71 protein-coding genes and 1 other annotated feature (1 of these 72 cut by a window edge) are annotated in these 56,284 nt (G+C 46.9%); of the genes, 1 reads left to right on the top strand and 70 read right to left on the bottom strand.

The window, feature by feature from the left end; genetic code table 11:
* The 61 genes from truA to AC50YO_RS23915 form a co-directional block, all read right to left on the bottom strand.
* A protein-coding gene (truA, locus tag AC50YO_RS24215; RefSeq protein ID WP_494851015.1) for a tRNA pseudouridine(38-40) synthase TruA crosses the window boundary here: on the bottom strand, positions 1-717 show its 5' portion. Its footprint begins 30 nt before the window's first position; only the first 717 of its 747 coding nucleotides appear in the window; the start codon lies at positions 715-717; its stop codon lies off the left edge, out of view.
* 258 nt (positions 718-975) lie between these two features.
* Positions 976-1,170, bottom strand: coding sequence for a hypothetical protein (locus AC50YO_RS24210; protein WP_494851014.1), 195 nt, complete (start codon positions 1,168-1,170; stop codon positions 976-978).
* Positions 1,171-1,190: 20 nt separating this feature from the next.
* On the bottom strand, positions 1,191-1,556 hold the full coding sequence (gene rplQ, locus AC50YO_RS24205; RefSeq protein ID WP_494851012.1) for a 50S ribosomal protein L17: 366 nt from the start codon (positions 1,554-1,556) through the stop codon (positions 1,191-1,193).
* Between the two features lie 46 nt (positions 1,557-1,602).
* Positions 1,603-2,547, bottom strand: coding sequence for a DNA-directed RNA polymerase subunit alpha (locus AC50YO_RS24200; protein WP_494851010.1), 945 nt, complete (start codon positions 2,545-2,547; stop codon positions 1,603-1,605).
* 127 nt (positions 2,548-2,674) lie between these two features.
* A complete protein-coding gene (rpsK, locus tag AC50YO_RS24195; protein WP_494851009.1) occupies positions 2,675-3,070 on the bottom strand; it encodes a 30S ribosomal protein S11 in 396 nt (131 codons plus the stop codon).
* A 20-nt stretch (positions 3,071-3,090) separates the two neighbouring features.
* On the bottom strand, positions 3,091-3,459 hold the full coding sequence (gene rpsM, locus AC50YO_RS24190) for a 30S ribosomal protein S13 (protein WP_494851007.1): 369 nt from the start codon (positions 3,457-3,459) through the stop codon (positions 3,091-3,093).
* Between the two features lie 18 nt (positions 3,460-3,477).
* Entirely contained in the window at positions 3,478-3,591 is a 114-nt protein-coding gene (rpmJ, locus tag AC50YO_RS24185; RefSeq protein ID WP_003333770.1) for a 50S ribosomal protein L36, read from the bottom strand.
* Positions 3,592-3,633: 42 nt separating this feature from the next.
* The gene (gene infA / locus AC50YO_RS24180) at positions 3,634-3,849 is read right to left on the bottom strand and encodes a translation initiation factor IF-1 (RefSeq protein WP_015847200.1); all 216 of its coding nucleotides are present in this window, start codon (positions 3,847-3,849) and stop codon (positions 3,634-3,636) included.
* A 2-nt stretch (positions 3,850-3,851) separates the two neighbouring features.
* Positions 3,852-4,133: a hypothetical protein gene (locus AC50YO_RS24175; RefSeq protein WP_494851005.1), complete on the bottom strand. Its 282-nt coding sequence runs from the start codon at positions 4,131-4,133 to the stop codon at positions 3,852-3,854.
* Between the two features lie 6 nt (positions 4,134-4,139).
* The gene (gene map, locus AC50YO_RS24170; RefSeq protein WP_494851003.1) at positions 4,140-4,898 is read right to left on the bottom strand and encodes a type I methionyl aminopeptidase; all 759 of its coding nucleotides are present in this window, start codon (positions 4,896-4,898) and stop codon (positions 4,140-4,142) included.
* On the bottom strand, positions 4,898-5,548 hold the full coding sequence (locus AC50YO_RS24165) for an adenylate kinase (protein WP_494851002.1): 651 nt from the start codon (positions 5,546-5,548) through the stop codon (positions 4,898-4,900). Before AC50YO_RS24165 ends, map begins: the two co-directional genes overlap by 1 nt.
* Positions 5,549-5,638: 90 nt before the next feature.
* Complete coding sequence (secY, locus tag AC50YO_RS24160) at positions 5,639-6,940, bottom strand: preprotein translocase subunit SecY (protein WP_494851000.1); 1,302 nt, start codon at positions 6,938-6,940, stop codon at positions 5,639-5,641.
* The gene (rplO, locus tag AC50YO_RS24155; RefSeq protein ID WP_494850998.1) at positions 6,941-7,381 is read right to left on the bottom strand and encodes a 50S ribosomal protein L15; all 441 of its coding nucleotides are present in this window, start codon (positions 7,379-7,381) and stop codon (positions 6,941-6,943) included.
* Positions 7,382-7,426: 45 nt separating this feature from the next.
* Complete coding sequence (rpmD, locus tag AC50YO_RS24150) at positions 7,427-7,606, bottom strand: 50S ribosomal protein L30 (protein WP_494850997.1); 180 nt, start codon at positions 7,604-7,606, stop codon at positions 7,427-7,429.
* A 13-nt stretch (positions 7,607-7,619) separates the two neighbouring features.
* Complete coding sequence (gene rpsE / locus AC50YO_RS24145; protein ID WP_494850996.1) at positions 7,620-8,120, bottom strand: 30S ribosomal protein S5; 501 nt, start codon at positions 8,118-8,120, stop codon at positions 7,620-7,622.
* Positions 8,121-8,150: 30 nt separating this feature from the next.
* Entirely contained in the window at positions 8,151-8,519 is a 369-nt protein-coding gene (gene rplR, locus AC50YO_RS24140; protein ID WP_494850994.1) for a 50S ribosomal protein L18, read from the bottom strand.
* Between the two features lie 61 nt (positions 8,520-8,580).
* Positions 8,581-9,123: a 50S ribosomal protein L6 gene (gene rplF / locus AC50YO_RS24135; RefSeq protein WP_494850992.1), complete on the bottom strand. Its 543-nt coding sequence runs from the start codon at positions 9,121-9,123 to the stop codon at positions 8,581-8,583.
* 31 nt (positions 9,124-9,154) lie between these two features.
* Entirely contained in the window at positions 9,155-9,553 is a 399-nt protein-coding gene (rpsH, locus tag AC50YO_RS24130) for a 30S ribosomal protein S8 (protein ID WP_494850990.1), read from the bottom strand.
* Positions 9,554-9,584: 31 nt separating this feature from the next.
* Entirely contained in the window at positions 9,585-9,770 is a 186-nt protein-coding gene (locus tag AC50YO_RS24125) for a type Z 30S ribosomal protein S14 (protein WP_013312154.1), read from the bottom strand.
* 26 nt (positions 9,771-9,796) lie between these two features.
* Positions 9,797-10,339, bottom strand: coding sequence for a 50S ribosomal protein L5 (rplE, locus tag AC50YO_RS24120; protein ID WP_494850989.1), 543 nt, complete (start codon positions 10,337-10,339; stop codon positions 9,797-9,799).
* Between the two features lie 30 nt (positions 10,340-10,369).
* Positions 10,370-10,723 (bottom strand): 50S ribosomal protein L24, encoded by a 354-nt coding sequence (gene rplX, locus AC50YO_RS24115; protein ID WP_494850988.1) that lies wholly within the window; start codon positions 10,721-10,723, stop codon positions 10,370-10,372.
* A 71-nt stretch (positions 10,724-10,794) separates the two neighbouring features.
* Complete coding sequence (gene rplN, locus AC50YO_RS24110; protein WP_046234236.1) at positions 10,795-11,163, bottom strand: 50S ribosomal protein L14; 369 nt, start codon at positions 11,161-11,163, stop codon at positions 10,795-10,797.
* Positions 11,164-11,210: 47 nt separating this feature from the next.
* Positions 11,211-11,474: a 30S ribosomal protein S17 gene (rpsQ, locus tag AC50YO_RS24105; RefSeq protein ID WP_494850987.1), complete on the bottom strand. Its 264-nt coding sequence runs from the start codon at positions 11,472-11,474 to the stop codon at positions 11,211-11,213.
* 52 nt (positions 11,475-11,526) lie between these two features.
* Positions 11,527-11,727, bottom strand: a complete 201-nt coding sequence (rpmC, locus tag AC50YO_RS24100; protein WP_494850985.1) for a 50S ribosomal protein L29 — start codon at positions 11,725-11,727, stop codon at positions 11,527-11,529.
* Entirely contained in the window at positions 11,717-12,151 is a 435-nt protein-coding gene (gene rplP, locus AC50YO_RS24095) for a 50S ribosomal protein L16 (protein ID WP_494850984.1), read from the bottom strand. The genes rpmC and rplP overlap by 11 nt, the downstream gene beginning before the upstream one ends.
* A 2-nt stretch (positions 12,152-12,153) precedes the next feature.
* Entirely contained in the window at positions 12,154-12,816 is a 663-nt protein-coding gene (gene rpsC / locus AC50YO_RS24090) for a 30S ribosomal protein S3 (protein WP_494850982.1), read from the bottom strand.
* Between the two features lie 13 nt (positions 12,817-12,829).
* Positions 12,830-13,165, bottom strand: a complete 336-nt coding sequence (rplV, locus tag AC50YO_RS24085; protein WP_494850981.1) for a 50S ribosomal protein L22 — start codon at positions 13,163-13,165, stop codon at positions 12,830-12,832.
* A 46-nt stretch (positions 13,166-13,211) separates the two neighbouring features.
* Positions 13,212-13,490, bottom strand: a complete 279-nt coding sequence (gene rpsS / locus AC50YO_RS24080; RefSeq protein ID WP_494850979.1) for a 30S ribosomal protein S19 — start codon at positions 13,488-13,490, stop codon at positions 13,212-13,214.
* Between the two features lie 66 nt (positions 13,491-13,556).
* On the bottom strand, positions 13,557-14,387 hold the full coding sequence (gene rplB, locus AC50YO_RS24075) for a 50S ribosomal protein L2 (protein WP_494850978.1): 831 nt from the start codon (positions 14,385-14,387) through the stop codon (positions 13,557-13,559).
* A 17-nt stretch (positions 14,388-14,404) separates the two neighbouring features.
* Complete coding sequence (gene rplW, locus AC50YO_RS24070; RefSeq protein WP_042171441.1) at positions 14,405-14,698, bottom strand: 50S ribosomal protein L23; 294 nt, start codon at positions 14,696-14,698, stop codon at positions 14,405-14,407.
* Positions 14,698-15,321 (bottom strand): 50S ribosomal protein L4, encoded by a 624-nt coding sequence (gene rplD / locus AC50YO_RS24065; protein ID WP_494850977.1) that lies wholly within the window; start codon positions 15,319-15,321, stop codon positions 14,698-14,700. The genes rplW and rplD overlap by 1 nt, the downstream gene beginning before the upstream one ends.
* A gap of 25 nt (positions 15,322-15,346) precedes the next feature.
* Entirely contained in the window at positions 15,347-15,970 is a 624-nt protein-coding gene (gene rplC / locus AC50YO_RS24060) for a 50S ribosomal protein L3 (protein WP_494850976.1), read from the bottom strand.
* Between the two features lie 36 nt (positions 15,971-16,006).
* The gene (gene rpsJ / locus AC50YO_RS24055; RefSeq protein ID WP_005544556.1) at positions 16,007-16,315 is read right to left on the bottom strand and encodes a 30S ribosomal protein S10; all 309 of its coding nucleotides are present in this window, start codon (positions 16,313-16,315) and stop codon (positions 16,007-16,009) included.
* A 447-nt stretch (positions 16,316-16,762) separates the two neighbouring features.
* Complete coding sequence (locus tag AC50YO_RS24050) at positions 16,763-17,557, bottom strand: ABC transporter ATP-binding protein (RefSeq protein ID WP_494850974.1); 795 nt, start codon at positions 17,555-17,557, stop codon at positions 16,763-16,765.
* Entirely contained in the window at positions 17,557-18,471 is a 915-nt protein-coding gene (locus AC50YO_RS24045; RefSeq protein ID WP_494850973.1) for an ABC transporter permease, read from the bottom strand. The genes AC50YO_RS24050 and AC50YO_RS24045 overlap by 1 nt, the downstream gene beginning before the upstream one ends.
* A gap of 59 nt (positions 18,472-18,530) precedes the next feature.
* Positions 18,531-19,523 carry an ABC transporter substrate-binding protein gene (locus tag AC50YO_RS24040; protein ID WP_494850971.1) on the bottom strand — a complete coding sequence of 331 codons (993 nt, stop codon included), beginning with the start codon at positions 19,521-19,523 and terminating at the stop codon, positions 18,531-18,533.
* A gap of 299 nt (positions 19,524-19,822) precedes the next feature.
* Positions 19,823-21,013: an elongation factor Tu gene (tuf, locus tag AC50YO_RS24035; RefSeq protein ID WP_494850970.1), complete on the bottom strand. Its 1,191-nt coding sequence runs from the start codon at positions 21,011-21,013 to the stop codon at positions 19,823-19,825.
* 119 nt (positions 21,014-21,132) lie between these two features.
* Positions 21,133-23,208, bottom strand: a complete 2,076-nt coding sequence (gene fusA / locus AC50YO_RS24030) for an elongation factor G (RefSeq protein ID WP_494850968.1) — start codon at positions 23,206-23,208, stop codon at positions 21,133-21,135.
* Positions 23,209-23,264: 56 nt separating this feature from the next.
* Positions 23,265-23,735: a 30S ribosomal protein S7 gene (gene rpsG / locus AC50YO_RS24025; RefSeq protein WP_494850966.1), complete on the bottom strand. Its 471-nt coding sequence runs from the start codon at positions 23,733-23,735 to the stop codon at positions 23,265-23,267.
* 146 nt (positions 23,736-23,881) lie between these two features.
* The gene (gene rpsL, locus AC50YO_RS24020; RefSeq protein ID WP_494850964.1) at positions 23,882-24,301 is read right to left on the bottom strand and encodes a 30S ribosomal protein S12; all 420 of its coding nucleotides are present in this window, start codon (positions 24,299-24,301) and stop codon (positions 23,882-23,884) included.
* A 157-nt stretch (positions 24,302-24,458) separates the two neighbouring features.
* Positions 24,459-24,722: a ribosomal L7Ae/L30e/S12e/Gadd45 family protein gene (locus AC50YO_RS24015; protein WP_494850962.1), complete on the bottom strand. Its 264-nt coding sequence runs from the start codon at positions 24,720-24,722 to the stop codon at positions 24,459-24,461.
* Between the two features lie 194 nt (positions 24,723-24,916).
* The gene (rpoC, locus tag AC50YO_RS24010; RefSeq protein ID WP_494851034.1) at positions 24,917-28,516 is read right to left on the bottom strand and encodes a DNA-directed RNA polymerase subunit beta'; all 3,600 of its coding nucleotides are present in this window, start codon (positions 28,514-28,516) and stop codon (positions 24,917-24,919) included.
* A 117-nt stretch (positions 28,517-28,633) separates the two neighbouring features.
* A complete protein-coding gene (rpoB, locus tag AC50YO_RS24005) occupies positions 28,634-32,197 on the bottom strand; it encodes a DNA-directed RNA polymerase subunit beta (protein WP_494850960.1) in 3,564 nt (1,187 codons plus the stop codon).
* Between the two features lie 303 nt (positions 32,198-32,500).
* Positions 32,501-33,097, bottom strand: a complete 597-nt coding sequence (locus tag AC50YO_RS24000; protein WP_494850958.1) for a class I SAM-dependent methyltransferase — start codon at positions 33,095-33,097, stop codon at positions 32,501-32,503.
* Positions 33,098-33,196: 99 nt separating this feature from the next.
* Positions 33,197-33,556 carry a 50S ribosomal protein L7/L12 gene (rplL, locus tag AC50YO_RS23995; protein ID WP_494850956.1) on the bottom strand — a complete coding sequence of 120 codons (360 nt, stop codon included), beginning with the start codon at positions 33,554-33,556 and terminating at the stop codon, positions 33,197-33,199.
* Between the two features lie 89 nt (positions 33,557-33,645).
* The gene (rplJ, locus tag AC50YO_RS23990) at positions 33,646-34,149 is read right to left on the bottom strand and encodes a 50S ribosomal protein L10 (RefSeq protein ID WP_494850955.1); all 504 of its coding nucleotides are present in this window, start codon (positions 34,147-34,149) and stop codon (positions 33,646-33,648) included.
* 51 nt (positions 34,150-34,200) lie between these two features.
* Positions 34,201-34,355: a sequence feature (ribosomal protein L10 leader region), on the bottom strand.
* A gap of 13 nt (positions 34,356-34,368) precedes the next feature.
* Positions 34,369-35,061, bottom strand: coding sequence for a 50S ribosomal protein L1 (gene rplA, locus AC50YO_RS23985; RefSeq protein WP_494850954.1), 693 nt, complete (start codon positions 35,059-35,061; stop codon positions 34,369-34,371).
* 133 nt (positions 35,062-35,194) lie between these two features.
* Positions 35,195-35,620 (bottom strand): 50S ribosomal protein L11, encoded by a 426-nt coding sequence (rplK, locus tag AC50YO_RS23980; protein ID WP_091190677.1) that lies wholly within the window; start codon positions 35,618-35,620, stop codon positions 35,195-35,197.
* Between the two features lie 51 nt (positions 35,621-35,671).
* Positions 35,672-36,205 (bottom strand): transcription termination/antitermination protein NusG, encoded by a 534-nt coding sequence (gene nusG / locus AC50YO_RS23975; RefSeq protein ID WP_494850953.1) that lies wholly within the window; start codon positions 36,203-36,205, stop codon positions 35,672-35,674.
* Positions 36,206-36,228: 23 nt separating this feature from the next.
* On the bottom strand, positions 36,229-36,438 hold the full coding sequence (secE, locus tag AC50YO_RS23970; protein ID WP_494850952.1) for a preprotein translocase subunit SecE: 210 nt from the start codon (positions 36,436-36,438) through the stop codon (positions 36,229-36,231).
* A gap of 18 nt (positions 36,439-36,456) precedes the next feature.
* Positions 36,457-36,606, bottom strand: a complete 150-nt coding sequence (gene rpmG, locus AC50YO_RS23965; RefSeq protein WP_015847242.1) for a 50S ribosomal protein L33 — start codon at positions 36,604-36,606, stop codon at positions 36,457-36,459.
* A gap of 321 nt (positions 36,607-36,927) precedes the next feature.
* On the bottom strand, positions 36,928-37,578 hold the full coding sequence (gene sigH, locus AC50YO_RS23960; RefSeq protein ID WP_494850950.1) for an RNA polymerase sporulation sigma factor SigH: 651 nt from the start codon (positions 37,576-37,578) through the stop codon (positions 36,928-36,930).
* Positions 37,579-37,727: 149 nt separating this feature from the next.
* On the bottom strand, positions 37,728-38,252 hold the full coding sequence (locus AC50YO_RS23955; RefSeq protein WP_494850949.1) for an NYN domain-containing protein: 525 nt from the start codon (positions 38,250-38,252) through the stop codon (positions 37,728-37,730).
* A gap of 4 nt (positions 38,253-38,256) precedes the next feature.
* On the bottom strand, positions 38,257-39,015 hold the full coding sequence (gene rlmB / locus AC50YO_RS23950) for a 23S rRNA (guanosine(2251)-2'-O)-methyltransferase RlmB (RefSeq protein ID WP_494850947.1): 759 nt from the start codon (positions 39,013-39,015) through the stop codon (positions 38,257-38,259).
* 2 nt (positions 39,016-39,017) lie between these two features.
* On the bottom strand, positions 39,018-39,473 hold the full coding sequence (locus AC50YO_RS23945) for a Mini-ribonuclease 3 (RefSeq protein WP_494850945.1): 456 nt from the start codon (positions 39,471-39,473) through the stop codon (positions 39,018-39,020).
* Positions 39,470-40,882, bottom strand: coding sequence for a cysteine--tRNA ligase (gene cysS, locus AC50YO_RS23940; RefSeq protein WP_494850943.1), 1,413 nt, complete (start codon positions 40,880-40,882; stop codon positions 39,470-39,472). The genes AC50YO_RS23945 and cysS overlap by 4 nt, the downstream gene beginning before the upstream one ends.
* On the bottom strand, positions 40,863-41,537 hold the full coding sequence (cysE, locus tag AC50YO_RS23935) for a serine O-acetyltransferase (protein ID WP_494850942.1): 675 nt from the start codon (positions 41,535-41,537) through the stop codon (positions 40,863-40,865). The genes cysS and cysE overlap by 20 nt, the downstream gene beginning before the upstream one ends.
* Positions 41,538-42,069: 532 nt before the next feature.
* Complete coding sequence (gene gltX / locus AC50YO_RS23930; RefSeq protein ID WP_494850940.1) at positions 42,070-43,536, bottom strand: glutamate--tRNA ligase; 1,467 nt, start codon at positions 43,534-43,536, stop codon at positions 42,070-42,072.
* Positions 43,537-43,585: 49 nt separating this feature from the next.
* Entirely contained in the window at positions 43,586-44,068 is a 483-nt protein-coding gene (gene ispF, locus AC50YO_RS23925; RefSeq protein WP_494850939.1) for a 2-C-methyl-D-erythritol 2,4-cyclodiphosphate synthase, read from the bottom strand.
* Positions 44,068-44,772 carry a 2-C-methyl-D-erythritol 4-phosphate cytidylyltransferase gene (gene ispD / locus AC50YO_RS23920; protein WP_494850937.1) on the bottom strand — a complete coding sequence of 235 codons (705 nt, stop codon included), beginning with the start codon at positions 44,770-44,772 and terminating at the stop codon, positions 44,068-44,070. The genes ispF and ispD overlap by 1 nt, the downstream gene beginning before the upstream one ends.
* 66 nt (positions 44,773-44,838) lie before the next feature.
* Complete coding sequence (locus AC50YO_RS23915) at positions 44,839-45,936, bottom strand: PIN/TRAM domain-containing protein (protein ID WP_494850936.1); 1,098 nt, start codon at positions 45,934-45,936, stop codon at positions 44,839-44,841.
* Positions 45,937-46,083: 147 nt separating this feature from the next.
* Here AC50YO_RS23915 and AC50YO_RS23910 point away from each other — a divergent pair, with 147 nt between their 5' ends.
* Positions 46,084-46,479: a nucleoside triphosphate pyrophosphohydrolase family protein gene (locus AC50YO_RS23910; RefSeq protein ID WP_494851033.1), complete on the top strand. Its 396-nt coding sequence runs from the start codon at positions 46,084-46,086 to the stop codon at positions 46,477-46,479.
* 74 nt (positions 46,480-46,553) lie between these two features.
* Here AC50YO_RS23910 and pssA read toward each other — a convergent pair whose 3' ends face one another.
* The 9 genes from pssA to AC50YO_RS23865 form a co-directional block, all read right to left on the bottom strand.
* The gene (gene pssA, locus AC50YO_RS23905) at positions 46,554-47,291 is read right to left on the bottom strand and encodes a CDP-diacylglycerol--serine O-phosphatidyltransferase (RefSeq protein WP_494850935.1); all 738 of its coding nucleotides are present in this window, start codon (positions 47,289-47,291) and stop codon (positions 46,554-46,556) included.
* Between the two features lie 87 nt (positions 47,292-47,378).
* On the bottom strand, positions 47,379-48,455 hold the full coding sequence (gene disA, locus AC50YO_RS23900; RefSeq protein WP_494850934.1) for a DNA integrity scanning diadenylate cyclase DisA: 1,077 nt from the start codon (positions 48,453-48,455) through the stop codon (positions 47,379-47,381).
* A complete protein-coding gene (locus AC50YO_RS23895) occupies positions 48,455-48,604 on the bottom strand; it encodes a hypothetical protein (protein ID WP_494850933.1) in 150 nt (49 codons plus the stop codon). The genes disA and AC50YO_RS23895 overlap by 1 nt, the downstream gene beginning before the upstream one ends.
* A 143-nt stretch (positions 48,605-48,747) precedes the next feature.
* Entirely contained in the window at positions 48,748-50,172 is a 1,425-nt protein-coding gene (gene radA, locus AC50YO_RS23890; RefSeq protein WP_494850931.1) for a DNA repair protein RadA, read from the bottom strand.
* Between the two features lie 196 nt (positions 50,173-50,368).
* A complete protein-coding gene (locus tag AC50YO_RS23885) occupies positions 50,369-50,716 on the bottom strand; it encodes an antibiotic biosynthesis monooxygenase (RefSeq protein ID WP_494850929.1) in 348 nt (115 codons plus the stop codon).
* A gap of 94 nt (positions 50,717-50,810) precedes the next feature.
* Positions 50,811-53,279 (bottom strand): ATP-dependent protease ATP-binding subunit ClpC, encoded by a 2,469-nt coding sequence (gene clpC / locus AC50YO_RS23880; protein WP_494850927.1) that lies wholly within the window; start codon positions 53,277-53,279, stop codon positions 50,811-50,813.
* A gap of 2 nt (positions 53,280-53,281) precedes the next feature.
* Positions 53,282-54,361: a protein-arginine kinase McsB gene (gene mcsB, locus AC50YO_RS23875; protein WP_494850925.1), complete on the bottom strand. Its 1,080-nt coding sequence runs from the start codon at positions 54,359-54,361 to the stop codon at positions 53,282-53,284.
* Positions 54,362-54,384: 23 nt separating this feature from the next.
* Positions 54,385-54,906, bottom strand: coding sequence for a protein-arginine kinase activator protein McsA (gene mcsA / locus AC50YO_RS23870; protein WP_494850923.1), 522 nt, complete (start codon positions 54,904-54,906; stop codon positions 54,385-54,387).
* A gap of 30 nt (positions 54,907-54,936) precedes the next feature.
* The gene (locus tag AC50YO_RS23865; protein ID WP_494850921.1) at positions 54,937-55,398 is read right to left on the bottom strand and encodes a CtsR family transcriptional regulator; all 462 of its coding nucleotides are present in this window, start codon (positions 55,396-55,398) and stop codon (positions 54,937-54,939) included.
* Between the last annotated feature and the right edge of the window lie 886 nt (positions 55,399-56,284).

Genomic DNA, 56,284 nt, shown 5'->3' with positions numbered 1-56,284 from the left:
AAGAATAAGTCCGTGAGCCATTGCAGTAGGCCCTGCCAAAGAGCGGCTTCGCCCCTTCAATATGCGTAGCATATCGTCAGCAGCAAGCTTGCCTTCACCAACATGAAGCAGTGTACCCATGATGACTCTCACCATGTTGTACAAGAATCCATTCCCGGTAATATACATGTGAACCATGTTTCCCTTCCGTTCGAAATAAGCCTCGTAGATGGTTCGAACATGATGCGGCTTAGTTGAATGGATGGAAGTAAAGGAAGTAAAATCATGCTCTCCGATCAAATGCTTTAAACCGTCTTGCATCGCTTCAAGGTTAAGCGGAGTAGGATGATGAAACGCGTATTTACGGTTAAATACGTCAGGGAATTTTCCCAGATCAATCGTATAGCGATACGTTTTACGTTTCGCTGATTTTCTGGAATGAAACTCCTCCGGGACCTCAAGTGCCTCCAATATGACGATATCCTTCGGCAGTCTAGTATTCAGCGCAATTGCCCATCTCTCTACCGGAATCGTCGATTCGGTGAAGAAATTAAACACTTGTCCTTGCGCATGTACACCAGCATCCGTTCGGCCTGAGCCGATAATAAGAATGTCGTCGCCTGTCAGCGCCTTAATCGACTTCTCCAGCTCCTGCTGCACAGTTCTCCCATAAGGCTGTGATTGAAAGCCATTAAAGTCCGTCCCGTCATAACTAACCGTCACGCTTATGTTTCTCATTTGTAATCCGCCTTCCTATCCAAGCAATGGTAATGACAATAGCGCGGCTTCCCCCAAGTTACCCGCTATTTCAGCCACTGCCTTGAACTCCACCTTGTAACGAAAGGACATCGTTACACTTGCAGGTAGAATACTTATGGTCTTGACCTAACTGAACAACGAAAGTCACTAGTTTGTATCCTAAAGGATTAATAGGACGAACGATATGCCCTGCTAACCTTTAGCATCCCTAATGCATCATTCATTGCCACGAAAGGCTTAGAATGCCATCCTCAGCTTCTCATTGCCATATGAGCTGCGTGCCTCCATTTCTGGAGACTCGCAATCATAATGGCAATAAAAAAAGGTGGCCGCAAGGGTCCACCCTTTCTCATAAGATAAGCTGTATAAGGTTGACCGATATACGAACTTATCTTTCAACGCAACGCCAGACAGCATCATCTTAACAGACAATACGGGCGTATATGCTCATCTTACGCGCGGTCAACCAGTTCCAAATACACCATAGGCGCAGAGTCGCCACGGCGGGGTCCTAGTTTAAGAATCCGCGTGTATCCGCCCGCACGTTCTGAGTAACGGGTGGCCAGTTCGGAGAATAGTTTTTGGATTGCATCTTGCTCTCCATCAATAGTCTCGCGGCGAACGTAAGCAGCTACTTGACGACGAGCGTGCAAGTCACCTTTTTTCGCTTTAGTGATCAGCTTTTCAGCGATCGAACGAACTTCTTTAGCTTTCGCTTCAGTTGTTTGAATACGCTCATACAGGAATAGGTCAGTAACGAGGTCACGGAACAATGCTTTACGTGCACTAGCGTCACGGCCCAATTTTTGATATGCCATCTTGATTTCCCCTCCCTTGCCTTTAGTCTGTACTAGATGCTCTCAACTACTCTTCCATGCGAAGGCCAAGCCCCAGCTCTTCCAGCTTCTCTTGAACTTCCTCGAGTGATTTGCGGCCCAAGTTACGAACCTTCATCATGTCCTCTTCGGATTTCGTGATTAGCTCTTGAACCGTGTTGATACCAGCGCGTTTCAAGCAGTTGTAAGACCGTACGGAAAGATCCAGTTCTTCGATAGTCATCTCTAGAACTTTCTCTTTCTTATCTTCTTCCTTCTCGACCATGATTTCCGCGTCTTTGGCTTCATCGGTCAATCCAACGAACAGATCCAAATGCTCGGTCAGAATCTTAGCGCCGAGGCTTACCGCCTCTTCCGGCCGAATACTACCGTCAGTCCATACTTCAAGTGTTAATTTGTCGTAGTTGGTGACTTGACCAACGCGAGTATTTTCAACGCTGTAATTGACACGGGTAATTGGCGTGTAAATCGAATCAACTGGAATTACTCCAATCGGTTGATCGTCCCGCTTGTTGCGGTCCGCTTGAACGTAACCACGTCCACGATTGGCGAAAATTCGCAAATGGAGCCGCGCGCCGGAGGCCAAGGTGGCGATGTGAAGATCAGGGTTCAAAATCTCGACATCACTGTCAGCTCTAATGTCCCCTGCCGTAATGATCCCTTCGCCATCCGCGTCTATTTCCAACACCTTTTCTTCATCGGAGTGGATTTTCAACGAGAGGCCTTTCAAGTTCAGAATGATCTCAGTTACGTCCTCAATCACTCCAGGAACCGTAGAGAACTCGTGAAGCACTCCGTCGATTTGAACAGATGTTACAGCTGCGCCTGGCAGCGACGACAACAGAATTCGCCGAAGCGAATTGCCCAGTGTCGTGCCATATCCGCGCTCCAACGGTTCTACGACGAAACGTCCGTATGTTCCATCTTCATTCAAATCGACGGTCTCGATTTTCGGCTTTTCGATCTCAATCACTAATAGTACCCTCCTTCAAACGTCGCTCCGTTACCATACCGTATTTTTTAGTCAAATCTCGTAGTATGCCAAACCTTCACAACCATTATTCACAAGTTGTTGATATTTGATACCACTGTCAATCCAACTATACGCGACGACGCTTCGGCGGACGGCATCCGTTATGAGGAACTGGCGTTACGTCTTTAATCAGGTTAACTTCGAGACCAGCTGCTTGAAGCGAACGAATCGCTGCTTCGCGGCCTGCGCCAGGACCTTTAACCATAACCTCAACAGCTTTCATACCATGCTCCATCGCAGATTTAGCTGCGGATTCCGCTGCCATTTGCGCTGCGTAAGGCGTGCTTTTACGGGAACCTTTGAATCCAAGGTTACCTGAGCTTGCCCAAGAGATTGCATTACCGTGAGGGTCTGTGATCGTTACGATCGTGTTATTGAATGTCGAGCGAATGTGCGCTACGCCAGACTCAATATTTTTCCGATCACGACGTTTTGTACGAACGACTTTTTTAGGTTTAGCCATTGTCCTATTTCACCCCTTTATTATTTCTTCTTGTTAGCTACAGTCCGACGAGGACCTTTGCGCGTACGCGCATTAGTTTTCGTACGTTGTCCACGAACAGGCAAGCCACGACGGTGACGAACACCACGATAGCAACCGATCTCGATTAGACGTTTGATGTTAAGCGAAATTTCACGACGCAAGTCGCCTTCTACTTTAACGGATTTGTCAATTGCTTCACGCAATTTAGCAAGTTCGTCTTCTGTCAAATCGCGAACACGTGTGTTGAAATCAACGCCAGCAGTGTTCAAGATTTTTTGCGAAGTCGTTTTGCCAATACCGAAAATGTATGTCAGGGCAATTTCGACGCGTTTGTCACGCGGCAAGTCTACACCAGATATACGTGCCATAGGCCGTTATCCCTCCTTCTATCCTTGTTTTTGTTTGTGTTTCGGATTTTCACAAATCACCATAACGTTGCCTTTGCGACGAATGACTTTGCATTTTTCGCAGATCGGCTTAACCGAAGGTCTAACCTTCATTGTGATTACCTCCCGAATCCTTCGTAAGCAAAACTCTGCAGTTTACTTCCGATAGGTGATGCGCCCTCTTGATAAATCATAAGGCGATAACTGTATTACCACTTTGTCTCCCGTCAGAATACGGATAAAGTGCATTCTGAGCTTCCCGGAAACATGTGCGAGAATTTGATGACCGTTCTCCAGCTCCACCTTGAACATGGCATTCGGCAGCGGTTCGATTACCGTACCTTCGACCTCAATGACGTCTTCCTTTGCCACCGTCATTCTCCTTTCGCATGTGCAAACTTCTGAATCACATAACGTAACTTGGCGTTGGTCACCCTGCCCGTTTCAAGCAAGCTGTTTGATACTTCGCTGCTTATAGCGGGTTGTAACTCGAGATGCAGAACGTTCTTCTTCTTGGGCTGATCGAAGCGTCGCTTGTCGCCATCAACGATCATGACGAATCTCTCGTCAACAATCGCTATGATGACTGCATAGCTATTCTCATCCTTGCCTCGAAGCACTTTCACGAGTTGCCCGATCTGAGGTTGTTTGTCCATATCGGATTACTCCACTCTCGGTAACATCGTCAAAATTTCAAATCCGTCCTCCGTTACGGCTACCGTATGCTCGAAATGAGCACACCATGAGCCGTCTTCCGTTACGACCGTCCAATTGTCTTCTAACGTGCGGACATATCGTTCGCCGATGTTAACCATAGGTTCGATGCAAAGCACCATCCCTTGTTTAAGCCGCGGTCCGCGATCTGGCATGCCGTAGTTTGGTATGGAAGGTTCCTCATGGAGGTCTTTCCCAATCCCATGTCCGACAAATTCTCGCACGATAGAAAAGCCAGCCGCTTCGACAACCTGTTGAACCGCATGCGATATTGTAAATAATCTAACATCCGGACGAATAAGCTGCAATGCCGCGTAGAGCGATTGCTCCGTCACCTCGAGCAGCCTCCGAGCTTCATCTGAGATCTGCCCAACCGGATAGGTCCAAGCTGAATCTCCATGGTAGCCTTGATACTGCGCACCGATATCGATACTTATAATGTCGCCTTCGTTCAACTTCCGAGGTCCAGGAAAACCATGCACAAGCTCATCATTCACAGAAGCGCATATGCTGGCAGGAAAACCATTGTAACCTTTGAAGGAAGGAACAGCACCTTGACTGCGAATATACGCTTCTGCGATTTGGTCAAGCTCGAGAGTCGTAACTCCTGGCTTAACCGCATCCGCCATAAGGCGATGTGTATCCGCTACAATGCGGCCGGCTTCCCTCATATATTGCAGCTCCGAAACGGATTTGCATATAATCATTACAATGAACCTCGTAAGCAGGAAACGATTTCGGACGTTACCGTATCAATTTCCTTCTCACCGTCGACTTCGCGAAGAAGACCTTTACCGCTGTAATAGTTAAGAAGAGGAGCTGTTTTGGAAATATACTCATCAAGTCGTGTTCCGACTTTCTCTTCCGTATCATCCGACCGTTGATACAATTCGCCGTCGCATTTGTCGCAGACGCCATCTTGTTTCGGTGGATTAAACATTACGTGGTACGTCGACCCGCAAGCCTTACAAATGCGTCTCCCGGTCAAACGAGCAAGTAACAATCCGCGGTCAACTTTCAAATTAATAACATGGTCAATGCCCCGGTTCAATTCCACAAGCATCGCATCAAGCGCTTCCGCCTGTTGCAGCGTACGCGGAAATCCATCAAGTAAGAAGCCTTTGTTGCAATCATCGAGTGCAAGACGTTCTTTAACAATACCGTTCGTGATCTCATCGGGAACGAGTAGTCCTTGATCGACATACTCCTTCGCTTTAAGACCAAGCGGAGTTTCCTGTTTCATTGCAAGGCGGAAAGCGTCGCCTGTCGAGATATGCGGAATGCCAAACTCGTCAACGATACGCTCAGCTTGCGTTCCTTTACCGGCTCCCGGAGGGCCCATGAATAATATGTTCATTGCCTGCTTCCTCGCTTTAAGCACAATAGGCTCGTTCGGGTTCCGTACGATCGCATGCGATTGTCACGGAATCCCGGTCAGAACCTATTGTTATTTATTGATAAACCCTTTGTAATGGCGTTTAATCAACTGGCCCTCGATTTGCTTCATCGTGTCAAGGGCGACACCGATGATGATTAGAAGCGAGGTACCACCAAGCTGCACTGATTGAGGCAATCCGGCAAGACTGCCGAATGCAACAGGCATCAAGGATATAACCGCCAGGAATATTGCACCCGATAGTGTAATCCGTGACAATACGCGTGTCAAGTAGGAGGAAGTCGGTTTGCCAGGACGAATGCCTGGAATGTAACCGCCATTCTTCTTCATTTGATCCGCCATTTGAACCGGATTAATCTGTACGAATGTGTAGAAGAAGGTAAATCCGATGATTAACAATACGTACAATACCATACCCAGAGGTTGATCATAGTTCATATTGTTAATAATCCAGTTAGCCCATCCGCTACCAGCCCAGAACTGAGCAATTGTAACAGGGAACATGAGCAACGAAATTGCGAAGATGACAGGAATAACGCCAGCGCCATTCACTTTCATCGGAATATGCGTTGATTGTCCACCGTACATTTTCCGGCCAACAACACGTTTAGCGTATTGAACCGGAATTTTGCGAATACCTTGTTGAACGAAGATAACACCTACGATAATGGCGACAATCGCCAATATGATCAATGCTGCCTTGCCAATATTCCAGAACAGTTGACCTTCAGCAGAAATGAACAGCTGTTGATAGATCGTACGAATATGTCCAGGAATACCTGCTGCGATTGCTGCGAAGATCAGGATGGAGATACCGTTGCCGATACCGCGCTCCGTAATTTGCTCACCAAGCCACATCAGGAAGGAAACGCCCGCCGTTAGAATAATTGCGATGACCAGGTAGTCAACGAAGCCTGCGCCTGGGATCATCTCACTATTATATTGACGGTTGAAGCCAATTGCTGTTGCAAAACCTTGAACCAGACCAAGAATAACCGTGCCGTAACGTGTAATCTGTGCGAGCTTACGTTTACCGTTCTCGCCTTCCTTCGCCCATTCTGCGAACTTAGGAATAACGTCCATAGACAACAACTGTACGATAATCGAAGCTGTAATGTATGGCGTAATCCCAATTGCAAAAATAGAGAATTGGAACAGTGCGCCTCCGGAAAACGTGTTAAGCAAACCGAATAGATTCACGCCAGCGTCATTGATCTGTGTGAAAACATCTTTGTTAACGCCTGGCACCGGTATGAAAGAACCGATGCGATAGATAAGCAGTACGAAAAGCGTGAACAGGATCCGTTTGCGCAAATCCTCCACTTTCCAAATATTGGACACGGTGTTGAACAATTAGATCACCTCGGTTTTACCGCCGGCAGCCTGGATTTTCTCTACCGCAGATTGAGAGAACTTGCTTGCTTTTACAGTCAGTTGAACCTTGATTTCGCCATTACCCAAAATTTTAATGCCTGCCAATGGATTTTTTACAATCCCTTGCTCAAGAAGAGTTTCTGGTGTAACTTCGGTACCTGCTGCAAAGCTGTTAAGCTCTTCAATGTTCACAATGGCATATTCCGTACGGAAACGGTTGTTGAAACCGCGCTTAGGCAAACGACGATACAAAGGGTTTTGACCACCCTCGAAACCAGGACGAACGCCGCCGCCGGAACGAGAGTTTTGACCTTTGTGACCGCGACCTGACGTCTTACCGTTACCGGTACCAATACCGCGGCCTTTACGCTTGCCCACTTGTGTGGACCCCGGTGCTGGTGCGAGCTCATGCAATTTCATCGTTCTTGCACCTCCTTGTTTTATTTCTTGAGACGATTATATGATTTAAACTTCTTCGACTTTGATCAAGTGGCTAACATGGTTGACCATGCCTCGAATAGCCGGGCTGTCGTTTAATACAACCGATTGATGAAGCTTGCGAAGACCGAACGATTCGACCGTTGCGCGTTGCTTCTCATTGCGGCCAATTAAACTGCGAACGAGGGTGATTTGCAATTTTGCCATCGTAATTCCCTCCTTAACCCAATAGCTCTTCGACAGTTTTACCACGAAGCTTCGCAACATCTTCCGCGCGTTTAAGGCGGGAAAGACCTTCGAGCGTTGCGTTAACCATGTTCATGGAGTTCGAAGAACCAAGCGATTTCGTCAAGATGTCGCCAACGCCAGCCAGTTCAAGAACAGCACGAACCGGTCCGCCAGCGATAACTCCTGTACCTTTGGAAGCCGGTTTCAGGAGAACTTCTCCTGCGCCGAAATGTCCAAGCACAAGGTGAGGAATTGTAGTACCAACGAGTGGTACATGGATCAGGTTTTTCTTAGCATCTTCAATACCTTTGCGAATCGCTTCAGGTACTTCGCCAGCTTTACCGATCCCTGCGCCGACGTGGCCTTGGCCGTCGCCGACTACTACGAGCGCGCTAAAGCTGAAACGGCGTCCGCCTTTTACTACTTTAGCTACGCGATTGATGTTGACAACTTTTTCAGTTAGTTCACCTAACGTATTCGGATCTATACGCAAGTCGTTTAACCTCCTTATAAATAAAGTAGATTAGAATTCTAGACCAGCTTCACGAGCTGCATCAGCAAGCGCCTGAATTCTACCATGATACAAGTAACCACCGCGATCAAATACGACTGAGGCAAAACCTTTGTCTTGAGCGCGTTTTGCAATCAATTCACCGACTTTGCGAGCTGCTTCAACGCTGCCGCCGTTGCCGATCGACGCTACCAGATCTTTATCCTGTGTGGATGCGGAAGCTAGTGTAACGCCTTGTACATCATCGATCAATTGTGCATAGATATGTTTGGAAGAACGGAATACCGACAAACGCGGACGAGCTACCGTTCCGTTGATTTTTTTACGAACACGCAAGTGTCTTTTCAGACGAGCCTTGTTTTTATCGCCTTTCGTAATCATTCAAGGTTCACTCCTTTCCATAAGCCTTATACCGCTATCTTAAGCAGCCCAATTAGACTGCTTATTTCTTCTTACCAGCTTTACCTTCTTTGCGGATGATGCGTTCGCCTTCATACTTGATACCTTTACCTTTGTAAGGCTCAGGCTCACGTACGGAACGGATTTGTGCAGCAACAGCGCCTACACGTTCTTTGTCGATACCACGAACAGTAATCTTCGTGTTTACCGGTACATCGAACTCAATTCCATTCTCGGGAGCAATCTCCACAGGGTGAGAGTAACCAACGTTAAGAACGATCTTATCGCCGGATTTGCTCGCACGGTAACCTACACCAACGAGCTCCAAGTTTTTGGAGAATCCATCAGTAACTCCGCTCACCATGTTAGCGACGATGCTGCGAGTTGTTCCGTGTAGAGAGCGATGCAATTTATTATCAGAAGGACGTTCGATCACGATTTCAGTTTCCGCAACATTCACTTTCATATCTTTATGAATCTCGCGGGAAAGCGTACCTTTCGGTCCTTTTACAGTAATAACTGTGTTATCCAAGTTAATGCTAACGCCGTTAGGCACTTGAATTGGTTTGCGACCAATACGGGACATTGTTACACCTCCTATCGTTGTGACTTGTTAATTACCAAACGTAGCAAACTACTTCGCCGCCAGCTTTACCTTGGCGAGCTTCTTTATCGGTCATAACCCCTTTGGATGTGGAAATAATAGCAATTCCCAGACCACCCAAAACGCGTGGGATTTCAGTCGATTTTGTGTATACACGCAAACCTGGTTTAGAGATACGTTTCAAACCAGTGATAACGCGCTCTTGGTTAGGGCCGTATTTCAAGAAAATACGGATAATCCCTTGTTTGTTGTCTTCGATATACTCAGCATCGCGGATGAAACCCTCGCGCTTCAAAATTTCAGCAATTTGCTTCTTTGCTTTCGAAGCGGGCATTTCCACGGTCTCGTGACGAACAACATTCGCGTTGCGAATGCGCGTCAGCATATCTGCAATCGGATCAGACATAACCATTTGTGTTAACCTCCTTCCCGAACTAGGCTGATTACCAGCTTGCTTTTTTAACGCCAGGAATCTGGCCTTTGTATGCTAATTCACGGAAACAAATCCGGCAAATTTTAAACTTTTGCAAAACAGAGTGCGGACGGCCACAACGTTCACAGCGTGTATATGCACGCACTTTAAATTTCGGTGTACGTTGTTGCTTCACTTTCATCGAAGTTTTTGCCACTGGGTATTACACCTCCTAAAAGTGGATTACTTCGCAAACGGCATGCCCATTTGGGTCAGCAGTTCACGAGATTCTTCGTCCGTTTTTGCCGTAGTGACGATGACGATGTCCATACCACGAACTTTATCGACCTTATCGTACTCGATCTCCGGGAAGATCAATTGTTCTTTCAAGCCGAGCGTATAGTTACCGCGTCCATCGAATGCTTTCGTCGACACGCCGCGGAAGTCACGTACGCGTGGTAGCGAAATGCTGAACAGCTTATCAAGGAAATAGTACATGCGCTCGCCGCGCAATGTTACTTTAACCCCGATTGGCATATTTTCACGAAGTTTGAAGCCGGCAATGGACTTCTTCGCGCGGGTTACAACAGGTTTTTGACCGGAAATGATGCGAAGTTCTTCAACAGCGACATCAAGCACTTTAGAGTTAGCAACTGCTTCGCCAACACCCATGTTGATAACCACTTTCTCGATCTTCGGCACTTGCATTACAGTCGTATAGTTGAACTTCTGCATTAGAGCAGGTGTAATTTCATTCAGAAAACGATCTTTCAATCTTGCTGCCATTTTAAATGGACCTCCTTTCCTACGAAACGATTAGTCGATCACTTCGCCGGAACGTTTTGCGATCCGGACTTTTTTGCCGTTATCCAGCACTTTGTATCCGATACGAGTTACTGCTCCGCTCTTCGGATCAATGTGCATCACGTTTGACACGTGAATCGGCGCTTCTTGCTCGATGATGCCGCCCTGCGGGTTAGCCTGCGATGGACGAGCATGCTTCTTCACCATATTGACGCCCTCTACGAGTACGCGGTTTTCACGCGGATACGCAGCGATTACACGGCCCTTCTTACCTTTGTCCTTACCGGAGATAACGATAACCGTGTCGTCTTTTTTAACGTGCAACTTGTTGTTGTGCGATTCAAGAATCTTTTTCAGCCTTGGCATTGATTACACCTCCTGCTCACTTAAGCTTTCAGGCATTTATATCATCCCGATACATTACTGTAGGGATCGTATTAAATAACTTCCGGCGCAAGCGATACGATTTTCATGAAATCTTTATCGCGGAGCTCACGGGCAACTGGTCCAAAAATACGAGTACCACGTGGGCTTTTGTCTTCCTTAACGATTACAGCTGCATTCTCGTCGAACGCAATGTAAGAACCGTCTTTACGACGAACTGTACGCTTCGTACGAACGATAACTGCTTTAACAACGTCACCTTTTTTGACAACGCCGCCTGGTGTTGCTTGTTTAACTGAACATACGATCAGATCGCCGATAGCAGCGACACGACGTCCTGTACCGCCAAGTACACGAATACACATCAGTTCTTTGGCGCCAGAGTTGTCGGCAACACGCAAACGAGAAAATGGTTGAATCATTTTAACGTCCTCCTTCCGGAATAATGCTCATTTACTAGACTAACACATTAAAGGACGATCGCCACTTCAACAACTTCCACGAGTCTGAAGCGTTTATCTTTCGAAAGCGGACGAGTCTCCATGATTTTCACGATGTCGCCAATTTTCGCTTGATTGTTCTCATCATGCGCTTTGAACTTCTTCGTGTACTTGATGCGTTTATGGTACAATTCATGTTTTTTGTAAGTTTCTACAGCAACCACGATTGTTTTATCCATTTTGTCACTCACGACTTTACCGATTTGAACTTTGCGGGCATTGCGTTCGCTCATGTTCTGCCTCCTTCCCTAAACCTTGGTAGTAACCCATAGTCAAGGACAGCTATTAGCTGCTGATACCGAGTTCTCTTTCGTGCAAAATGGTTTTAGCGCGAGCGATATCCTTACGCACGTCACGAATACGTGTCGGGTTGTCCAGTTGGCCAGTTGCCAGTTGGAAACGAAGGTTAAAAAGCTCCTCTTTAAAACCAGAAATTTTTTGTTCTATCTCAGCAGAGGTTAGGTTGCGAAATTCACTAGCTTTCATTTGCTTCACCACCTACTTCTTCGCGTTTCACGAACTTCGTTTTAATCGGCAGTTTGTGGGACGCGAGGCGCATCGCTTCACGAGCGACTTCTTCGGATACACCAGCTAGTTCAAACATGATTTTGCCAGGTTTAACTACGGCTACCCATTTCTCAACGTTACCTTTACCACTACCCATACGTACTTCTAGAGGCTTCTGTGTGATCGGCTTATCTGGGAAAATCTTAATCCATACTTTACCGCCACGTTTGATGTAACGAGTCATTGCAATACGAGCTGCTTCGATTTGACGGTTAGTGATCCAAGTCGGTTCAAGAGCTTGAAGACCGTATTCGCCGAATGCTACTGTAGTGCCGCCTTTAGCGCGACCCTTCATGTGACCGCGTTGTTGTTTGCGGTGTTTTACGCGTTTTGGTACCAACATGATTAGTTGCCTCCTTCCTGGGGAGCTTTCTTCTTAGCTGGAAGGACTTCGCCGCGATAGATCCATACTTTTACGCCGATAAGGCCGTAAGTTGTATGTGCTTCAGCTGTGCCGTAGTCAATGTCTGCGCGCAAAGTATGAAGCGGAACCGTTCCTTCGCTGTAGCCTTCCGAACGAGCAATTTCAGCACCGCCGAGACGTCCGCTAACTGCGGTTTTGATCCCTTTAGCGCCTGCACGCATCGAACGTTGGATCGCTTGTTTCAAAGCACGACGGAAAGAAACACGACGCTCCAATTGTTGCGCGATGCTTTCAGCTACAAGAATAGCGTCCAGATCTGCTTGTTTGATTTCGGAAATATTGATGTGTACTTTTTTGCCTTTAGTGATTTTACCAAGCTCCGTGCGCAGGTTTTCCACTTCGGAACCGCCTTTGCCGATAACCATGCCTGGTTTAGCAGTTTGAATCGTTACGTTAACGCGGTTAGCCGCACGTTCGATTTCAAAGTGGGATACTGCCGCATCTTTTAGTTTGTTCTTCAGGTATTCACGAATTTTTACGTCTTCCATCAGAAGATCGCCAAAGTCTTTGCCTGCGTACCATTTGGATTCCCAATCACGGATTATCCCGACACGTAGACCGACCGGATTTACCTTTTGACCCACACGTTATCCCTCCTTATTTTTCAGATACCACCAAAGTGATGTGGCTGGTTCTTTTATTGATACGACTTGCACGTCCCATTGCACGAGGGCGGAAACGTTTCATTGTCGGACCCTGGTTAACGAAAGCCTGGGAAATAACCAGTTTGTTCACGTCCAATTGGTAGTTATGCTCAGCGTTAGCAATAGCAGAGTTCAGCAACTTCTCCAGGATTGGGGAAGCCGATTTAGGTGTGTGACGCAAAATTGCGATCGCTTCACCTACTTGCTTACCGCGAATCAAATCCGCAACTAGCTGTGCTTTACGAGGAGCAATGCGTACGAATTTAGCGTGCGCTTTAGCTTCTGGCATGGATGAACCTCCTCTCATTACATTAAGAAAATATTATAAACAGATATTATCTCTTACCTGTTTTTCTGTCATCATCATGGCCTTTGTAAGTACGAGTTGGTGCAAATTCACCGAATTTGTGTCCAACCATATCTTCCGTTACATATACTGGCACATGTTTACGACCGTCATAAACCGCAATCGTGTGACCGATGAATTGCGGGAAAATTGTCGAGCGACGGGACCAAGTCTTGATTACGACTTTTTTGTTGCTTTCGTTCAATACCTCGACTTTTTTGAGCAAATGGCCGTCAATAAACGGTCCTTTTTTCAAACTGCGACCCATATGGAGTCCTCCCTTCGCGGAAACATAGCGCGACCTCTCGTCACGCAGCTTGCAAACAAGCGATTATTACTTCGTACGACGACGAATAATATATTGGCTCGATGCTTTTTTCTTCTTGCGTGTTTTGAAACCAAGTGTCGGTTTGCCCCAAGGAGACATAGGGGATTTACGACCGATTGGAGCACGGCCTTCACCACCACCGTGTGGGTGATCGTTAGGGTTCATTACTACGCCGCGGACTTCAGGACGTTTGCCCATCCAACGGGAACGACCAGCTTTACCAATTTTGATAAGCTCGTGATCTTCATTACCTACAGAACCGATAGTAGCACGGCAAGTATTCAGAATGCGACGAACTTCACCAGAAGTCAAGCGGATCGAAACGTAGTTTTCTTCTTTACCAAGAAGTTGTGCACTTGTACCAGCAGCACGAACCAATTGTCCGCCTTTGCCTGGTTGCAATTCGATGTTGTGGATAACTGTACCGACTGGGATGTTAGCAAGTGGCAACGCGTTACCAATCTTGATATCAGCATCTTTACCGGAAACAACTTTATCTCCAACTTTCAAACCTTTTGGTGCAACGATGTATGCTTTTTCACCATCAAGGTAATGAATCAAAGCGATATTGGATGTACGGTTCGGATCGTATTCGATCGAAGCTACATTACCAACGATACCGTCTTTGTTACGTTTGAAATCAATAACACGGTATTTACGTTTGTGTCCGCCGCCATGGTGACGAACCGTAATTTTACCTTGGTTGTTGCGGCCAGCTTTTTTGAAAAGCGGTGCGAGCAACGATTTCTCCGGTGTGCTTGTCGTGATCTCTTCAAAAGTCGAGACGGACATATTACGGCGAGCCGGGGATGTCGGTTTGTACTTTTTGATAGGCACTTAGATTTCCTCCTTTTCTAAACAGACGTTTCAAAGAACTCAAGTTCTTTGCTGTCATCGCTCAATTGAACGATTGCTTTTTTCCAATCAGGTCTATAGCCACTGTGTTTACCGTAGCGTTTAGGCTTACCTGCAACGCGCATCGTGTTAACGCCAGTTACTTTAACTTTAAAGATTTGTTCAATTGCATCTTTAATTTCGGTTTTGTTAGCACGAAGATCGACTTCAAACACATAACGTTTAACAGCCATGTAATCGCTCGTGCGCTCCGTAATAACAGGGCGTTTGATAATATCGCGAGGATTTTTCATTACGCAAACACCTCCTGTACTTTCTCTACCGCTTCTTTCGTGATGATGAGCTTGTCATGTACCAAGACATCCAGAACATTAATGCCGTCAGCTGCGACGAATTTCACGCCTGGGATGTTACGTGCAGACAATGCAACGTTATCATCATAGCTAGGCAAAACAACTAGTGCTTTGCGATCAGCCTTCAGGTTGTTAAGAATAGCTGCAAATTCTTTCGTTTTAGGTGCTGCGAATGTCAATTGATCAAGAACGATAATTTCGTTAGCAATCACTTTGGAAGACAATGCAGATTTAATCGCCAAGCGACGAACCTTCTTCGGAAGTTTGAAGCCATATGAGCGTGGAGTCGGTCCAAATACAGTACCGCCGCCAACCCATTGTGGGGAGCGGATGCTACCTTGACGAGCACGGCCAGTACCTTTTTGTTTCCAAGGTTTACGACCGCCGCCACGTACTTCGGAGCGTCCTTTCGTTTTGTGTGTCCCAGCGCGCTCTGCAGCTTGCTGAAGGACAACAGCGCTATGCAATACGTGAGCGTTTGGTTGAATTCCGAATACGCTATCCGCCAATTCCAATTCGCCAACTTGCGAACCACTCACGTTGTATACTGTTACTTTAGGCATTTCTTGTTCCTCCTTTCTTCAGCAATTATTTCTTAACTGTTTGTTTCACTTTCACAAATCCGTTTTTCGGTCCTGGAACGGAGCCTTTAACTAGCAGTACGTTACGCTCTGCATCTACACGGATGATTTCAAGCTTTTGAATTGTGATCGTTTCGTTACCCATGTGACCTGGAAGGCGTTTGCCTTTCGGTACGCGGTTAGCTTGGATCGAACCCATGGAACCTGGTCCACGGTGGTAACGGGAACCGTGAGACATAGGACCCGTGCTTTGTCCCCAACGTTTGATAACGCCGGCAAAGCCTTTACCTTTAGAAATACCCGTTACGTCAACAAATTCGCCTTGTGTGAACAAGTCAGCTTTCACTTCTTGGCCAACTTCATAATCACCCAAATTAATACCGCGAATTTCACGAACGTAGCGCTTAGGAGCCGTATTGGCTTTCTTCGCGTGGCCGATTTCTGGCTTGATCGTTCTGGATTCCTTCTTATCGGAGAAACCGAATTGTACGGCTTCATAACCATCGTTCTCTTGATCTTTCTTCTGAAGAACCACACAAGGACCTGCTTCGATTACTGTTACCGGAATAACAATACCGTCAGCTGTAAATACTTGCGTCATTCCAAGTTTTTTCCCTAAGATACCTTTCATGTTGACACCTCTTTTCCTTCTATAATCTATGCTTTATTACAGTTTGATTTCGATATCTACACCGGATGGTAGATCCAAGCGCATCAACGCATCAACCGTTTGCGGCGTTGGGTTAACAATGTCGATCAAGCGTTTATGTGTACGCATTTCGAATTGCTCCCGTGAATCCTTGTACTTGTGTACCGCACGGAGAATGGTGATGATTTGCTTTTCCGTTGGCAACGGAATCGGCCCGGATACGCCTGCACCGGAACGTTTTGCAGTTTCAACAATCTTCTCAGCAGACTGGTCAAGAATTCTATGATCGTATGCTTTCAAGCGGATACGAATCTTTTGCTTTGCCATATAAGTCCCTCCTTCTATCGCCCAATTTATTATCGGACATACTCCGTGAGAAAACCCTGATCACATGCCCGACGGCCCCATGGCAAAGGGGCCAGGTGTGTCGGCAACCTCTCACATCATCGCAACGTCACAGACCAACATTCAATATTATAACGAAACAGATAGGCAAATGCAAGAGAAACTTTAAGTTTTATGAAGGAACATGATTCATTATGAAATTCCTTCTCGCAATATGCTCTAATCGGTCAATATAACCGTGTATGATCGCGATTAGCGTCATACCTTGTTTTCACTTTTCCTAGCATACACGATATCGTACCCAACACTCAAATCCAAATTCGACCTATTGTTCTTACTATATAATAGAAGGAACACAAGCAGCCTGATGCATGCGACCTGTGTTCCTTCTCATTAATCTATATGGTTATCCACAAATCCCTGATGCATCTATCCCAGAACGACACGGTCGTCAGCCATCTTCTTACCGCTAATTTGCTCGAACTCTCCCAATAGCTGCGCAACAGTCAAATCTTTCTTACGTTCCTCATTCACTTCAAGAATAATCTTTCCTTTATCCATCATAATAAGACGGTTACCTAGTCTGATGGCTTGCTCCATATTATGAGTAACCATCAGTGTAGTTAAATTCATCTCACGTACAAGCGTCTCTGTCAGCGTTGTGATTAGTTCTGCCCGCGCTGGATCAAGAGCTGCTGTATGTTCATCCAACAAAAGAATTTGCGGTTTCGTGAAGGTAGACATCAACAGACTCAACGCTTGGCGCTCACCGCCTGACAATAAACCGACTTTTGCATTTAGGCGATTCTCAAGGCCAATCCCCAGCCGGCTTAATTGCTCGCGAAATAAGGTTCGACGATTACTGTTCAAGCTAAGTGACAAACCCCGAGCTTTGCCTCGTTTGTAGGCCATCGCTAAATTTTCCTCAATAGACATCGTTGGCGCAGTTCCAGCCATCGGATCTTGGAAGACTCGTCCAATCCATTTGCTGCGACGGAATTCCGGAAGTGCACTGATATTCTCGCCATCAATTCGTACTTCACCGGTATCCGGCTTCATCACACCAGATATAATATTCATTAATGTTGATTTGCCGGCCCCATTACTCCCTATAACCGTAATGAAGTCACCTGGCTTCATGGTTAAGTTCACACCAACCAAAGCGGTTTTTTCATCTAATGTGCCAGGGTTGAACAGCTTGGATACTTTAGCAATCTCCAGCATTACTGCCTTCCTCCTTCCTTGCCCATATCAAGCAATAGCTCTGCAGAACGTTTTCGCGCTAATTTCTTTTGCTTCCACACCTTCTGGATGGTCGGGAAGATCAATGCGATAATAACGATAACAGCGGTAATCAGCTTCAGATCAGAGGACTCCAACCACTCCACTCGATATGCCAGAGCTATAATAATACGATATACAATTGAGCCGAGTATGACAGCAAGCGTTGCGCGGAAAATGGTTTTGGCTCCGAATATCGCTTCGCCGATAATGACAGATGCAAGACCAATTACAATCATACCAATACCCATTGATATATCTGCAAAACCGCCTTGCTGTGCAATCAATGCTCCAGACAGGGCAACTAGACCATTAGATAATGCAATGCCCAGTATCTTAGTGTTATCGGTATTCGCTCCGAAGCTGCGTATCATTCTCTCATTATCGCCAGTCGCACGAAGACTAAGACCAAGATCTGTGCGGAAGAACAAATCGACAAGAATCTTAATGATAATGATCGCAATCGGCATTAACAGCAATACTGGAATAGATGAGAAGATAGTGTTCTCCCCAATTAGCGATATATTCGGCTTACCCATAATACGCATATTAATAGAATACAAGCCGATCATCATCAGAATGCCTGATAGCAGACCATTGATTTTACCCTTCGTATGCAGCAGCCCTGTTAAGGAACCTGCAGCTGCGCCACCGGCAAAAGCACCGAGTGATGCAATCCATGGCGATACACCATTCGTAATTAATAAAGCTGCAATTCCTGCACCAGTAGTGAAGCTCGCATCTACCGTCAGATCTGGAAAATCCAATATCCGAAACGTGATATATACGCCTAGTGCCATCAAGGCATACAATAAGCCAAGCTCAAGTGCTCCATTCAAGGATACAAGCACGTTCATTTCCTCCTTTATAAATATAAAAGGGCAAGCACCAGCAGGCGCTTACCCCACTACTCTTATTATTGAATAATATTGTTCTCTTGATCCTTAACGCCTTGCTTCATTGCATCCGTAACGGTGATGCCTTGTGCTTCAGCCGCTTTCAGGTTAAGAATAAGATCCAGCTTCTCAGGAACCGTTACTTTCATATCTGCTGGCTTCTTGCCGTTCTTAAGAATTTCAACTGCCATCTGGCCTACTTGATAACCATGGTCATAATATTTGAAGCCTACCGTTGCAAAAGCACCCTTCTCAACAGTATCGCGATCGCTGGAGAAAAACGGGATTTTATTCGCTTTTGCGATTTCAAGTAGTCCGTCCACACCAGATACAACCACATTATCAAGCGAGATATAGAATGCATCTACTTTGCCAACTAAGGATTCTCCTGCTTGTTTAACTTCGGATGTATTCGTTACTGCTGCTTTCATCAGCTTAATACCATGCTTGGACAATGTCTCCTCTGCTATCTTGGACATAACAATAGCATTAGGCTCACCTTCATTAATAACCATTCCGACTGTCTTCACATTGGGAAAGTTATCCGCAATGAAGTTCATCAGTTGCACAATAGCTTCCGGGTTCGTATCGGATGCCCCAGATACATTACCTCCCGGTGCGTCGAGGTTCTTGATTAGCTTTGCATCAATGGGATCCGTCACGGCTGCGAATAGAATAGGTGTATCTTTTACATTCTGCACAAGTGCCTGTGCGGAAGGCGTTGCTATACCTAGGGCAAGATCGCTTTTGTTGCCAGCAATTTTTTGTGCGATGGATAAATTATTAGCTGGATCATTCTGAGCCGTATTGAAATCTACCTTCAGGTTTTTGCCATCTTCTAATCCTGCATCTTTCAGTGCAGCAAGGAAGCCTTCACGAGTAGCATCCAAGGAAGGATGTTCTACCATCTGCGAGATCGAGACCGTGTAATCTGCTTTGGTGCCCCCTCCGCATGCAGTTGTTGCAAGCATTACTGCAGCCAATGCTGCACCAATCATCCATTTCTTTTTCATTTATTCTGAACCCCTCTCTAGTATTGTTGCCAATGAATATTCCTGTACTTAAATTGATACATAAAAGCATTATTGCTTTCACTCGTTAAAGTATTTGGGATTAATTGTAATAATTAATCTGGATTTTCATTGGCGACATTTCTATTATGCTATTACTAATATTATAGGGGGCTTAATGCATCAGTCAATCCTAAGTTATAGGAATTATTATCTTATTGCTTTTCTGTCCGAAACAAAAAAAAGCCTCCACCGAAGTGGAGGCTTTCATAATTACTCATTACGGCTAATGCCGTGATGAATTATTTTTGGATAGTTGCTACAGCGCCAGCGCCTACAGTACGGCCGCCTTCACGGATGGAGAAACGAGTTCCTTCTTCAACCGCGATTGGAGCGATAAGCTCAACTGTAACTGTGATGTTGTCACCAGGCATAACCATTTCAGTGCCTTCTGGCAATTCAATGATACCTGTAACGTCAGTTGTACGGAAGTAGAACTGTGGACGGTAGCCTGTGAAGAAAGGCTTGTGACGGCCACCCTCTTCTTTAGTCAGAACGTAGATTTGAGCTGTGAAGTTAGTGTGTGGTTTAACCGAACCCGGTTTAGCCAATACTTGTCCACGCTCGATGTCTTTACGATCAACACCACGAAGCAATGCGCCGATGTTGTCGCCCGCTTGAGCGGAATCCATCAATTTACGGAACATCTCAACGCCTGTACATACAGTTTTGCGAGTTTCTTCAGCAAGACCAACGATTTCAAGCTCGTCGCCTACTTTTACAACGCCACGATCGATACGGCCAGTTGCTACTGTACCACGACCAGTGATTGTGAATACGTCCTCGACTGGCATCATGAAAGGCTTAGCTGTGTCGCGCTCTGGAGTTGGGATGTAAGAGTCAACTTGCTCGAACAACTCAACGATTTTGTCAGCCCAAGCGCCATCTGGGTTAGCAAGAGCTTCACGAGCTGCGCCACGGATGATTGGAGTATCGTCACCTGGGAACTCATACTCGGAAAGAAGGTCGCGAACTTCCATTTCAACCAATTCAAGAAGCTCTTCGTCTTCAACCATGTCGCATTTGTTCAGGAATACAACGATGTAAGGTACGCCTACTTGACGGGAAAGCAGGATGTGCTCGCGAGTTTGCGGCATAGGGCCGTCAGCTGCGGATACAACCAGGATAGCGCCGTCCATTTGAGCAGCACCAGTGATCATGTTCTTAACATAGTCGGCGTGACCTGGGCAGTCAACGTGAGCATAGTGACGGTTAGGAGTCTCATACTCTACGTGTGATGTCGAGATCGTGATACCACGCTCGCGCTCTTCTGGAGCTTTGTCGATTTGGTCAAATGCAATTGCTGCACCGCCATATCTTTTTGAAAGTACAGTAGTGATAGCTGCTGTAAGAGTCGTTTTACCATGATCGACGTGACCGATAGTACCGATATTAACGTGCGGTTTGTTACGTTCAAATTTAGCCTTTGCCATTGAACTTAATCCTCCTTAATATAACTAAAGTTTATGTTTGGACCGTGCATCCCGCCTGCTAAGCAAGTCGAGATGACAGTCATTGAAAACCTAAAGATCTTGCAAAAACACTTAAACTATTAAGCGCCTTTGTGTTTAGCGATGATCTCTTCAGAGATCGAACGTGGTACTTCTTCATAGTGCGAAAGCTCCATGGAGAATACGCCACGGCCTTGTGTACCGGAACGAAGTGTTGTGGAGTAACCAAACATTTCAGCCAAAGGCACCTTAGCACGGATAATTTGTGCGCCTGAACGCGTATCCATACCTTCGATGCGACCACGGCGGGAGTTCAGCATACCCATTACGTCGCCCATGTACTCTTCTGGAACAGTAACTTCAACTTTCATGATTGGCTCAAGCAATACAGGCTTACACTTCTCTTTGGCAGCTTTAAGCGCCATAGAACCTGCAATTTTGAACGCCATTTCCGAGGAATCGACATCATGATAAGATCCGTCAACTACTACTGCCTTAATATCAACGAGCGGGAAGCCAGCGATAACGCCGTTCTTCATTGACTCTTCGATACCCGCTTGAATTGGACCAATAAATTCACGCGGAATTGAACCACCGACAGTTTTGTTTTCGAAGATGAAGCCTGTACCTGGCTCTTGTGGACTGAACTCAACCCAACAATGACCAAATTGACCTTTACCACCGGACTGACGAACGAACTTACCTTCAACTTTCGCAGCTTCGCGGAATGTCTCACGGTAAGCAACCTGAGGTTTACCAACGTTAGTCTCTACTTTGAATTCACGAAGCATACGGTCAACGAGGATCTCAAGGTGAAGCTCACCCATACCTGCGATGATTGTTTGGTTCGTTTCTTCATCTGTATAAGCACGGAACGTTGGATCTTCTTCAGCCAGCTTGGAGATTGCGATACCCAGTCTGTCTTGGTCAGCTTTCGTTTTTGGTTCGATAGCAACCTCGATAACTGGATCAGGGAAGTTCATGGACTCGAGCACGATAACATGCTTCTCATCGCACAATGTATCCCCTGTAGTCGTATCTTTAAGACCGACTGCAGCAGCAATGTCTCCAGAGTAAACTTCGGAGATCTCTTGACGGCTGTTCGCATGCATTTGAAGGATACGTCCAATACGCTCACGTTTGTTCTTAGTTGCATTAAGAACATACGAACCGGATTTAAGAACGCCCGAATACACACGGAAGAACGTCAATTTACCAACATAAGGGTCAGTCATAATTTTGAATGCTAGCGCCGCGAACGGTTCGCTATCCGAAGATGGACGATTTCCTTCTTCTCCGTCTTCAAGTGTACCTTTGATAGAAGGTACATCAAGCGGTGAAGGCAGGTAATCAACAACAGCATCCAGAACTAGTTGAACACCTTTGTTACGGTATGAGGAGCCTGCAACAACTGGGAAGATTTTAACTTCGCAAACACCTTTGCGAAGTGCTGCTTTCAATTCAGGAACAGTGATTTCTTCACCTTCCAGATATTTCATTGTCAGCTCTTCATCCAATTCTGCAACTCTCTCGATGAGCTCCAGACGAAGTTCATCAACTTTGTCTGCATACTCAGCAGGAATTTCGATTTTCTGAGGATCTTTACCCAGATCATCTACATATTTGTACGCTACACGTTCAACAATGTCAATTACACCAACGAAATCAGATTCAGCACCGATAGGGAGTTGAATCGCAACTGCATTAGCTTGCAGACGCTCACGCATGTCTTTAATAACATTCAGGTAGTCTGCACCGATAATATCCATTTTGTTAACGTAAGCGATCCGTGGAACGCCATAACGGTCAGCCTGTCTCCATACGGTTTCAGACTGAGGCTCAACGCCCTCTTTTGCACTGAAAACCCCAACGGCCCCGTCCAATACGCGTAGGGAACGTTCAACTTCTACTGTGAAGTCAACGTGTCCCGGGGTGTCGATGATATTAATGCGGTTACCCTTCCATTGAGCGGTTGTCGCGGCAGACGTAATCGTAATACCGCGCTCTTGTTCTTGCTCCATCCAGTCCATTGTCGCAGCGCCTTCATGCACTTCGCCAATTTTATGAGTACGGCCTGTGAAGAACAAAATCCGTTCAGTTGTGGTAGTTTTACCAGCATCAATATGCGCCATAATCCCGATATTACGAGTATTATTCAAGGAGAACTCTCTTGACATGAATTTGTCTCCTTTCGTATTGTGAGAATATCTCAATCAATATCTGTTTTATTATTCTACCAACGGTAGTGAGCAAACGCTTTGTTCGCTTCTGCCATTTTGTGTGTATCTTCGCGCTTCTTCACGGATGCGCCAGTGTTATTGGAAGCATCTGTGATTTCAGCAGCCAAACGCTCTTCCATCGTTTTTTCACCGCGGTTACGTGAATAGTTCACGAGCCAACGGAGACCAAGCGACGTACGGCGTTCTGGTTTAACTTCGATCGGCACTTGGTAGTTAGAACCGCCGACACGGCGAGCTTTAACCTCAAGTACTGGCATAATATTTTTCAATGCTGCTTCGAACACTTCCATCGGATCTTTACCCGTGCGTTCTTGAATCAGCTTGAAGGCATCATACAACAGCGTTTGTGCAACGCCGCGTTTGCCGTCGATCATGATACGGTTGATAAGGCGGGTTACCAGTTTGCTATTGTAAACCGGATCCGGCAATACATCACGTTTAGTTACAGGACCTTTGCGTGGCATGAGAAAGTCCCCCTTTCTTAGATAGTCACTTCTAGTGAATTAGTATATTGGAAAATTCATTCTTAGAGCGCAGCGCGCAATGAATTACATTTCCCTTGAACTTGTCCCTAGTCAGTCGTTACCGAATGACTTCGTTAAAGCTCAACTTATTTTTTAACCTTAGGACGTTTTGTACCGTATTTCGAACGAGCTTGGTTACGGTTGTTAACACCCGCTGTATCCAATGCACCACGAACGATATGATAACGTACACCTGGAAGGTCTTTTACTTTACCACCACGGATCAATACAACGCTGTGCTCTTGAAGGTTATGTCCGATACCTGGAATGTACGCCGTTACCTCTACACGGTTAGTCAAACGTACACGTGCATATTTACGAAGTGCGGAGTTCGGTTTTTTCGGAGTCATAGTACCTACACGAGTGCACACACCGCGTTTTTGCGGAGCGCTGATGCTCGTAGCCTCACGTTTCAAGGCGTTAAAGCCTTTTTGCAAAGCTGGTGATTTCGATTTTACGACTTTAGCTTGACGTCCTTTACGGACCAGCTGATTAATAGTTGGCATGTTGCCACCCCCTTCCTATATTTCATGTCTTATTAATGGCAAGACATTTTACCCCATAAATTAAGCCCACAGATCCAGGCGAGTCATAAAAGAACAAATAAAAATTTTCGCCAGTTCATCATTTTGCAATCATGCACCAACAAAAATGGACTTTTCTTTATTCTTCATCAGGAATGAGCGCTGCCATAGCAGCCCCGACTTCAATACCGCAGGTTACCCCGAGTTCTTCCATCGTATCGACCCACTTAATAGGAACACCCAACCGCTCACACAGATGAACAACCTTCTCTCTCATCCGCGGATCTGCATCACGAGCCAAGTAGACTTCGATTGCTTTATGCTGCTCAAGCATCTTCGTCGTCTGTTTCGCGCCGACCTTATACTGCATGAAATCACCTATCCTTAGAAGTAAAGTGATCACACAATTAGGCACACTTCGATATATTAACACCTGCAGTCCAAAAGTGTCAAGTCACTTTCTAATATCTCATGCAAAGTTTTGCTACATATCTCATGAACAACACGAATGGTATTGCCATAGGCGTGAAAGGGCGCCCTACTTCGGAATAAGATACACATCCCGAAGGAGGAATCGCCCTTTCATTGCTTATGGTTCTATTCTACTGTAACAGCTTCGGACTCAAGTTCATCCTGATCCGCTACAACTTCTTCATCTTCCAAACCAACCAGCTTGATGCTGCGGTAACGGTTCATACCTGTACCTGCAGGAATCAACTTACCGATGATAACATTTTCTTTCAGACCTAGCAACTGGTCAACTTTACCTTTGATCGCTGCATCGGTGAGTACGCGTGTCGTTTCTTGGAAGGACGCCGCGGACAAGAAGGAATCTGTCTCAAGGGATGCTTTGGTAATACCGAGCAATACAGGCTTAGCAACTGCAGGCTCTAATCCAGCAAGGATAGACTCGCGGTTAGCTGCTTCGTACTCATGAATATCTACGAATGCACCTGGCAGAAGCGTAGTATCGCCTGCATCAACGATACGTATTTTACGAAGCATTTGCTTAACCATAACCTCAACGTGCTTATCGTTGATCTCTACACCTTGGTTACGGTAAACGCGCTGTACTTCTTGCAAGATATAGTTCTGTACCCCGCGGATGCCTTTGATACGAAGCATATCCTTCGGATCGATAGAACCATCTGTCAGCTCATCACCAGCTTCGATATGTTGGCCTTCAGTTACACGGATACGTGAGCCGTACGTAATTGCGTACACCTTCGTCTCTGCTTCACCTTGGACTTCAATCTCACGACGATCCTTCGCTTCACGGATTTCTTTCACGACACCGTCAAGCTCAGTAATAATCGCTTGGCCTTTCGGATTACGAGCCTCGAATAGCTCCTGAATACGCGGCAAACCTTGTGTGATATCGTCGCCGGCAACGCCGCCGGTATGGAACGTACGCATCGTCAATTGTGTTCCTGGCTCACCGATCGATTGTGCAGCGATAATACCAACTGCTTCACCGATCTCAACATGCTTGCCAGTAGCCAAGTTACGACCATAACAAATCTTACATACGCCATGACGAGCGCGGCAGCTAAGAACAGAACGAATTTGAAGCTTTTCAATGCCAGCACCGATGATAGCATCAGCCTTCGTCGAATCGATCAATTCGCTTTTCTTAACGATAACCTCACCTGTTTGTGGATGACGAACCGTTTCGAATGCATAACGGCCTTCAATCCGATCGTACAGATCCTCGATAACCTCTTTACCATCTTGAATCTTGCTGACAGCAAAGCCTTTATCTGTACCACAATCGTCTTCACGAACGATAACGTCCTGAGCCACGTCAACAAGTCGACGAGTCAAGTAACCGGAGTCAGCTGTACGCAGCGCCGTATCGGCAAGACCTTTACGCGCACCATGCGTCGAGATAAAGTACTCGAGGACGGTAAGGCCTTCACGGAAGTTCGATTTGATTGGCAACTCGATGATGCGACCAGATGGGTTGGCCATCAGACCACGCATACCGCCGAGCTGAGCAATCTGTGATTTGTTACCCCGCGCTTTGGAGTCTACCATGAGCATTATGGAGTTGTAACGATCCATTGATCTCATGAGGATTTCCGTAATTTGATCTTTGGATTTGCTCCAAATTTCAATAACGCGGTCATAACGCTCTTCGTTCGTAATCAGACCACGACGGTACTGATTCATAACGACAGCTACTTTAGCATCGGATTCTTTCAGAATTTCAACTTTTTCAAGCGGCACGATAACGTCCGACACGGCAACAGTAATACCTGCGCGTGTGGAGTATGTGAAGCCGAGCTGTTTAATTCGGTCAAGAATGATCGATGTCAACGTTGTATGGTAGATACGGAAGCATTCACCGATGATGTTACCCAAATATTCCTTACCGATACCGCCAGCAATCGGCAGCTCTTCTACAATCTTGTTCAGATCGCTGCCTTTCTCGTATACGAAATACTTGTCTGGCGTACCTTGCAGCAAGTTCACTTTGGTAGCTTCATTGATGTAAGGGAAATCTTCTGGGAAGATTTCATTGAAGATAACCTTACCAACCGTAGTCGAAAGCAATGATTTTTGCTGTTGCTCTGTGAAGATGGTTTTCTTCAGTACTTTAACAGGAATAAAGATACGCGCATGCAGGGACACGATACCGCGTTGGTAAGCCGAGATCGCCTCGTTCACAGTAGCGAATACGGAGCCGCTGCCTTTTGCTTCTTTATTATCCATAGTCAAGTAGTAGCTGCCGAGAACCATATCCTGAGATGGCGTTACAACCGGCTTGCCGTCTTTCGGGTTAAGAATGTTGCCGGATGCCAGCATTAGCAAGCGGGCTTCTGCCTGCGCTTCTGCGGACAACGGAACGTGGACCGCCATTTGGTCACCGTCGAAGTCAGCGTTATACGCTGTACATACGAGCGGGTGAAGCTTGATAGCGCGACCTTCAACCAGAATCGGCTCGAACGCTTGGATACCAAGTCTGTGCAAGGTAGGTGCACGGTTCAATAGAACCGGATGCTCCTTGATTACTTCTTCAAGAACATCCCATACTTCAGGGCTGACGCGTTCAACTTTGCGTTTCGCACTCTTGATGTTATGGGCGAGTCCCTTGTTAACCAGTTCTTTCATGACGAACGGCTTGAACAGCTCAAGCGCCATTTCCTTCGGAAGTCCGCATTGGAACATCTTCAGGTTAGGACCTACCACGATTACAGAACGTCCAGAGTAATCAACCCGTTTACCGAGCAAGTTCTGACGGAAACGGCCTTGCTTACCTTTGAGCATGTGGCTAAGCGATTTCAATGGTCGGTTACCTGGTCCAGTTACTGGACGTCCGCGACGACCGTTATCAATCAGGGCATCCACCGCTTCTTGAAGCATGCGCTTCTCGTTCTGAACGATAATGTCCGGCGCTCCAAGATCAAGAAGACGCTTCAGACGGTTGTTCCGGTTAATAACACGGCGATACAAGTCATTAAGGTCAGACGTTGCAAAACGTCCGCCGTCAAGCTGTACCATCGGACGAAGCTCCGGAGGAATAACTGGTAGCACATCGAGAATCATCCATTCTGGCTGGTTGCCAGAGTTGCGGAATGCTTCGATAACTTCCAGACGTTTGATCGCACGATTACGACGTTGTCCTTGAGCTGTACGCAGCTCTTCTTTCAACTGCTCCAGCTCTTTTTCAACATCGATATCCTGAAGCAGTTTCTTAACCGCCTCAGCACCCATGCCAGCATGGAAGCCATAACCGTATTTCTCGCGGTAGCTGCGGTATTCTTTCTCCGACAACAGCTGTTTTTTCTCAAGCGGCGTATCACCAGGATCAGTCACGACATAGGATGCAAAGTAAATGATCTCCTCAAGCGAACGAGGCGACATATCCAATGCTAAGCCCATACGGCTTGGAATACCTTTGAAGTACCAAATATGCGATACCGGAGCAGCGAGCTCAATATGGCCCATACGCTCACGGCGCACTTTGGCGCGTGTTACTTCAACACCGCAGCGATCACAAACGACGCCTTTATAGCGAACACGTTTGTATTTGCCGCAATGGCATTCCCAGTCTTTAGTCGGCCCGAAAATTTTCTCGCAGAAGAGCCCTTCCTTCTCCGGTTTTAACGTCCTATAGTTGATCGTCTCCGGTTTTTTGACTTCTCCGCGGGACCAAGAACGAATTTTATCCGGCGAGGCAAGCCCGATTTTCATATACTCGAAGTTGTTCACGTCCAACAAGGAGCAACCCTCCTTCGTCATGTATGGCTATGTCATTGCAAATTAGCGGCTGCACGCCCGCATTTGCGGGACGGGCAGCCTGTAACGGTTTTATTCGGCGCCAGCTTCGGAGCCTTCCAGATTGAGGTTCAGCTTATCGCCAGCAACCTCATCATCGTCATCCGTTTCTCTCATTTCAATCTCTTCTTCATTCTCGGATAGAATTTTGACATCCATACCAAGACTTTGAAGCTCTTTAATCAATACTTTGAATGACTCTGGAACACCCGGTTCCGGTACATTCTCACCTTTGACGATGGATTCGTACGTTTTCACACGACCAACCACGTCATCGGATTTAACGGTAAGAATCTCTTGAAGCGTATAAGCTGCGCCATAGGCTTCAAGCGCCCAAACCTCCATCTCCCCGAAACGCTGACCGCCGAATTGAGCTTTACCGCCCAAAGGCTGCTGTGTAACGAGTGAGTAAGGACCTGTAGAACGAGCATGGATTTTGTCGTCAACCATGTGGGCAAGTTTGATCATATACATGACGCCGACCGTAACTTCACGCTCGAACGACTCGCCTGTACGGCCATCGTACAATACCGTTTTACCATTACGCTGCATGCCGGCTTCTTCCATCGCATCGAATACGTCGTACTCGTGTGCTCCGTCGAATACTGGTGTAGCAGCATGGAGACCAAGCTGTTTACAAGCCATACCTAGATGGACCTCAAGAACCTGACCAATGTTCATCCGTGATGGTACGCCTAGCGGATTCAGTACAACCTCAACTGGTGTACCATCCGGTAAGAATGGCATATCTTCCTCCGGCATAATGCGGGCGATAACACCCTTATTACCGTGACGTCCTGCCATTTTGTCGCCTTCAGAGATTTTACGTTTTTGTGCAATATAGACACGTACGAGTTGGTTAACGCCTGGTGGCAGCTCGTCGCCATTCTCACGTGTGAACACTTTTACGTCAACAACGATACCATCCGTACCATGCGGTACACGTAGCGATGTATCACGCACTTCACGAGCCTTCTCACCGAAGATCGCGTGCAGCAAACGTTCTTCCGCTGTCAGCTCTGTCACACCTTTAGGAGTAACTTTACCGACAAGGATGTCGCCTGCGCCAATCTCAGCACCTACGCGAATAATACCGCGCTCGTCAAGATTTTTGAGTGCTTCTTCGCCGACATTCGGAATGTCGCGTGTAATTTCTTCCGGTCCAAGCTTCGTGTCACGGGCTTCGGATTCGTATTCTTCAATGTGAATGGATGTATACACATCTTCCTTCACAAGCTTTTCGCTCAGAAGAATCGCATCCTCATAGTTGTAGCCTTCCCATGTCATGAACGCAACGACTACGTTGCGGCCCAGTGCCAATTCGCCTTGCTCTGTTGAAGGACCATCAGCGAGAATATCGCCTTTTTTGATCACTTCACCCTTACGAACAAGTGGACGCTGGTTGATACAGGTACCTTGGTTGGAACGCATGAATTTGTGAAGCTTATGTTTAATCAGGTCACCAGTTACCGGTTTACCGTCCAGCAATTCAACACGACGCAGCCAAATTTCATTAGCCGATACGCGCTCGATAACACCATCATACTTGGAAACGATACATACACCGGAGTCTTTAGCGGACTTATGCTCCATACCAGTACCGACTAGCGGTGCCTTTGGTATTAAAAGCGGAACAGCTTGCCGCTGCATGTTCGATCCCATAAGCGCACGGTTGGAGTCATCGTTCTCAAGGAACGGAATCAATGCCGTTGCAACTGAAACAACCTGTTTAGGCGATACATCCATGTAATCGACACGTTCGCTAGGCATAGTCAGAATGTTATCTGCTTGCTTGTTGTAACGAACGATTACACTATCTTCTGTGAATCGGCCATCTTCTTGCAGCTTCGCATTCGCTTGCGCGATTACGTAGTTGTCTTCCTCATCGGCAGTCAGATACGAGATTTGCTCAGTTACAATACCCGTCTTCGGATCAACCCAACGATACGGCGCTTCAATGAAGCCATATTCGTTAATGCGGGCAAAGGAAGACAAGGAGTTGATCAGACCGATATTCGGTCCCTCTGGCGTCTCGATCGGACACATGCGGCCATAGTGAGAGTGATGGACGTCACGCACTTCGAAGCCTGCGCGCTCACGAGTCAAACCGCCGGGTCCGAGTGCAGACAGACGACGTTTGTGCGTCAATTCTGCAAGTGGATTCGTTTGGTCCATAAACTGTGACAGCTGCGAGGAGCCGAAGAACTCTTTAATTGATGCAATAACCGGACGAATGTTGATCAGAGCCTGCGGCGTAATCGCGTTCGCATCCTGAATCGACATTCTCTCCCGTACAACCCGTTCCATCCGGGACAAGCCGATCCGGAACTGATTCTGCAGAAGCTCGCCAACCGAACGTAGACGACGGTTACCAAGGTGGTCAATATCATCCGTGCTTCCTACTCCGTGAAGAAGGTTAATAAAGTAATTGATGGATGAAATGATATCAGCCGGCGTAATATGCTTAACGGCTTTGTCGATCACACCATTGGAAATTACTTTAATAACTTTAGATTCATCAAGAGGAGAGAATACACTGATCGTTTGTAGTGGAATACTATCAGCATCCAAAACACCATTTGCAACATGGTATGTTTTGAAACCAACGTTTTTCTCCAACTTATCAAGGATCTCGTCCAATAGACGACGGTCAATCATTTGACCCGATTCAGCAATAATTTCGCCTGTTCCTGGATCAACAAGCGTCTCCGCCAGACGTTGATTGAACAGTCGGTTCTTAATGTGAAGCTTCTTGTTGATCTTGTAACGACCAACATTAGCCAGGTCATAGCGCTTTGGATCAAAGAAACGAGCAACAAGCAAGCTCTTAGCATTATCCAATGTCGGAGGCTCGCCCGGACGCAATCTTTCATAAATCTCGATCAACGCTTTTTCCGTCGAATCCGTATTGTCTTTATCCAGCGTGTTGCGAATATACTCGTCATGACCAAGCAATTCTAGAATTTCTGCATCGGTTCCAAAACCTAACGCACGCAAAAGCACCGTCACCGGTATTTTCCGGGTCCGGTCAATACGAACGTAGATGATGTCTTTAGCATCCGTTTCGAGTTCAAGCCATGCTCCACGATTCGGAATTACCGTTGCCGTGTATGTTTTCTTCCCGTTTTTATCAACTTTCGTGCTGAAGTACACACTCGGGGATCGCACCAATTGGCTTACAATAACCCGCTCTGCTCCGTTAATAATAAACGTACCAGTCTCGGTCATCAGCGGGAAGTCACCCATGAACACTTCCTGTTCCTTCACTTCGCCGGTTTCCTTGTTGAAGAGTCGTACCTTAACGCGCAGTGGAGCAGCATACGTCACATCGCGTTCCTTTGATTCATCGACCGAATATTTCGGTTCGCCTAAGCTATAGTCGATAAACTCAAGCGATAGATTTCCCGTAAAGTCCTGAATCGGCGAAATATCCTGAAACAACTCAAGCAAGTCGTTATCCAAGAATTTTTCGTACGATTTTTGTTGGATTTCAATCAGGTTCGGGACTTCCAGCACCTCGTTGATCCGGGCGTAACTTCTCCGCGTGCGCCGACCATACTGAACAAGTTGTCCTGCCAACTTAACCTCACCCCTCATGTCTGTCTCACAGCATCGATATATCACTGCGTTATTACTTAAATAAAGAAAAGCCCTTATCGAATAGTTCGAAAAAAGAGCATGTTCCGGCAGCCAACCATACGCAGCGCGGCGCGATGGTTCCATATCAAGTAATTTTGCCCAAAATGTAAACATTATACGTCAAATACGCATGATATATGCATTCCGCGCTAAAAAATCGTACTTGACATTTTAGTTGACTAAAGAGATTGAGCCCAATTTAATGCTGACATTTTATAATAATACCACATACGCAAACTCAAGTCAAGAAAATGAATTTCCTTATTTTCGAGCCAAATAAATCCTGTAGCCCTTGTCCTTCGTAACCTCTTCAACTTCCTGAAATAACGATTCCAGCTTGGCTTCTGCCGAAGCAGCCCCTTGCTTCTTCTGTATGACGACCCACATAGATCCGCCAGTAGACAATAGCTCATAGCCTTCTTCAAAAATACGATGCACCGTCTGTTTACCCGCCCGAATAGGAGGGTTAGTAAGAATGACATCAAAGCTTTTATCCCGTACCGCTTCATACAAATCACTTTGATAGACGGAAACATTATTAATCCCATTGAGCTCCGCGTTCTCTCTGGACAACTGTACTGCTCTTTCATTAATGTCGATCATCGTCACATGCCCCTGGGGAGTGAGCTTTGCTGCTGTCAGTCCAATAGGACCATAGCCGCAGCCAACGTCAAGCACCTTCGCAGACGGTGCAAGGCGCAGCGCATCCAACAAGACACGACTTCCATAATCGACCCCAGATTTCGAGAAAACGCCAGCATCCGTCATAAAGCGCAAATTAAAACCACGAAGCTCCGCTTGATGAATTTGCCGGTCATGCTTCACACCTGGAGTTTGGGAGTAGTAGTGATCACTCATAATAATTTCCCTCCTGTCTCTGGCATCGCGGCTTGAACATGCAACGAACCCCTTGAAACGTGACGTTTCAAGGGGCCCGTTATTATAATTGAAGCGAAATTATTTCACTTCAACAGAAGCGCCAGCTTCTTCAAGCTTAGCTTTAACAGCTTCTGCTTCGTCTTTAGCTACTTTTTCTTTGATTGCTTTAGGAGCGCTATCAACAAGATCTTTCGCTTCTTTCAGGCCAAGACCTGTAATTTCGCGAACAACTTTGATAACGTTGATTTTGGAAGCGCCAGCGTTGTTCAAGATTACGTCGAACTCGGATTGCTCAGCAACTTCAGCAGCGCCGCCGCCTACTGCTGCTACTGGTGCTGCAGCTGTAACACCAAACTCTTCTTCAATTGCTTTTACAAGATCGTTCAGTTCAAGAACGGTCATAACTTTAATGGCTTCTAAGATTTGCTCTTTAGACATGGTTATACCTCCAGGAATGGTTTTAGTTTTTTTTGGTTTATGCTGTCAGCATTAGCTAAGCAGCTGATTTTACGTCAATGACGTTAATTCTATACTTGTGCTTCTTTTTGCTCGCCGACTGCTTTAACCGCAAGCGCGAAGTTGCGCACTGGTGCTTGAAGGACGCTGAGGAGCATGGAGAGCAAGCCATCGCGGGAAGGAAGCTCTGCGAGTGCCTTGATTTCTTCTTGACCTACAACTTTACCTTCAACAACGCCGCCTTTCAATTTCAAAGCGTCGTTCTTTTTAGCGAAATCGTTGAGAATTTTTGCTGGTGCTACGGCATCTTCATTACTGAAAGCAATGGCTGTTGGTCCAACCAAAATGCTGTTCAGTTCAGTCAATTCCGCACCCTCAGTCGCACGGCGAACGAGCGAATTCTTCAGTACTTGAAATTCGATACCAGCTTCACGCAGCTGCTTACGAAGTTCAGTCACTTGCGCAACGTTCAATCCGCGATAATCTGCAACAACCGTTGTGGAGCTCTCGCGAAGCTTCGCAGAGATGACTTCAACCGCTTGTTGTTTCTCTTGGATGATTTTTGCGTTTGCCAAACTGTACACCTCCCGTAATATTGTACATCCCGTTTTTACGATGAGCTTTCCCATTACATGAGAAAAGCCTTCACAGTCGTAGACTGCGAAGGCCATGATAGTTCGTTGCTGCGATCGAAATCGTGCACAAACACTATATCATAACACCTCGGTAGGAAATTAAGCCCAAAGGCACCTACTGTCTACGGTATGCGTATTCGAATGTTAGTTCTGTTTCTCTTAACGGTATGTCGTTGTGGACACACGAGCACCAGGGCCCATTGTCGAAGAAACAGCGATGTTTTTCAGGTAAACGCCTTTAGCTGCAGCCGGTTTAGCACGGTTCAAAGCGTCGATCAAAGTGCGGAGATTCTCATCGAGTTTCTCTGCATCGAAGAATGCTTTGCCGATTGGCGCATGGATTTGACCTGCTTTGTCAAGACGGTATTCAATCTTACCGGCTTTGATTTCTTGAACGGCTTTAGTAACGTCAAACGTTACTGTTCCTGCTTTAGGGTTAGGCATAAGGCCTTTACCACCGAGGATACGGCCGAGCTTACCAACTTCAGCCATCATATCCGGCGTTGCTACGCAAACGTCGAACTCGAACCAGCCTTGTTGGATTTTGTTGATCATGTCTGCATCACCGACAAAGTCAGCTCCTGCAGCTTCTGCTTCCTTCGCTTTTTCGCCTTTTGCGAATACGAGGACGCGTTTTGTTTTACCAGTACCGTGCGGAAGTACTACTACGCCACGCACTGCTTGGTCTTGTTTACGCGGGTCTACACCCAGACGTACTGCAACTTCAACGGACTCGTCGAATTTTGCTGTTGCAGATTTCTTTACAAGCTGAATCGCTTCTAAAGATTCGTAAGTTGCTTCGCTGTCAATCAGCTTAGCTGCTTCTAAATACTTTTTACCGTGTTTAGCCATTGTAATATCCTCCTCATGTGGTTATAGCGGAAAATCCTCCTAGGGATGATCCTCCCACTTCGAAACCGAAGCTTCGAAAGCGGGCAAGCCCAAAGGCCGCCCAGCATCCATATCCTAAAGGATATAGACGCTATTAGTCGACGATTGTTACACCCATACTGCGTGCAGTACCTTCGATCATAAGCATTGCTGCTTCAACAGAAGCTGCATTCAAGTCGGGCATTTTTTGTTCTGCGATTTCACGTACTTTCGCACGATTAACCGTAGCAACTTTCTTCTTGTTCGGTTCGCCTGATCCTTTTTCGATACCAGCTGCTACGCGGAGCAATACTGCTGCCGGCGGAGTTTTTGTTTCGAAAGTGAAAGAGCGATCCTCAAATACAGTAATTACTACTGGAATAATCAAACCTGCTTGATCTGCTGTACGAGCATTAAACTCTTTACAGAACGCCATAATGTTAACGCCTGCTTGACCTAGTGCTGGACCAATCGGCGGAGCCGGATTAGCTTTACCTGCAGGAACTTGCAGTTTGACCATCTTGATGACCTTTTTCGCCATGACTTACACACCTCCTTACCCTGGTAATCCCATTTCTCGAAAAACCGGATGCTAGATCTTTTCCACTTGAGTGTAATCGAGCTCAAGAGGGGTTTCCCTACCAAACATGTTGACGTGTACCTTCAGCTTCGCTTTGTCGAGAAGAATTTCTTCTATCGTGCCAACAAAGTCTGCAAAAGGACCTTCTTTGACGCGTACTGTTTCTTTCAGCTCGAATTCAATTTTCTGCTTCGGCTCTTCCATACCCATGTGCTTGAGAATTTGTTCCACTTCATCAGGCATAAGGGCAATCGGTTTCGAACCAGAACCTGTCGATCCTACAAATCCAGTGACGCCCGGAGTATTACGAACAACGTACCAAGAATCATCAGTCTGAACCATTTCCACTAGAACATAGCCGGGGTAGACTTTACGTTGGACAGTTTTTTTCTTGCCGTCCTTTTCTACCACTTCTTCTTCCATAGGAACGAGCACGCGGAAGATTTTGTCTTCCATGCCCATCGATTCAAGACGACGCTCTAAATTGGCTTTTACTTTGTTCTCATAACCGGCGTAAGTGTGTACGACGTACCATCTTTTTTCCATTCCAATCCACCTTTGGACCCTTCTTAAACAATCAGTTCAACTAGAGACGAGATCCCGATGTCAAGAAGCCAAAAGTAAATCGTCACAAACGTGATCGTCACGAACACAACGATCGAATAGCTTGTCAACTCTTTACGGTTTGGCCAACGAACCTTCTTCAGTTCTGCCCAGCTGTCGGCAAAGAAACTAAACGTTGTTCCGAAGCCTTGCTTCAGTCTAGCCAAAAATGCCACGGTCACACCTCCAATTGACTATCTCGTCTCGCGATGAGGAGTCTGCTCGTTACAGAACTTGCAAAACTTCTTCAACTCGATGCGGTCGGGGTGATTGCGTTTGTTCTTGCTGCTCGCATAGTTTCTCTGTTTGCAGTTTGTGCATGCCAACGTGATTATTACCCGCATTGAATTACACCTCCCGAACTGCTACTAAATACGATCATGATGAGATAGTAACTATCCACCAAGACAAGTGGCCCCAACACGAAAAAAAACCTCACTTTAGGCCTACCTGAATTACTTTATCATATGGCATATTTGATGTCAACGGAAAGATAGACTGCTGTGTGCTGTATATTTTGGGAAATGCAAGTATAGTCGGCCCTCGTCCGTACCAGTATGGTCAGAATAACCTCTTTTAAAACTAAAATAAGCTGCCTTCCCATTCTGGTCATACCAGATGGACAGACAGCCCACTCTCATTTGTATGATTGATAGATGACACAGCTAGCCGCTGATGTCTCTAACTTCCAAGTAACGTTCCAATTTGCGCTTCACTCGCTGTAACGCATTATCAATCGACTTCACATGGCGATCCAAATCTACAGCAATCTCTTGATAGGATCTTCCGTCCAAATAAAGCATGAGCACTTTACGCTCAAGATCGCTTAATATCTCAGACATCTTATCTTCGAGGCCCATAAATTCTTCTTTATTAATGATTAGTTCTTCCGGGTCTGATACCCGGGTCCCGCATATGACATCAAGCAAAGTACGGTCAGAATCTTCATCATATATCGGCTTATCGAGTGATACGTAGGAATTAAGCGGTATATGCTTCTGCCTGGTGGCAGTCTTAATCGCTGTGATGATCTGTCTAGTAATACATAATTCAGCAAAGGCTTTGAAGCTGGCAAGCTTGTCCCCTTTGAAATCACGTATAGCCTTATACAGTCCAATCATACCTTCCTGTACTATATCTTCCCGATCCGCACCGATAAGAAAATAGGAACGTGCTTTAGCCCTAACAAAGTTTTTGTATTTGTTAATCAAATATTCGAGAGCTAAGCTATCCCCATTGCGGACTGCTTCGACGATGTCCTCATCCGTACTGCAGTCATATTCGAGCGTACTCCATTCTTTGAGGTCGATGCTCACGAACTATCCCTCCGGCCTGCAAGGCGTACGCCGCTAGATTCATATGCCACAAATATAGAGTCAGTATACATTATGTAACCTTACACCGTCAACCGATTTGCCCGCCTGCAATTATTAGATTTCGTTCCATAGTTGTTATAATGTGGTATTTACTTCTTTCCTCGTCGAAGCTGCTCCAATTGATTCCTGACTTCCAGGCTAAGATTGCCGTCAAGCGAATTGCGCTTGAGCGGCTTATCTTCGCGCAGCGTGTGCTCGATCTGCTTGCGGTTCTGCTCGATATCAATGAGAAGCTCGCGAGCGGACAGCCTCAGAGCGCCCTTCCCAAAAGCGACATGCTGCTCCGTAAGGTCCGAGGTGGCAACATATACGTTGCGCCGTTTATTATACAACTCTACTACGAGCCGCTCGATACATTCATCTGCGGTTTCTTTTTCTTTGGTATAGACAATCGTCAGCTTGTACTGGCGAAATGTGGCGCCGAGTCCCGGAACCTGATGAGCGTCGAAAACAACATACACAGCCATGCCCGTAAATCCCTGATAATCCGCTAACAAATGAAGCAGTCTATCCCGTGCCTCTTCCAGATCAAGCTCTTTCAGCTTCTCCAGCACGGGCCAAGCTCCAATCATATTATAGCCGTCCACAAGCAGGATATCATCACGACGACTCATCTTGTTACTCACTTCGGCGCTGCCTTACCACTTCATACATGAGCACTCCTGCCGCAACCGATGCATTCAAGGAGTTCAGTTGACCTTGCATTGGCAGCTTCACTAGAAAATCGCATCTTTCCTTAATTAGTCTGCCAATTCCTTTGCCTTCATTGCCAATAACAATGGCTAGCGGCATATCGAATTTTGTTTTATATACGTCCTGCGGTGCAGAAACATCCGTACCTGCAACCCAGACCCCTTCTTCCTTCAAGCGATCAATCGTTTGTGCAAGGTTCGTAACCCGTGCTACAGGCACGTACTCAGCTGCGCCTGCAGAAGTTTTCAACACGGTTGCTGTCAATCCGGCAGCCCGTCGTTTAGGAATAATCACGCCATGTACACCCGTGCATTCCGCCGTACGCAATATAGAGCCTAGGTTATGAGGATCCTCAATTTCGTCCAAAATAAGAATAAACGGCGTCTCCTCACGGCTGCGCGCATGGGCCAAGATGTCATCAATCTCTACATAAGCAAATGGAGCAGCTTGGGCAACAACACCCTGATGCTGGACACCCTCGACCATTTGATCGAGCTTCCGCTTGTCCACAAACTGAACAACGATACCGTATTTTTTAGCTTCTGCGGTAATGGGTTGAGTTAAGCTCTTCTGTGCGCCATCAGCGATCCAGATCTTATTGATCTCGCGGCCAGAGCGAAGCGCTTCAAGCACCGGATGCTTCCCGGCAATCATTTCTTCTTGGTTGTAAGACTCTGTTGTCATGCTTAACCCTCCTCTTCTTCCTGTTGTTGGAGCTGATCAGGAGCGACTGCTACGGCAAACAGCTCCCGCAAGCGCTCCGTTCTGCCTTCATAATATAAATAACCGACCAGACATTCCAAGGCTGTGGCTTGCCTATAGTCAGCAGGCTCAGCGTTTTTGGGAGGCGCTCCCGATTTGGTATTGCGGCCTCGTCTGACGATGTCCGCTTCTTCCTCTGTCAGCAGCGGCTGCCACTTCTCCAGCAGCAATCGCCGCTGCGCCTTGGCCGATACCATCTTCGTCGCCTCGCGATGAAGATGATGCGGCTTATGATTAGCGAGTGAGATCAAATATTGCCTCACTAGCAGCTCGAATACACTATCGCCTATATAGGCGAGAACGACTGGATTAATAAGCTGCGGTTTTTTGGCTGGCTCGTAGAATAACAGTGAATTATGAATATCGTCCCGTCCCCTCATAGGCGCCGCCAGCGAATGCCTTGCGGAGTATCCTCAAGTGCTATCCCCTTTGCTGTGAGCAAATCCCGAATCTCATCCGCTCTCGCCCAGTTTTTGGATTGACGAGCTTCCGTCCGGTCCACAATGAGCTGTTCAATCTCAGCATCCAGCAATCCATCCTCTGCTTCTGCTTGAGGCAGCAGTCCGAGCACCTGATCCATACGCTCCAGCGTTAGGAGCAAAGCCGCTATTCCCTCAGCTGCCGCATCTGTGCGATTCAGGTATTGATTGGCTTCTGCAACGAGCTCAAATACGGCTGTTATCGCATCTGGCGTGCTGAAATCATCGCCCATCTTCGTTTCGAATTGCTTCGTAATGACGAGCAACTTCTCATCAAGCTCCGATGGTCCCTTAGTTGTCTTGTCTGCCCCCAGCGCCTTCAAGCGGTGCTTGAGATTTGCTGCGCAATTCTCGATACGCTCAACGCTTTTCTCCGCCTGCGCAATGGTATCATCACTAAAGTTAAGCGGACTGCGATAATGCGTGGCAAGCATGAAATAACGGATCGCATTAGGCTTAACCCGCTTCACCAATTCATGCACAGTAATGCCATTGCCCAGCGATTTGGACATTTTCTCATTATTAATATGAATATAGCCATTATGCATCCAATAGTTAGCAAGCGGCTTGCCTGTCAGTGCTTCCGACTGGGCAACCTCGCATTCATGATGCGGAAATTGAAGGTCATGACCGCCGCCATGTATATCAAGCGTATCTCCCAAATATACGCGCGCCATCGCGGAGCATTCAATATGCCAGCCTGGACGTCCAGCGCCCCAAGGGCTTTCCCAATTGATTTCCCCCGGCTTAGCCCCTTTCCACAGAACGAAATCCTGCGGATTCTCCTTGCGGTCACCAATCTCGATTCGAATGCCGAGTTGCAGCTCATCCAAGTTCTGGTGGGACAGCTTGCCATAATCCTCGAACTTGGACGTACGGAAATAAACATCCCCCTCGCTCGCATAAGCATAGCCTTTGTCGACCAATCCTTGAATAAACGCAATAATTTCGGCCATATGGCCGGTCACACGAGGATTCATCGTTGCTTTATGAACGCCAAGCGCTTCAATATCCTCGTTAAAAGCCGCAATAAATCGTTCCGCCACCTCAGGAACGGTGGAGCCGAGCTGCTCCGCTTTGCGAATCAATTTGTCATCCACATCTGTAAAGTTCACAATATAGCTCACATCATAGCCCGCATATTGCAGATAACGGCGTACCACGTCAAAGAAAATAACGGGACGCGCATTGCCAATATGGATATAATCATACACGGTTGGTCCGCATACATACATTTTTACTTTGCCAGACTCTTGCGGCACGAAAGTCTCCTTCGAGCGAGACTGGGTATTATATATTTGCACGTTCATTTCTCTTATCCCCTCCAACAGGCTGCCGAAGCTGCTCCAGCTCGGCTTTCAGGCCATCTATTTCCTTTTGCATATCCCGGAACATCTCGATTACTGGATCGGGAAGCTGCTTATGATCCAATCGGTCGCCTACCCGCTCCCCATTCCGTTTCACTACACGGCCAGGATTGCCGACCACCGTACTATTGTCGGGCACTTCACGAAGCACAACAGCATTGGACCCTATATTCGAATTATCGCCTACCTGGAAAGAACCTAATACCTTAGATCCTGAGCCGATAACTACATTATTGCCGATAGTTGGATGCCTCTTGCCTTTTTCCTTACCTGTGCCTCCAAGCGTAACCCCCTGATAAATGACGACATCATCGCCAATCTCACAGGTCTCTCCTATGACAACACCCATACCATGGTCAATGAACAGCCGTTCTCCGATCGTGGCTCCCGGATGAATCTCAATACCTGTCATAAAACGGCTGAATTGCGATATTATACGCGCTACGGTATACCATCGGTTACGATAAAAAGCATGCGCGATCCGGTGCGCCCATATCGCATGCAGCCCCGAGTACGTAAAGATCACTTCGAATCGGCTGCGAGCAGCCGGATCATTCTCGAATACCGCCGTAATATCTGAACGAAAATGGCGAAACATCAGCTTTTCTCCTCTCAACAATCAGAAACGGTGTCTTGGTCCAATGCTTAACGGCAGTCGTTTATAAAAAAAGCCTCTGCAGCATCGAAATGCTGCAGAGGCGGGCGTGTAACGTCGCGGTTCCACTCTGCTTGAACAGCCCAAACGCTATACTGACGGTTCTACGCCTTATCAACAATCAGCGTTCTTCCGGCAGCTTCGCGGCTGTCCATCTTCATTGCCTTTAACGCAGGCATTACGTTGTCGCCTACCCCATATTCATACCTGCTGCATGTGCATCTGTGTGCATTAATGCAACGTTCATGAATACGTCTCGGAACAAAGCTCCCAGGTGCATATTTCCGTCCTTTGGATTAGACAACTTGCAGCCTTTCATCTTACATTCACCTTGTTAAGCGGTGCCGGTTTGGATGATGGTTGTCCTCTCTGCAAATCCAGCAAAACGTACTTCTCCTGTTCATAGCTGTTCGTTTCATCAATTGGTATTGTAGTAACAGTATACTCAATCCCCAAAAAAGTGACAAGAAGATTGTTATCTGCCCAATCGGCCGCGCAATCTGCTAATAACAGTCTCCTTGCCTAACAGGGCAATCGACTGGTTGAGATCAGGGCCGTGAGTCTGGCCAGTAAGCGCTGCACGGATCGGCATAAACAGCTGCTTCCCTTTAAAGCCGCTTTCCTTCTGTACGGCCTTAATCATTTCTTTAATGCTATCTACTGCAAAAGCTGCATCATCCCCCGCTTCAACAAGGGCCAAGAAGCCGGCAAGCACAGTCGGAACCTGCTCTTCGGCGAGCACAACCGCCGCTTCTTCCTCATCCGTTACGGTGTCTTGGAAGAACAGCTCAGTCAACGGTACGATTTCGGCAGCATAACGAAGCTTATCCTGATACAGAGCGACAAGATCAGTCACCCAAGCGCGTCCAGCAGCATCCAGCTCTGCGGAGACAAGACCTGCTTTTTGCAAATGCGGCAGGCAAAGATCTACCAGACGAGTCAGATCGGTTTTTTTCAAATACTCATTATTCATCCAGCTCAGCTTTTGCGTATCGAATACTGCAGGGCTTTTGCTTAGGCGATCTGCATTAAACACTTCGATCAACTGATCACGGGTGAACATCTCTTGCTCGCCTTCTGGCGACCAGCCCAGCAAAGCGATGAAATTGAACAGCGCCTCCGGCACATAACCGAGTCCATCGTACTGCTCAATAAATTGAATAATCGACTCATCACGCTTGCTTAGCTTCTTGCGGCTTTCATTCACAATGAGTGTCATATGGCCGAACTTCGGCGGCTCCCAGCCGAATGCTTCATAGATCATCAGCTGGCGCGGCGTATTGGAAATATGGTCCTCTCCGCGCAGAACGTGGCTGATTTTCATTAAATGATCATCCAGCACTACTGCAAAGTTGTACGTTGGAATTCCATCCTTCTTCACAATAACGAAATCGCCCATCTCTGTCGTATCGAAGCTGATCGAGCCTTTGACAATATCATCGAAGGCATAGGTACGGCCTTCCGGTACGCGGAATCGAATACTAGGAACCCGGCCTTCTGCTTCGAAGGACTGGCGCTGCTCCTCCGTAAGATTACGATGAAGCCCTGAGTAGCGCGGCGTCTCACCGCGGCTGGTTTGCTCTTCGCGTTCACGCTCAAGCTCTTCCTCTGTACAGTAACAGCGGTATGCCAGTCCACGATCCAGCAGCTCTTGCCAATATTCCTTATAAATATCAAGACGCTCGGTTTGGCGATACGGTCCGTAGCCGCCACCGATGTCAATGCTCTCATCCCAATCCATGCCGAGCCACTTCAAATATTTAAGCTGACTTTCTTCTCCGCCAGCAACATTACGCTTCACATCTGTATCTTCAATTCGAATAATGAGCTTGCCGCCAAGATTGCGTGCGAATAAATAATTAAATAAGGCCGTTCTAGCATTCCCGATATGTAAATGTCCCGTTGGTGAAGGTGCATACCTTACACGGACTTCCTGTGTCATTGTTCAAACCCCTTCCATCTGCCCTGCTTGAATTTTGAAATAATTAAAATCATAGCACATCCTTAATTAAGCAAACAACCGACTGCGCCGCAATCCCTTCTCCTCTGCCTGCAAAACCAAGCTGCTCTGTCGTTGTCGCCTTTACATTCACCTGCGATACATCGGCTTCAAGTGCCTGAGCAATAATTTCTGCCATCTGTGGAATATATGGGGCCATCTTCGGACGCTGTGCAATAATCGTTGAATCGATGTTGCCAAGCTTGTAGCCCCGCTCCTTCACAAGCACCCACACTTGCTCCAGCAGCTTCAAGCTGTCTGCATCCTTGAATGCCTCATCTGTATCAGGAAAATGCTTTCCTATATCACCAAGGCCAAGTGCCCCTAGTACAGCATCCGTTACCGCATGCAGCAGTACATCTGCATCTGAATGGCCAAGCAGACCTTTCTCATAAGGGATGGTCACGCCTCCTATTATGCAAGGACGTCCCTCCACTAATTGATGCACATCAAACCCTTGTCCAACTCTAATCATTACCTTTCCCCTCTCTCTCGCTGTGCCAGCAGCAATTCCGCCCAGGGCAGATCATCTGGCGTCGTAATTTTGATATTCGTATAATCGCCTTCAGCAATGGCTACATCAGCGCCCGTTCGCTCCACAACCATCGCATCATCTGTACCGAGGAATTGCTCGCTCTGCGCCCTCTCATGCGCAGAAACCAGCAATTCACGACGAAAAGCTTGCGGCGTTTGAATCGCCCACAAGCTTCGCCGATCCGGCGTCGAGACGATAATCCCCGTCTCGCTTACCTGCTTAATTGTATCTTTAACGGGTACAGCAAGTACCGCTGCCCCCACCCGCTCAGCTGCCTCGCAGCAGGCACGGATGGCGTCTACCGTAACAAGCGGGCGTACGCCATCATGCACCATTACCCATTCGATAGAGGGAGACAGCGCCTGTATGCCGGCATAGACCGAATGCTGCCGCTCGCTTCCACCAGCTACGACAGCCTTAACCTTCGTTAAGTCATATTCGTGGGCCAGCTTCATGCATCTTTCCACATCCGAGCCTCCGACCACAAGCGTAATCTCTGCAATTTCCCTTATCGCTTGAAACAGCTCCAGCGTATGAACCAGAATCGGTTTCTCACGCAGCATCAAGTACTGCTTGCTCTCTTTCGTCCCCATGCGCGAACCGCGGCCGGCCGCGACGACGACGACTCCCCATTTGGCTTCCATTGTTCTACCTTCTCCCAACACCCTTGCCGATAAGCCGGCAAACTTCATTACCTCTACTATACCCTTTTAGAGCGCTTTTTCCAACAGCTTGGGTTTAGCAAAAATCATTCGGCCGGCAGACGTTTGCAGAACGCTGGTCACCAGAACCTCCATTGTCGTGCCAATATATTCGCGCCCACCCTCAACGACGATCATCGTACCATCATCCAGATAAGCAACCCCTTGCCCATGCTCCTTGCCATCCTTGATTACTTGTACAATAATTTCTTCTCCAGGAAGCACGACTGGCTTCACCGCATTCGCCAGATCATTAATGTTAAGGACGGACACTCCTTGCAGCTCGCACACCTTGTTTAGATTGAAATCATTCGTCACGACCTTGCCCTTAAGCGCTTTGGCCAGCTTAACCAGCTTGCTGTCTACCTCGCTAATTTCCTCAAAGTCCCCTTCGTAGATAAGAACACGGACATCAAGTTCCTTCTGAATCTTGTTCAAAATATCGAGTCCGCGGCGTCCGCGGTTCCGCTTGAGTAAATCCGAAGAGTCCGCAATATGCTGAAGCTCCTCCAGTACGAATTCTGGTATGACCAGCGTACCTTCAATAAATCCGGTTTTGCAAATATCCGCAATCCTGCCATCAATGATCACGCTCGTGTCCAAAATTTTATGCTCTTCGAAGCCGCTTGTCTCGTCCGGAGCGGGCTGCGCTTTACGCTGCTCCATAATCGAGGCTGCTACTGCTGCCAGCTCGTCCTTCTTATGCCATGCAATCTTGAAGCCCAGATAGCCGAACAGAAGTGACATGACAGCGGGCAGCAGTACACCCATCCCTTTCAAATCAGAGACAGCCGGATACAGAAGGACAGACAATAGAAGCCCTGCCAGCATTCCTCCGCCGCCAGACAGCATATCCTTCATAGGAATTGCCGCTGCCTGCTCCGCCCCATGCTGCATCCATTGAATAAGTCGTGATGCAAACATAGTCGCCACTACAATACCGCACACTGCGCCAATTGCTACATTCATGTAATAAGAGCCCGAACGCTGTAGCATGCCTAAGGATGGTTCCGACCACATCCCTGCGCCGCTAGTCCAACCATAGATTTCTCCACCTGCCATTCCACCAAACACAATACCCATTATTTGAATAATACGTCTTACCATATTTTCCACCTCCATTACAATTATGTTCCAATAATGGACATGCTAACCGTCAGAGTGAATGATTTTTAATTTTGAAAAGATAGCCAGGTAAGCTTATAATAGAAACAGAGATAACTTCTGAAGAAGTTGATGAAAGAGGTGGATCTGTTGAGCGCTCCTACATTGGATCAATTCCAGCAGCAAGTATCCGAGTTGCTGCTAAGACATCGCAGTTTACTTGATGTCATGTCCAAATTCGGCCAGTCAGGTGCGTCCGTAAATCGGGCGGTATCGAAAGCAGTCACCGATTGCGGCTGTATTGAGTTGAATGCACGCAAGCAGCAATACTCAGACGAACTTAATCTCGAGAATGCAAAGTCTACCCTTCAAAGCCATTTGTCCGGTCAAGTGTGTGAACCTTGCCGAGACGCACTCAAATCCGAGCTAGGCCGCAATTTATTCTACATGACAGCGTTGTGCAACCTACTGGATATTGACCTTGATGAAGTCATCGCAGATGAATATGACAAATGCTCCACGCTAGGATTATTCAACTTAACCTAAATACAAACAAACCGCCCGCCTCTTCCTTAGTGGAAGAGACGGGCGGTTCTCGTTAGTACATTATTTAAGTTCAACTAGGCAGATGTCTCCGACTTTGCTTCGTCAGGCTGGCCTCTGCGTTTGCGATTACGTTTCTTCAATCGGCGATCAACGTTTTTTTTTAACCCGTACAGCGCATAAAGCAGCAGCGGCACGAAAATAATTTTAGATAAATGGCCCGGAAACAATACACCCAGCACAATCGCTAGTATAACGATGCCTGGAATGACCCAGATTGCGCTTTTGGGAATTCCGATCTTTTTGAAATTCGGGTATTTCACTGTACTTACCATCAGCACGGACAAAACTAAAGTACTTCCTAACAGAACGGACACCGGAATTTCATCTTTGAACAACGCAAGCGTCGCCAATACTCCGCCGGCAGCCGGAATAGGAAGCCCAATAAAATAACCTGGCGCTACACTGGATACAACATTGAATCTAGCCAGTCTTAATGCACCGCATATTGGGAATAACGCCGTTATGATCCAAGCAAGTGTTGGAGTCAGCTCTTGAAATGCCACTACATACATAATAAAAGCCGGCGCCACGCCGAACGATATCACATCTGATAAAGAATCAAGCTCTTTGCCGAACTCGCTTTGCACATTCAATGCACGCGCTACCCTGCCATCCACGCCGTCAAGCAGCATCGCAATAATAACCATCATTGCAGCCGTTTCCGGCTTATCGTTGAATATAAGAATAATGGCAACTATTCCTAGGAACAAGTTTCCCACCGTGAGAAGGCTCGGTATCGACTTTGTAATCATCTATTCCACCTCTTCTCTACTATGCCCTAAAACCATTTACTAATGTATGCTTGGTTAACGGTACACATTCCCTACATTGTAGGAGATTTAAATTTGCCTGTCAATGAACATCTGCTCTTGAATGCGCTTAAGGCCTTCTTTAATTGCCCTTGCTCGAACCTCTCCAATCCCATCCACTTCATCCAATTCTTCGATTGTAGCCATCAGAATGTGAGGAAGCCTACCGAACCGTTCAATCAGATTGTTCAGAATCACTACTGGCAGACGCGGGATTTTGTTAAGCAGCCTATAGCCTCTTGGCGATACGGCCTCTTCCGCCATGGCGCCCGAATGCGGGTAGCCAAGCAGACGAATGATCGGAGGATCATCGAGCAGCTCCTCTGAGCTCAGTTTTTTGAGTGCCAATCGAATTTCCCTAATCTTCTCATCCGTATTGTCCTTGGCATAATCCTTGAGCAGATACGAAGTGTCCTCATCTACCCCATTCACCAGCTCTTCCATCTGCATCGCAATCAGGCGTCCTTCTGTGCCAAGCTCCGTAACGTAGCGCTGGATCTCTGTTCTGACCCGAAGTACCATCTCTAAACGCTGCACTACGTGAGCCACTTCCTGCAGGGTGACGAGCTCTTCGAATTCAAGTGCTGACAGGTTCGTTAAGGACTGACTAAGAACAGCTTTGTACTTCTCAAGCGTCTGGATGGCTTGATTCGCTTTGGTCAGAATAACGCCCATTTCCTTCAACGAATACCGCAGATTGCCTTGATACAACGTAATAATGTTACGACGCTGCGAGATAGAGACAACTAGCTTGCCTGTCTGCTTGGCAACGCGTTCTGCTGTCCTGTGACGAATACCTGTCTCAATGGATGAGATAGAGCTATTAGGAATAAGCTGTGTATTCGCATACAATATCCGGCGCATATCCTCACTTAGAATAATCGCTCCGTCCATCTTCGCAAGCTCATACAAGTAGTTAGGCGAAAAATCACAGTTAATTGAGAATCCGCCATCTACAACCTCCATCACTTCCGGACTATAGCCCACCACCAGCAATGCGCCCGTTTTGGCCCGGAGCACGTTCTCAAGGCCCTCACGGAACGGGGTGCCTGGTGCGACTAGCTGCAATAACTGATTCATTATTTCTAGCTGATTTTGTTCCTTCATCATAAGCCCCCTGTCCAAGTGCTGCCGAAAGTGCTTTGTGTTACCGTGCCGACGCCAATGATCTCTATTCCCGTGGGTGGCTTCCAGCCCTTCAAACGGTTTCCGGCATAATGCTTCGTAATAACCCCATACCTATATAATATTGGCACGCAATAAACTTCATGCTCCACGCGCATAAGAAATACCCTTATCCTGAACTAGACTAAGGGTAAAGTTCAGTACTCCAAGCTTTACACTCAGTATACCTGAAATTTCCTTTCTTTAAAAGAAGTCAAGCGGATACACTTTATGTTTATAAATCATCGTCCCATGGCGCTGGCTGTTTCCCTGCTTTGGAAGAAGCGGTGCCAAAAACAGATTGAATGACCTGGCTCAATGTTTTGCATGGGATTACCTTAATCGTTTTGAAGGATGCGGTCGACTTTAAAGCATTATGAGCAATATAAACCTTTTTAAATCCCATTCTTTCGAGCTCTCTAATCCGCATCTCAAGCGTCGGCACTTTTTTTAATTCCCCTGTTAACCCTATATCGGCAATAAAAACAGTATCATTAGCAATGCCTATATTTTTGAAGGAAGATACGATGCTCATAATTGCAGCTAAGTTGGAGGACTGTTCTTTAAGCCGAATGCCTCCCGTCGTTTTGACTACCACATTCTTATCATGCAGCAGCATTCCCGCCCTCTGTTCCATAATGCTGATCAAGGTGTTTACATGATCCTTCTTCAAGCATTCTGCAATCCGGCTGGGATAAGGCATAAAGGTCTGGGAAACAAGGCTTTCAATCTCTAATATAATCGCTCTTGTGCCTTCCTTCACGACGGTCAAAGCACTGCCGCTTACGATGTCGTCATCCTCACGTTGGGTCATGAAAAACTCCGATGGATTATCAACAGGTATAAGTCCTGTCTCCTCCATGATGAAGAAGCCTAGCTCACCGGTCCCGGAAAAACGATTTTTAGAAGAATAAAGCTGCTTGAGTTCCTCGCCTTCTTCTCCTTCAAGAATGAGAACCGTATCCACCAAATGCTCCAATGCCCTAAGGCCAGCTAGTTCATTGTCCTTGGTCATCTGCCCAACCATAATAACAGCTCTTGGCCGATTGCTGTCTTTGGCGATTTTTAGAAGAGCTGTGGCGCATTCCATCGTTTGAGTCGGCGAGCCCGGTCTGGATGGATACTCATCGAGCACAAACGTTTGGATACTATCAATGATTATAAGATCAGGATCCACTTGCTCGATGCCGCCCAGCACGTTATTCAAGCTGTTATCCGAGTATACCCACACATTATCATGGATGCTTGGCAGAATCCTTTCTGCACGTCTTCTGATCTGCGAATCGCTTTCTTCTCCTGAAGCATACAGCACCTTTAAGCCTTGCCTTGCAACATCATCACTTATTTGCATCAATAATGTTGATTTGCCGGCACCGGGAACGGCTGTGATGATCGTTATGGAGTCCTTTACAATCCCGCCCCCCATGACACGATTAAACTCATTATATTTAGTAGCAATTCTATCACTATTTTGTGAAACCGTATCGGTCAGCCGTTTGACGCTTACATTTTTCTTAGTCACAATCGTTTTTTGTGTGCTAACCCCGCCCGCGTCCGCCTCTTCAAGAGTATTCCAATCCCGGCAGCTGCTGCAGGAGCCCTGCCATTTGGGATGCTCATGTCCGCAGTTGGAGCATTTATATACCGTTTTCTTTTTCATAGCAGCTTCACTTCCCCATTCCTATTTATAACGATCAATTCTCTATAAGAGAATATACTTATACAGCTATTGTTCAAAGTGTACCTCTATATTCGCATCGTATAAACCCTTTTCTTCTGCCAGCACAAAAAAAGCTCCCCTCCTCCAATGCTTGAAGAAAGGGAACTTTCCTAGTTAATGTCACCATTCATTCTATCTATCTTGCTACAAGAACACGATGAGTCGTAATCTGGGAACCTAGCATAATGCGCTCCCCCTCAGGAGCAGGGGACTCTTGACCGCCATTGCCCTCAGCTGGCTTGCCTCCGCGCTGACCATGGGCCTGCTTGAAGTTATCGCTGTTTACCCAACCATCGAATGACTCTTTATCCTGCCACGTTGTACAGATCTTCAGCTCGTCATATTCCTCAAGCCCTTCTGTGAACAACACTTCCATACGAACGAATCCAGGCGATTGATCTACTCCCTTAGTTGCTTGAAACCTCTGCGCCACCGTTTCCCCGTGACCCTTCTTTACCTTGATGGTATTCGTAACAACGATCATCTCTTCATCTCCTCCTAGGCTTGTCCTTTGTCCTTCTATTATAACTTATCTTTATGAAAAAAAGGATGGCTGTTACGCCATCCTCTGCTCAAGCTTATTTGGTTGCAGGCTCTTCTGAAGCTTGCTCGGCCTCTGTATCCGTTGCTTTCGTAACGGTCAGCCCGCCATCCTTCTCATCAATAACCAGTGTATCGCCTTTCTGAATCTTGCCCATCAGCAAATCCTCAGACAAGCGGTCCTCGATATGCTTCTGAATAGCGCGGCGCAGCGGACGAGCTCCGTATTGAGGATCGAAGCCCTCTTTGGCTAGGAAAGCCTTAGCTGTATCCGTCAATTCAAAGTCAACCTCCTGCTCACGCAGACGCTTGCGAAGCTCCTCGGACATCAGGGTCACGATCTCGGCGATATGCTCTTGCTCCAAGGAATGGAACACGATCGTCTCGTCGATCCGGTTCAGGAACTCAGGACGGAAGCTCTTTTTCAACTCAGCCAGCACTTTATCCTTCATAATCGTGAAGTCTCTGCCTGCATCTTGTACGGCTGTAAAGCCGAGCGAAGAATTACGCTTGATTTGATCCGCTCCAACATTGGAGGTCATGATGATCAGCGTATTGCGGAAATCAACGACCCGTCCTTTGGAATCAGTCAAACGGCCATCTTCCAGCACCTGCAGCAAGATGTTGAATACTTCCGGATGAGCCTTCTCAATCTCATCCAGCAATACAACGGAATACGGCTTGCGGCGTACTTTCTCCGTTAATTGACCGCCTTCTTCATAGCCGACATAGCCTGGAGGCGCCCCTACAAGGCGGGACGTGGAATGCTTCTCCATATACTCCGACATGTCAATGCGGACAACCGCATTCTCATCACCGAACATCGCCTCTGCCAATGCGCGGGCAAGTTCTGTTTTACCAACACCTGTAGGACCAAGGAAGATGAAGGAGCCCATTGGGCGCTTCGGATCTTTCAAGCCAGCACGCGCACGGCGCATTGCTCTTGACACAGCTTTGACCGCCTCGGATTGCCCAATAACACGGCCATGCAGAATCGATTCCATTTTGAGAAGTCTTTCGGTTTCTTCCTCTGCCAGCTTAACGACCGGAATACCCGTCCAGCTCGCTACGACTTGGGCAATATCATCAGGCGTAACCTCAGAATCGGTGCGTCCTTGCTTCTCTTTCCATTGATTCTTGGTTACATCCAGCTCTTCACGAATTTTTTGTTCCGTATCACGAAGCGCTGCTGCTTTTTCGAACTCCTGACTTTGAACCGCAGCATCCTTCTCCTTGCGGATATCGTCCAGACGGTTCTCAAGCTGCTTCAAATTCGGCGGAACCGTATAAGAATTCAGGCGTACCTTCGAGCTCGCCTCATCAATAAGATCAATTGCTTTATCTGGAAGGAAGCGATCTGTAATATAACGATCGGATAATTTCACAGCTTGAACGATTGCTTCATCCGTAATTTTCACGCGGTGATGCGCCTCATAACGATCACGCAAGCCATGCAGAATCTGAATAGCTTCGTCTGGTGACGGCTGATCGACAGTAATCGGTTGGAAGCGGCGTTCCAGCGCTGCATCCTTCTCGATATATTTGCGATATTCATCCAGCGTAGTAGCACCGATACATTGCAGCTCGCCCCGTGCGAGGGCAGGCTTCAATATATTGGAAGCATCAATCGCACCCTCTGCACCGCCAGCGCCAATGAGCGTATGGAGCTCATCAATGAACAGAATAATGTTGCCCGCTTGACGAATCTCATCCATGATTTTCTTCAGACGATCCTCGAATTCGCCCCGGTATTTGGTACCGGCTACTACGGATCCCATATCAAGTGTCATCACTCGTTTGTCACGCAGTGTCTCAGGAATTTCATTATCAATGATTTTCTGGGCGAGGCCTTCCGCAATCGCTGTTTTACCTACCCCAGGCTCCCCGATCAATACCGGATTGTTCTTCGTCCGACGGCTGAGCACCTGTATAACACGCTCAATCTCCTTGCTACGGCCGATAACCGGGTCCAGATTGCCTTCCTTCGCAAAAGAAGTTAAATCGCGAGCCAGACCATCCAGCGTCGGCGTGCTTACATTCGAGGAAGAGCCATGGCTGCTGGATACAGCCTCACTACTTCCAAGAAGCTGCAGCACTTGCTGGCGTGCCTTATTCAAGCTGATGCCCAGGTTGTTCAGTACACGGGCAGCAACGCCTTCTCCTTCACGAATCAGACCGAGCAAAATATGCTCTGTTCCTACATAGGTATGACCAAGCTTTCTCGCTTCATCCATAGACAGCTCAATTACTTTCTTCGCACGCGGTGTATAAGCAATATTAGTCGGCTGCTCTTGCCCACGCCCGATTAGAGCCTCTACCTCATCCTGAATCTTCTCAAGGCCTAGACCAAGACCGATCAGCGCTTTGGCTGCGATGCCTTCCCCTTCACGAATCAGACCGAGCAAAATATGCTCTGTTCCTATATTGTTGTGACCAAGACGTACCGCTTCCTCCTGCGCCAATGCCAGCACCTTCTGTGCCCGCTCCGTAAATCGTCCAAACATCATTTTCACGCACCCCCATGTTCGGTTTGACCCCGCAATTGCTCGCGGATTAATTCAGCCCTGCGGAAATCCCGCTGTTCCGGGCTCATCTTCTCATTAAAAGCCTGCTGCAAAAAACCAGGCTGCGTCATAACTATTAATTCATTCATTACTTGCGGCGAAATATCATCGAGCAGCCCCAGATCAACGCCCAGCCTGATATCAGACAATCGTTGCGCGGATTCCTTAGAATCCATCACTGCCGCATAAGATAATATGCCATACGACCGTTTCACACGATCCTCAATTCGCAGGCGCGACTCATTCATCAGTCGAGTGCGTGCAGATTTCTCGTGCTCGATGATTTGCTTGGCTACCCCATGCAAATGGTCGATGATTTCGTTCTCGGACTGCCCAAGTGTAATCTGATTAGAAATTTGGAAAAGGTTGCCCAGCGCTTCGCTGCCTTCTCCATATAATCCTCTTACCGCTAACCCTACTTGCGTGACCGCTGACAAGATACGGTTAATCTGTTGCGATAGTACCAATGCCGGCAAGTGCATCATGACCGAAGCTCTGATGCCTGTTCCAACATTAGTAGGACAGCTTGTTAAGTATCCTCGCTTCTCATCGAACGCATAAATGACTTCCTCTTCAACGATGTCATCAATGCGGCTCGCCAGTGTCCAAGCTTCCTTAATCTGAAATCCTGGGAACAAGCATTGAATACGCAAGTGATCTTCTTCGTTAACCATAATACTGACCGCTTCATTATCACTAAGAATGACAGCACCGTTACGCGATTCATTAGCCAGATTCGGACTAATCAAATGCTTCTCTACAAGCACCCGTCTTTCCAGCTCATTCAATTCCGACAATACAATCGGCTCAAATACGCCAATGGGCTCAAGCTTCCCTGAGTTGCCTATCGTGAGCAACTGCTCCATCACTTCCAGCGATTGGTCTGCAGTGGCGAGCATTGGGAAAGGCTGATGCCGTAAATTGCGTGCGATTCGGACACGACTGCTGATCACAATATCGGATTCAGGACCATCCCCTTTCATCCAATCGCTTAACGCTTTCTGTGAAAAACGACGTTTCGTCAAGAGGTACCCTCCTTCATGCGGCCTTACTGATCTACTATTTTACGCTCCAACTCACGAATTCGATCCCTTAGATGAGCGGCGCTCTCAAATTCTTCTTGTTCAATTCTACTCTGGAGATCACGTCGCAATTGCTCAATCTCTCGCTTGTACTGGATTTGGCCGCCGGATCGCTTCGGTATTTTGCCGATGTGAACCGTATTACCATGTACCCGCTTCAACAGCGGTTCTAAACGATCCTCGAAATGACGGTAGCAAGAACTGCAGCCGAATCGGCCGAGCTTGCTGAATTGGCTATAAGTTAAGCCGCATTCGTCACAACGGATGGATTGCTGTGATTTGATGCCGCCAACAGCTGCCCCTGAAGGATCATAATCGAGAAGACCAGACAGTAAGCTGTGAATAGAGAAACCGTTCGGGGCGCCGGGAATGCCTTCTCCTCTTTCCCTTGCGCATGATTCACAGATGTGAAATTCGGTTTTCTCCCCATTGACGATTTTCGTAAAGTGAAGTGTTGCTGGCTTCTTGCCGCATTCTTGGCAAATCAAGCCGAATCCCCCCTTCCGAAGTGTACATTGTTATTTGACTAACAAGGAAATCAGCATGGCTCGTAAAATGCGGGCTCTAATCTCGTCGCGCTGCGGCAGCTTAACCGCAATGGTATCGCGATTAATCGCGGAGCGCAGCAAGTTGGCTTCCCGCTTCGTAACCAAATCTGCTTCCTCCAGCTGATAGATAAGGCCTTCTGCCACGCTTTGCTCGACACAATCGCCAATCGTTTGATGGATATGGAATTGAATCGTCTTCAGCGCCGGCAGGTCTACCCTTTGGATACGGATATAACCTCCGCCCCCTCTCTTGCTCTCCACCATGTAACCCTTCTCCAGCGTGAAGCGGGTACTGATTACATAATTGATCTGCGAAGGGACACATGAGAACCTGTCAGCCAGGTCATTCCGCTGAATTTCTACAGCGCCTTCCGGGCTATCCTGCAACATCTGCTTCAAATACTGTTCTATGAGATCGGAAATGTTACGCATATCACCAACCTCCCTTATGCATGGAGCCTGCGATGAATTAGTGTATGCCGCTCCAACTGACTTTGACTTTCTTTGACCTTAACTATATTATACGCAAAATCAAATAAAGGTCAAGAGATGGAGTTTCAATTTTCTGACGATTTAACTCTTACATCTTTCAAACTTCCTCTAGTACCTATCATGGTGCGGTTTACGACTATTTATACACCCTGTCAGGCTCCGCGAAGGCAAATATTATTAGGCCGCTTGTGAACATGACTTATGAACAAGGTTGTAAACAGCTTGGGGATAGCTAATACGAATCACGGAAGGGTCGCTCCTTAATAACGTTATGCACATGTGCATAACGTTGCAACGACTAAAAAACGATATTTATCCATGCTCTGCTTATTTATTCACTGTGGATGAATGAAAGGGAAAGGTTTACTCCCAATGAAATGTGAATGATGTGGATAAGCATTGTGGAGAAATACAAAAGGGGCTGGCCCAAAAGACAGACACCCAAGCTAGAGAAGGAATGTAGGAATGTAATGTACAATTTAATGAATACATCTGCTCTATTTCTTAGCTTCATACAGGTAAAAAGGAGCAACAGTGAAGCTATGTTCCTTAGTGGAGAAGGTCGGTTTCCGACTACTGAATATAGCTGACGTTATCTCTGATATGACCCCAGATTAAGCCTATTTTTAAGAAAAACGCTTCATAAAATAGGGTAAGCTCCTCATATGCACCATCTGTAGCGCAAGAGATAGGGCTCGGCTCCTAGTGGGTTTGCTGGGTTTGCTGGGTTTGCTGGGTTTGCTGGGTTTGCTGGGTTTGCTGGGTTTGCTGGGTTTGCTGGGTTTGCTGGGTTTGCTGGGTTTGCTGGGTTTGCTGGGTTTGCTGG

The sequence above is a fragment of the Paenibacillus sp. J22P59 genome, assembly GCF_059383895.1.
This window is presented reverse-complemented; position numbering and strand designations above follow the sequence as displayed.

Bases quoted from the DNA above. Each gene is read 5' to 3' on its own strand.
- rplQ (WP_494851012.1), bottom strand. From the start codon at position 1,556: ATGGCATATCAAAAATTGGGCCGTGACGCTAGTGCACGTAAAGCATTG.
- rpsK (WP_494851009.1), bottom strand. From the start codon at position 3,070: ATGGCTAAACCTAAAAAAGTCGTTCGTACAAAACGTCGTGATCGGAAA.
- rpsM (WP_494851007.1), bottom strand. From the start codon at position 3,459: ATGGCACGTATATCTGGTGTAGACTTGCCGCGTGACAAACGCGTCGAA.
- rpmJ (WP_003333770.1), bottom strand. From the start codon at position 3,591: ATGAAGGTTAGACCTTCGGTTAAGCCGATCTGCGAAAAATGCAAAGTC.
- AC50YO_RS24175 (WP_494851005.1), bottom strand. From the start codon at position 4,133: ATGGACAAACAACCTCAGATCGGGCAACTCGTGAAAGTGCTTCGAGGC.
- map (WP_494851003.1), bottom strand. From the start codon at position 4,898: ATGATTATATGCAAATCCGTTTCGGAGCTGCAATATATGAGGGAAGCC.
- AC50YO_RS24165 (WP_494851002.1), bottom strand. From the start codon at position 5,548: ATGAACATATTATTCATGGGCCCTCCGGGAGCCGGTAAAGGAACGCAA.
- rplO (WP_494850998.1), bottom strand. From the start codon at position 7,381: ATGAAATTGCATGAGCTCGCACCAGCACCGGGGTCCACACAAGTGGGC.
- rpmD (WP_494850997.1), bottom strand. From the start codon at position 7,606: ATGGCAAAATTGCAAATCACCCTCGTTCGCAGTTTAATTGGCCGCAAT.
- rplR (WP_494850994.1), bottom strand. From the start codon at position 8,519: ATGATTACGAAAGGCGATAAAAACAAGGCTCGTCTGAAAAGACACTTG.
- rplF (WP_494850992.1), bottom strand. From the start codon at position 9,123: ATGTCCCGTATTGGTCGCAAACCAATTCAAGTGCCTAACGGCGTTAGC.
- rpsH (WP_494850990.1), bottom strand. From the start codon at position 9,553: ATGGTTATGTCTGATCCGATTGCAGATATGCTGACGCGCATTCGCAAC.
- rplE (WP_494850989.1), bottom strand. From the start codon at position 10,339: ATGGCAGCAAGATTGAAAGATCGTTTTCTGAATGAAATTACACCTGCT.
- rplX (WP_494850988.1), bottom strand. From the start codon at position 10,723: ATGCCAAGGCTGAAAAAGATTCTTGAATCGCACAACAACAAGTTGCAC.
- rplN (WP_046234236.1), bottom strand. From the start codon at position 11,163: ATGATTCAACCATTTTCTCGTTTGCGTGTTGCCGACAACTCTGGCGCC.
- rpsQ (WP_494850987.1), bottom strand. From the start codon at position 11,474: ATGAGCGAACGCAATGCCCGCAAAGTTCAAATCGGTAAAGTCGTGAGT.
- rpmC (WP_494850985.1), bottom strand. From the start codon at position 11,727: ATGAAAGCTAGTGAATTTCGCAACCTAACCTCTGCTGAGATAGAACAA.
- rplP (WP_494850984.1), bottom strand. From the start codon at position 12,151: ATGTTGGTACCAAAACGCGTAAAACACCGCAAACAACAACGCGGTCAC.
- rplV (WP_494850981.1), bottom strand. From the start codon at position 13,165: ATGCCAGAAGCTAAAGCGCACGCTAAATTCGTACGCATTGCTCCTCGT.
- rpsS (WP_494850979.1), bottom strand. From the start codon at position 13,490: ATGGGTCGCAGTTTGAAAAAAGGACCGTTTATTGACGGCCATTTGCTC.
- rplW (WP_042171441.1), bottom strand. From the start codon at position 14,698: ATGAAAAATCCTCGCGATATTATCAAACGCCCTGTTATTACGGAGCGC.
- rplD (WP_494850977.1), bottom strand. From the start codon at position 15,321: ATGCCTAAAGTAACAGTATACAACGTGAGTGGTTCGCAAGTTGGCGAA.
- rplC (WP_494850976.1), bottom strand. From the start codon at position 15,970: ATGAAAGGTATCTTAGGGAAAAAACTTGGAATGACGCAAGTATTTACA.
- rpsJ (WP_005544556.1), bottom strand. From the start codon at position 16,315: ATGGCAAAGCAAAAGATTCGTATCCGCTTGAAAGCATACGATCATAGA.
- AC50YO_RS24050 (WP_494850974.1), bottom strand. From the start codon at position 17,557: ATGCTGGAGATTGCTAAAGTATCCAAGCTGTTCAACCCTGGCACATTA.
- AC50YO_RS24045 (WP_494850973.1), bottom strand. From the start codon at position 18,471: ATGAACGTGCTTGTATCCTTGAATGGAGCACTTGAGCTTGGCTTATTG.
- AC50YO_RS24040 (WP_494850971.1), bottom strand. From the start codon at position 19,523: ATGAAAAAGAAATGGATGATTGGTGCAGCATTGGCTGCAGTAATGCTT.
- tuf (WP_494850970.1), bottom strand. From the start codon at position 21,013: ATGGCAAAGGCTAAATTTGAACGTAACAAACCGCACGTTAATATCGGT.
- fusA (WP_494850968.1), bottom strand. From the start codon at position 23,208: ATGTCAAGAGAGTTCTCCTTGAATAATACTCGTAATATCGGGATTATG.
- rpsG (WP_494850966.1), bottom strand. From the start codon at position 23,735: ATGCCACGCAAAGGTCCTGTAACTAAACGTGATGTATTGCCGGATCCG.
- rpsL (WP_494850964.1), bottom strand. From the start codon at position 24,301: ATGCCAACTATTAATCAGCTGGTCCGTAAAGGACGTCAAGCTAAAGTC.
- rpoC (WP_494851034.1), bottom strand. From the start codon at position 28,516: ATGAAAATCGGGCTTGCCTCGCCGGATAAAATTCGTTCTTGGTCCCGC.
- rpoB (WP_494850960.1), bottom strand. From the start codon at position 32,197: ATGAGGGGTGAGGTTAAGTTGGCAGGACAACTTGTTCAGTATGGTCGG.
- AC50YO_RS24000 (WP_494850958.1), bottom strand. From the start codon at position 33,097: ATGAGTGATCACTACTACTCCCAAACTCCAGGTGTGAAGCATGACCGG.
- rplL (WP_494850956.1), bottom strand. From the start codon at position 33,556: ATGTCTAAAGAGCAAATCTTAGAAGCCATTAAAGTTATGACCGTTCTT.
- rplA (WP_494850954.1), bottom strand. From the start codon at position 35,061: ATGGCTAAACACGGTAAAAAGTATTTAGAAGCAGCTAAGCTGATTGAC.
- rplK (WP_091190677.1), bottom strand. From the start codon at position 35,620: ATGGCGAAAAAGGTCATCAAGATGGTCAAACTGCAAGTTCCTGCAGGT.
- nusG (WP_494850953.1), bottom strand. From the start codon at position 36,205: ATGGAAAAAAGATGGTACGTCGTACACACTTACGCCGGTTATGAGAAC.
- rpmG (WP_015847242.1), bottom strand. From the start codon at position 36,606: ATGCGGGTAATAATCACGTTGGCATGCACAAACTGCAAACAGAGAAAC.
- AC50YO_RS23955 (WP_494850949.1), bottom strand. From the start codon at position 38,252: ATGAGTCGTCGTGATGATATCCTGCTTGTGGACGGCTATAATATGATT.
- rlmB (WP_494850947.1), bottom strand. From the start codon at position 39,015: ATGACAACAGAGTCTTACAACCAAGAAGAAATGATTGCCGGGAAGCAT.
- AC50YO_RS23945 (WP_494850945.1), bottom strand. From the start codon at position 39,473: ATGAGGGGACGGGACGATATTCATAATTCACTGTTATTCTACGAGCCA.
- cysS (WP_494850943.1), bottom strand. From the start codon at position 40,882: ATGAACGTGCAAATATATAATACCCAGTCTCGCTCGAAGGAGACTTTC.
- cysE (WP_494850942.1), bottom strand. From the start codon at position 41,537: ATGTTTCGCCATTTTCGTTCAGATATTACGGCGGTATTCGAGAATGAT.
- gltX (WP_494850940.1), bottom strand. From the start codon at position 43,536: ATGACACAGGAAGTCCGTGTAAGGTATGCACCTTCACCAACGGGACAT.
- ispF (WP_494850939.1), bottom strand. From the start codon at position 44,068: ATGATTAGAGTTGGACAAGGGTTTGATGTGCATCAATTAGTGGAGGGA.
- ispD (WP_494850937.1), bottom strand. From the start codon at position 44,772: ATGGAAGCCAAATGGGGAGTCGTCGTCGTCGCGGCCGGCCGCGGTTCG.
- AC50YO_RS23915 (WP_494850936.1), bottom strand. From the start codon at position 45,936: ATGGTAAGACGTATTATTCAAATAATGGGTATTGTGTTTGGTGGAATG.
- pssA (WP_494850935.1), bottom strand. From the start codon at position 47,291: ATGATTACAAAGTCGATACCGAGCCTTCTCACGGTGGGAAACTTGTTC.
- disA (WP_494850934.1), bottom strand. From the start codon at position 48,455: ATGAAGGAACAAAATCAGCTAGAAATAATGAATCAGTTATTGCAGCTA.
- radA (WP_494850931.1), bottom strand. From the start codon at position 50,172: ATGAAAAAGAAAACGGTATATAAATGCTCCAACTGCGGACATGAGCAT.
- AC50YO_RS23885 (WP_494850929.1), bottom strand. From the start codon at position 50,716: ATGATCGTTGTTACGAATACCATCAAGGTAAAGAAGGGTCACGGGGAA.
- clpC (WP_494850927.1), bottom strand. From the start codon at position 53,279: ATGATGTTTGGACGATTTACGGAGCGGGCACAGAAGGTGCTGGCATTG.
- AC50YO_RS23865 (WP_494850921.1), bottom strand. From the start codon at position 55,398: ATGCGTAACATTTCCGATCTCATAGAACAGTATTTGAAGCAGATGTTG.